The following is a 45143-nucleotide window of genomic DNA, read 5'->3' as shown; positions in this document are numbered from 1 at the left end:
GGAACCGGCATGACCATGCTCGGCGTCTGCGTCGTGCAGGTCGCCGCGGCGATCGGAGCCGTCTACTTCGGCGCCCGCCCCGGAGCCGCGCACGACGAGTTCCGGTCCGACGCCTACCGCTCGGTGGGCGAGATCATCGCCGCCGGGAAGCCGCGCCGACGCCGCTGGGACCTCGTGCTCTCGATCCTCGGCTGCCTCGCCCTCGGCCTGCTCACGATCGTGCTCGGCTACCTCGCCGCGATCCTCTCGGTCTTCCCCGCGCAGTGCGAGGGCCAGAACTTCGCCTGCGACTTCGACCGGATCGACTGGGGCGTCTCGATCGCGCTGATCGGGCCGCCCGCGCTGACGCTGATCGCCGTGGCCGTGACGGTCGTGCGCTACCTCGTGGGCCGTCGCGCGTTCCTCGTGCCGGTCATCGGGTTCGTGCTCTGCATCGCCACCGCGTTCCTCGCCTCCTCGCTCGTGACGAGCTCGATCCCCGGTTCGGCGCTGGTCTAGCACTTACCCGGGGGGCGCGTCAGCGGTCGGACCGGTCGGCGCTGGTCCAGCACCGACCCGGGGGCGCGTCAGCGGTCGGCGTGCTCGGGGCGCGATCGCGCGGTCAGCCGCAGGCGGGCTCGTCGTTCAGCGTGACCGCGGTGGGGTTGATCATCGGAGTCACCCGCACGGTCTGGTCGCCGAAGCCGGAGGCGTCGCCGGCGCTGAACTGCACGTCGAACGTCTCGGACTGGCCGGGCGAGAGCTGCACGGCGACCTTCGAGACGGGACGGCCGAGGTCGTCGAGGCTCTCGGGTCCGTAGCCCGTGCCGTCGGCCCAGGCCGCGCTCGACACCGTGGTCCCGGGAGGGCCGTAGACGTAGATGTTGGTGACGAAGTCGCCCAGGGGGTACGCACCGCGCCCGCCGGCCGCGGCGACGTAGCCGGGCAGCGTCCGAGCGACCGCCTTCGAGATCGTGTTGGTCACGGTGACGGAGGTGGTGAAGACCGCGCCGGAGGCGGCGCACCGGCCCGCGCTCGACTGCGTGACCGCCGTGCTCAGGTAGTAGTCCATCTTCGAGCCGCCCGAGGCGTCCTGGAAGAACACTCCGGTGGTCGTGCCGTCGGTCGTCGTCTGCGGCAGGACCCCCGCGATCGGCGTGGGCGCGAGGAGCGCCTGCTCGTCGGCGTCGGAGCTGTAGGCGAGGATGCGGCTCTCGTCGACCGCCTTCACGATCGCCGGGAGCATCTTCGTGGGCTCCATCTCCCCGCCGAGGATCTTCCCCAGGACCGTCGCGCTCGCCTCCGAGAAGAACTCGTCGGTGCGCTCGGCCACGACCGACTCCGGGTAGCGGAAGTAGACCTCGTTGAGCAGGGTCGAGACGGTGTTCTCGCTCGTGAGGACCGTGCCGTCGGTGAGGGTCACCGGCCCGGTCGAGCCGAGGAGGTAGGAGAGGGCGACGGGGTCGATCGCGAGGACGCCGTCGATCCTCTGCTCGGGGAACTTCTGCGCCCAGAACTGGGAGGCGATCGAGGCGGCCGTCGGGAAGTCGGGGCGGCTGGTCGAGACGTTGAAGGTCGTCGCCATGTTCTCGCCGATGGTGTCGAGCGCGCTCTGGTCGACGGTGACGGGCGCCAGACCGCGGAAGTCGCCGCTGCCCAGCTGACGGCCGATCGAGATCGCGCCGCCGTCGACGTCGAGCTGCATCACCGACGACGCGCCGCCGCCCAGAGCCTGCGACTCCGCCAGGTTCTGGAACATCACCAGGTAGTGGCGCGGGCCGGACGCTCCGAGGGAGTCGGGGAGGATCGCGGTGAGCGGCTCGACCTGCTCCATCGCCGCGGTCGCGGTGGCCAGCTGCGGAGTGAAGGAGTCGAGGGCCGAGGCGACCTGCGGCACCAGCGGGCCGCGGTCGATGCCCTCGACGCGGGTCTGCGCCGCGTCGACGACCTCCTTGGCGACGGTGATCTTCTGCGAGAGCTCGGTGATCGCCGCGAGGTCGACCCTGCCGTCGACGGGCTTGAGGATGTCGAGCGAGGTCGTGGAGAGCGGCGTGACGATCCGGCCGGAGACGTCGTCGGCGATCTCGGTCGCGGCGCGGACCGCGGACAGGTTCGGCCCGAGGACGGGCACCACCTCCATCACCCGCCACACCGGGTCCTCGGTCTCGTCGCGCGCCTCGCCGGTGAGGGTCGCGATCCGGCCCGCGGTCTCCTCCGCCCCGGAGGTGTCGAACGTCGTCAGCCTGTCCGTCACCTGCGACACCAGCGGGATCGCCTCGGTCAGCTTGTCGCGGACGGTCATCGCCTTGTCGTAGGTGCGCACGCCGAGGAGCACCGCGACGACGGCGCCGATCAGCAGGACCAGGAGGACGATCAGCGTGATCCAGAGGCCGCGACGGCGGCGCGGCCTGCCGCGGGTGGAGCGGTCGGCGGACGTGGTGGTGCTCATTCGAGAGAGCCTAAGCGACGGTCGGCGGAGTGCGACCGGGCCCGCGCCACCGGCCCCGTCCCAGGACGAGGGACACGCGATGCGGATGCGCGGGCCGTCCGGCGCCTCCGCCGGGACCGAGCGGGAGGCGGGATGCTGCTCCGCTCAGCCCAGCAGGAGGGACACCCCGATGAGCACGGGCACCGCGGCGACCGTGGTCACGAGGGCCGTGTCGCGGGCGACGGCGACGCCCCGGTCGTAGCGCGAGGCGAAGGTGAAGATGTTCTGCGCGGTCGGCAGCGCGGCGGTCACCGTCACCACGAAGAGGTGCTCGGAGTCGAGGTGGAACGCGAAGCGCCCCAGCAGCAGCGCGACCGCCGGCATCACCAGCGACTTGAGGACGGAGGCGACGACCACCTCGACCCGCGCCGGCCCCGCCTCCAGCGGCCGCTGCCCGCGCAGCGACATCCCGAAGGCGATCAGCACCAGCGGGATCGATGCGTTGCCGATGATCGAGAACGGCTGCAGCACGGGCGCGGGCAGCTCGACGCCGGTGAGTGCGACGACGAGGCCGAGGGCGGAGGCGATGATCATCGGGTTCCGCAGCGGCTGCGTGAGGATCGCGCCGACCGAGGTCCGCCCGCTCGTCGAGACGTCGAGCAGCGTCAGGATCGTCGGCGCGAGGACGATCAGCTGCAGGAGGAGCGTCGGGGCCACCCACTGCGGATCGCCCAGCACGTAGATGGCGACCGGCAGCCCGATGTTGTTGGCGTTGACGTAGGAGGAGGCCGCGGTCCCGACCACCGTCTCCGGCAGCGGGCGGGGGAAGAGCAGCCGCGAGGCCAGCACGTAGAGCAGGGCGACGGTCAGCACCGTCAGGAGCGAGACGAGCAGGAACGAGGAGAAGAGGACGGAGACGTCGGCCCGCGACAGCACGGTGAACAGCAGCGCCGGCGTCGTGACGAAGAAGGCGATCCGCGACAGGATCAGCCGGCTCTCGGGCGGGACGATCCGGAACCGCGCGATCAGGTAGCCGACCGCGATGACGACCCCGATGATCGAGAAGCCGGTGAGCACGCCCTCCACGCCGCCGCCTCCCCGCCGCGGCCCGTCCGCTGTCGCGCCTCCACCCTAGGCAGTGGCCGGGCGTTGCAGCGCCGGCGGGACGCGCCTACGGTGTGCGGCATGCCGCATCTCGAGGTCCCCGGCGCGAGCCTCTACTGGGAGGCGGACGGCCACGCCTCCGCGCCCGCCCTGCTGCTCGTGCACGCGGGCATCGCCGACCTGCGGATGTGGGACCCGCTCGTCCCCGACCTCTCGCGCGACCGGCTGGTGGTCCGCTACGACGTCCGCGGCGCGGGCGGAACGAGCACGGAGGACGTGGAGTACGACCCGCGCCGGGACGCCCTGGACGTGCTCGACCACCTCGGGGTCGAGCGCGCGGTGGTCGTCGGCTGCTCGCGGGGCGGGACGCTCGCGCTCGACCTGGCGCTCGAGCATCCGGAGCGGGTGACCGGCCTGGTCGTGATCGCGCCGGGCCTGGCGGGCTTCGACTACCCCGCGCTGACGGCGGAGGAGGAGCGGCGCTTCGGGGAGGTCGAGGCGCTGGAGCTCGCGGGCGAGCGGGAGGCCGCGGCGATCGTCGAGGCGGAGCTCTGGGCCGTGGGTCCCGACCGCTACGCGGACGACGTGGCTCCGGAGTTCCTCGCGCGGGTCCGGGAGCTCGCGCTCACGGGCGTCGGCCACGAGGCGGAGGCCCCCCGCCCGATCGATCCCTCCGGGCCGGCGGGCGAGCGGCTCGGGGAGATCGCCGTGCCGACCCTCGTCGTGGCGGGCGCGCACGACCTCTCCGAGTCGCTGCCGGTCTGCGAGCACCTCGCCGCCGAGGTGGGCGGTGCCGAGCTGCACGTGCTCGAGGACGCGGCGCACCTGCCCGGCCTCGAGCACCCCGAGGAGTTCCTCGCGGTGCTGCGGCCGTGGCTGGAGCGCCACGGGATCTGATCAGGCCACGGCGGCCAGGTCGAACGCCCAGTCCACGTAGAGCTCCGGCGGTTCGCCCTGCTCGACGAGGTCGATCCGGTCGAAGCCGGCCTCGACGCAGGTCGCGCCCGCGTCCAGGTCGCTCTCCGCCACGAAGGCGTGCACGAAGCGGGGCACGGGGAACGCCGCCGCCTCCTCGAGCAGCATCCGCACGGAGTCCGCGGTGATGCCGCGGGCGTGCGGAGCGATGCTCCACGCCGCCTCGTAGGCGACGACGCCGCGCGAGCAGCCGTACCAATAGCCGATGGAGCCGACGGAGAGTCCGTCCAGCTCGACCACGTAGAAGAACGCGTCGCCGTCCGCCCAACCGCGCAGGTAGCGGTCGTGGCGCACGAGGATCTCGCTCTCGCTCTCGAGTCCGCCGCCCGCGTGCGCGAGGGTGTCGCGCAGGACGGAGGCGTCCGCCTGCGGCCAGGGGAGCAGGCGGAGGTTCTCGGGGTGGTGGTCGATGCTGGCTGTTCTCTGGTCGCTTCCGGGTTCGGGTCCCGTCACGCGCTCCGATCCTCTCTCTCAGGATGGCTCGCCGATCGAGCGCGCCGCCAGGGTGTTCGGCGCGCCTGTCCGATCGGATGTCTCCGCACTCGGGATGCGGACACGGTGTCGCCCCATCTTCGACCCGATGAGGGGAGGGAAACGGAAGCGGTGAGGAATGTAGCCCCGGACGGGGGGTGGCGCCTGCACAACACCTGGGCAACCGCTGACCGCGGGGCCGGAGAGGGGCGGCGGAGACGTGCGCCCGCCCCCGCGAGATCGCCGCTTCGCTCCGCTGAGACGCAAGAAAAGCGCGCGCACGAGCCCATACGCTCGGAGTCGGAGCGCGTTCCGCTCCTGCAGCCCCGTATCACCAGCGTGAGGAGGATCACCATGTCGCAAGCCGTGCAGAGCACCGTCGTCGGAGAACCCGAGGTCGTCGAGGACCGCGTGGAGGACTCCGCCGCCTGGCTCGACCTGAAGGCGGCCGCCGCCGCGCTGCAGCCGCTCCAGTCCCAGGACGGCTCGCTCGCCGAGCCCGAGTGGCTCGAGGAGGCGCGCACCCTCGTCGAGCGGATCGTCGCCGGCGTCCGCACCCTCGCCCCCGCGTTCCCGCACGACGCCGCGTACCTCGACGCGCTGGTCGTCGACCTCGAGCGCTGGAGCGCCGGCGGACTCGGCCTGCCCGACTTCCTCGACTCGCTCACCGCGTTCCAGCCGCAGCTCGAGCGCGTCGACGGCCGCCGCCACCTCGTCGTCTTCCCCATGTACACCCAGAACGGCAGCCGCGACCGCCACGTCGAGGCCGTCCTCGTCGAGGTCGTCTGGCCGCGGTTCGTCGCCGAGCTGGAGGCGGGCGACTACTCTAACGCCCTCTTCGTGCCCGTGCGCTTCGTCGACTTCACCGCCGGCTACGACACCGACAGCGCCGTGCTGTTCCCCGAGACGGTCGCGATGCGCTCCGTCCCGTCCTTCACCTGGGGCGCGATCTTCGCCGACCGCGAGGCGGCCCGGTTCCGCCGCGTCGTCACGGAGGCGGCCCGGATCACCCGTCTCGAGCTCCCGGAGGACGCGCAGCGCCTGCTGGCCGACCAGCGCCTGGCGGAGGAGTCCTTCGTGATGTGGGACCTCATCCACGACCGCACCCACATGCGCGGCGACCTGCCGTTCGACCCGTTCATGATCAAGCAGCGGATGCCCTTCTTCCTCTACTCGCTGGAGGAGCTGCGGTGCGACCTCACCGCCTTCCGCGAGGCCGTCGCCATCGAGCGCCGCCTCGGCGCGCTCGACCGCCGCGACGACGAGGAGGAGGCGCTGGCCGAGCGCTCGCGCTTCGTGCAGTACGCGATCCTGTTCGACCGGCTCTTCCGCTTCCCGCTCACCGGGTCGCGGGTGCGCAACTACGACGGCCTCGGCGGCCAGCTGCTCTTCGCCTGGCTGCACCAGCACGGCGTCCTGCACTGGACCGACACCCGGCTGGCGTTCGAGTGGGACGGCGTCGCCGACGTGGTCGTCGCCCTCTCGGACGCCATCGACGAGCTCTACTGGCGATCGATCGACCGGCCGAAGACGGCGCACTGGCTGGCCGCGCACGAGCTGATCGCGGCCACTCTCGCTCCGCACCCCGCCTCCGCCTGGGCCCGCGGGCTCCCGGACGAGGTGCTGCTCGGCGCCCCGCGCGGGCTCACCGACGCGGTGCTGGACGACGAGTTCCCGCTGTCGATGTTCTACGAGGCCCTCGGGAAGAAGATGGGCGACGTCATCGCCTCGACCCGGGGCATCACCGGCCGGGACTGACGTCGCGCCCGGGAGGTGGCGGGGTGCGCTCCTCCGCCTCCCGGGGCCCCGTCCGACCGGCGTCGGTTAGCGTGGGGCGCATGCCCTCAGGTGACGGAGCCGCGGACCCGCTCGACGCGGGCTGGATCCGGCGAGCGCCGAGCCGGGCCGGATACGTGCGCGATGCGGTCACCGCGGGGATCCTGCTGGTGGCGACGATCGTCTCCGTCGCGCTGTACTCCTCGGCGGGCTTCCCGGACGCGGCGCACCCCGTCGTCAGCGCCCACTGGGCCGTCCTGATGACCCTTCCCCTCGCGCTGCGCCGCCGGTTCCCCGCGAGCGTGGCGGCCGGGCTCTCCGTCGTCTACGCGCTCGGGATCGTGCTCCAGGTGCCGGAGTCGCTCTTCGGCCAGATCTGCCTGTTCCTCGCGCTCTACACGGTCGGCGCGTGGGGCCGGAACCGGCGCACGGCGCTCGTCGTCCGAGTGGCGATCGCGGTCGGGATGCTGGGCTGGCTGCTCACCACCCTCGCCACGGGCGAGTACTTCGGCAGCTCCGTGCCGGTCGACGACTCCCCCGGCCTGCTCTCGCCCTACGCGGCGGAGTCGGCCCTCGCGGTCGTGTCGAACCTGCTCTACTTCGGCAGCGCCTACGTCTTCGGCGAGGCGTCGTGGCAGTCGGCCCGCCGGCTGGAGGCGCTCGAGACGCGCACGGCCGAGCTCGACGACGAGCGGGAGCGCTCCTCGCGGCAGGCCGTGTCCTCCGAGCGGCTGCGGATCGCGCGCGAGCTGCACGACGTGGTCGCGCACCACGTCAGCGTGATGGGCGTGCAGGCGGGAGCGGCGCGGCGGGTGCTGGCGCGGGATCCGGAGCGGGCGGCGGCATCGCTCAGCGCCATCGAGGGCGACGCGCGCTCGGCGATCGAGGAGCTGCACCGCATCCTGGTCGCGCTGCGCGCCGAGGACGCGGTCCCGAATCCGCTCACCGACGCCGCGTCCACCCGCGGGGTGGCCCAGCTCGAGGAGCTGGTCGCGGCGTCCAGCGGGTCGGGCCTGCCCACCGTCTTCCTCACCCTCGGCACGCCCCGCGAGATCCCCGCGACGGTGGGGCTCAGCCTCTACCGCATCGCGCAGGAGTCGCTCACGAACGTCCGCAAGCACGCGGGGCGCGGCGCGCACGCCGAGGTGCGCCTCCGCTACGCCCCCGACGCGGTCGAGCTCGAGATCGCCGACGACGGCGGGTCCGGCCCGCACCCGAGCGCTCCCGCCTCCTGCGGACTGGGGCACACCGGCATGAGCGAGCGCGCGGCCGCGGTCGGCGGCTGGATCGAGATGGGGCCGAGGGGCGGAGGCTACCTCGTGCACGCCCGGGTGCCGCTGTCCCCCGTCCGGGCGAGCGTGCCGGACGCCGACGACCCGGTACCGTCGTCGGAGACGTCGCGGGGGCGTCAGGAGCGAGCGAGCGGGGGCCGCCCATGACCGAGCACGTGCGCGTGCTGCTCGTCGACGACCAGGAGCTCGTCCGCGTGGGCTTCCGCATCATCCTCGAGTCGGAGCCGGGGATCGAGGTGGTCGGCGAGGCCCGCACCGGTCTCGAGGCCCTGCAGCGCGCCTCCGAGCTGCGCCCCGACGTGATCTGCATGGACGTGCAGATGCCCGGCCTCGACGGCCTGGCCGCGACCCGCGAGATCGTGGCCGACCCGCGCCTGTGCTCGCGGGTGCTCATCCTCACCACCTTCGACCGCGACGACTACCTCTTCGAGGCGCTCTCGGCCGGCGCCAGCGGGTTCCTGCTCAAGAACGCGTCGCCGGAGGAGCTGGTCGAGGCCGTGCAGGTGGTCGCCCGCGGCGACGCGATGCTCGCCCCCGACGTCACCCGGCGCGTGATCGAGCGGTTCGCGTCCGTGCCCGAGCACACGCCGGCCGCGGCCGAGCACTCCGGAGTGGCCGACCTGACGGACCGCGAGCGGGAGGTGCTCGTGCACCTGGCGCGGGGCTGGTCGAACGCCGAGATCGCGGCCGAGCTGTTCGTGGGCGAGGCGACCGTGAAGACGCACGTCTCGAAGATCCTGATGAAGCTCGGCGTGCGCGACCGGATCCAGGCGGTCGTGTTCGCCTACGAGCACGGGATCGCGGTACCGGGGCGCCCCTGAGCGGTCGGCCGGGCGGTCAGCGCCGGGACTGGCTCGAGGCCGGGCGCGGCGGGGTGCGGCGGACGAACTCCATCCGGATCTCCGGCACGATCTTCCGGTCGAGCACGACCGTCATGTAGCGGCCGTCGACGCGGGCGCCGATCGCGACCACGTCCGGATCGGTGTCCACGCGGTAGCCGCGCAGCGCCTCCCCGTCCACGATCACCGGGACGCCCCGCACGACGTCCTCGTCGCGGAGGGCGGCGGCGACCACCGGCATCCCGCCGCGGCGGCTGCGCACGCGGCCCGGGAAGGTGTTGCGGAGCACGTCGCCCATATGGGCCGCGAGGCGGGACTCCAGGGGCCGGCTGCGCTCGGCGGGGATCGGCACGGAGGTGCGGACCGCCTCCCAGAGCACCGGGTACCGCATCCGCGTCACCTGGTCGACCATCCACGGCGGCAGGTGGTCGTTCTCGGCGCGCTCGATCGCGCGCTTCTGCTCGGGGGACAGCGGGACGTGGTTGACGGGGTCGGCGCGGTTGCGCGGGTTCTTGTAGAACGAGTACGAGAGCGAGATCTCGACGAAGCGGCCGAGCGCCATCGTCTGCGCCGCGGCGAACTCCTCCAGCCTCGGCTGGGGCGCGAACGCGAGGACGGGATCGCCGAAGCGAGCCGCGATCTCGTCCACCCCGGGAGGGGCGGGCATGTCGCGGACAGCTCCCGTCGTGTCCATGCGCATACGTCAAGAGTGGCCTGCCTCCCAGCCGATACCAACTTCTTGACGGAGATCGGCTTTCGGGTCGTCGTCCTTTCACCTGCCCGAAACATGCGGGAGGCAGGAGGGGTGTCTCGGCGGGCGCCTCCGGGGCTCCTCCGGGCGGCGGGCTGCGAAGATGGAGGGATGAGCGCTCTGCACGATCCCGACGTCCGCGGCTTCGCCTCCGACAACTACTCCGGAGTGCACGACGAGGTCCTCGCCGCGATCGCCGCGGCCAACGGAGCGCACCAGATCGCCTACGGCGAGGACGTCTACACCGAGCGCCTGCAGGAGGCGTTCCGCCGCGAGTTCGGCGAGCAGGCCCAGGCCTTCCCCGTCTTCAACGGCACGGGCGCCAACGTCACCGGCCTGCAGTCGATGCTGCCCCGGTGGGGCGCCGTCGTCTCGGCGGGCACCGCGCACATCACCTCCGACGAGGGCGGAGCGCCCGAGAAGGTCGGCGGGATCAAGATCCTCACGGTCCCCACGCCCGACGGCAAGCTGACCCCGGCGCTGGTCGACCAGGAGGCGTGGGGCTTCGGCGACGAGCACCGCGCCCAGCCGCTCGTGGTCTCGATCACCCAGTCCTCCGAGCTCGGCACCGTCTACACCCCGGAGGAGGTGCGCGCGCTCGCCGACCACGCGCACGGCCTCGGCATGCGGCTGCACATGGACGGGGCGCGCATCGCGAACGCCGCGGCCGCCCTCGGCCTGCCCCTGCGCTCCTTCACGACCGACGCAGGCGTCGACGTGCTCTCGTTCGGCGGCACCAAGAACGGCATCCTGCTCGGCGAGGCGATCGTCGTGCTCGACCCGGCGGCCTCGACCGGGCTGACCTTCCTCCGCAAGACCAACATGCAGCTGTCCTCCAAGATGCGCTTCATCTCGGCGCAGCTGCTCGCCCTGCTCGGCGACGGCGGCGAGGAGGAGCCCCTGTGGCTCCGCTCGGCCCGGCACGCGAACGCCATGGCGGCGCGCCTGCGCTCGGGGCTCGAGGAGGCGATCGCCGCCGGCCGGATCACCGGGCTCGAGTTCACGCAGCAGACCCAGGCCAACGCGGTGTTCGCGACGCTGCCGCCCGGAGTCGCGGACCGGCTCCGCGCCGCCTACCGCTTCTACGACTGGAACCCGGCGACCGGCGAGGTCCGCTGGGTCTGCTCCTTCGACACGACGGAGGACGACATCGACGCGTTCACGGCCGCGATCGAGCGCGAGCTGGCCGCGTGAGGGCCCGCCTCCCGCGCCTGGCGACGGTCGGCGCCGCGCTCGCCGTTCTCGTCGCGCTGACGGGCTGCACGTCGGCCGAGCGCTCGGACGTCGCGGCCAACCCGTCGGCGTCCGAGACCGCCGCTCCGACTCCCTCCGCGACTCCGACGCCCTCGCCCACGCCCACGGCCTCGACCCGCCTGGGCTGCGACTCCCTCCTCCCCGCCACGCGGGCGGCCTCGGCGCTGGGGGTCTCCCGCAGCGCTCTCGAGGGCAGCCGCGAGGTGACGACGCGCTCCTCGGGCGAGCTGATCCGCGAGGCCGCGGAGGAGAACGGCGGAGTGCTCCGCTGCGCCTGGTACGACGAGGACGCCTCGATCACCGCGGCCGCGGTCGACGACGCCGCCGAGGCCTTCGCCGGCCGTCCGGGCCCGCGCCTCGAGACCGCCGTCGAGGCCTACGGCTCCTGCACCGACGGCAGCTGCGACCTGGACCTGCTCGCCGGCGCCACCTGGGTGACGCTGCAGCTGCGCGGCGCCCCCGCGGCCGTCGACCTCGCCGCGCTGGCGACCGGCACCGCCTCCGCCGCGCTCGGCACCCTCGACGAGCCGGTCACCGCGACGGCGCCCGTCTGCACCGAGGTCCTGACGGCCGAGCAGCTGTCCGGTGCCGCCGGTCTCGCGCAGGCGACCGCGGGGACGGGGACCGGGACGCCGACCACCGCGTCGGCCGCTGCCGCCGCCCGGGCCGGGTACGCCTCCTGCAGCTGGAGCGACGCCTCCAGCGCCGCCTACTCGGGCGTGACGGTCGACGCGCTCCCGAACGGCGACGACGGCTGGCGGAACCTCTCGCTGACCTCGGGCCTGGCGATCCCGCTCGAGCCGCTCGACGGCTTCGGCGAGAAGGCCCTCACCGGCTGCGCGGCGGGCGTCTGCGAGATCGACGCGCTCGCCGACGACGTGTGGTGGCGCGTGACCGTCACCGGCGACGCGGCGAAGGCCGAGGCCGTCGCCCGCGCCGTGCTCGCGAACGCCTGACCCGGGCACCCCGCTCCTCCTCCGCGAGCGGGTCAGCGCCAGTACTCGTACCAGGACGACTCGCGGCAGCCGAGGGACGCGTAGAGGCGGCGGGCGCCGACGTTCTCGGCGAGCACCTGGAGCCAGAAGCGCGCGACGCCCCGGCCGGACGCGTCCTCGAGGAGGGCGCGGATCACGGCGGAGGCGAGCCCGCGGCGCCGGGCGTCCGGCCGGGTCGCCAGCGCGAAGAGGCCGCCCCAGAGCTCGCCGTCCGGCGCCGTGACGAGCGCGAGGCGGCCGGTCGCGGCCGGGCCGTCCCCGTCGACGGCGAGCGCGTAGGAGGAGGGGCAGCCCGCGAGGATGCGCTCGGCGACCGCGCGCTCCTCCGCTCCACCGCGACCGTCCACCGACCACCAGAGGGCGAGCCAGTCCTCGTCGGGAGCCGGGGCGAGGCGGACGCGAGGCTGCGGCGCGGGCCTCGGCGGCACTGGCCTCGACGGCGCGGACCCCGACGTCGTGGACAGGGCGGCGAGCGCCTCCTGCACCGAACCCGTCAGCACGAGCGTCCGGTCGATCGGCGCGGCGCCCCGCTCGGCGAGCAGCCCGGTCAGACCGGCGGGGCTCGGCGGTCCGATCTGCACGAGGGGTGCGATCCCGTGCTCGCGGGCGAACGCCTCCGCCGTGTCGAGGGCCGCCCCCTGGTCGACGACGTCGCCGGACGCGAGCACCGAGTTCGCGCGCTTGGTGACCCCCGAGGAGGCGCGCAGCTCCCATGGGCCGAGGGGGCGCCGCACGAGCGCGGGCCAGGCGTCGGCGGCGAGGCGGTCGAGCAGGCGCGGATCCATCGGGCCACGGTAGCGGGAGCGGCGCCGGAGCCCTGTGGACGCCCCCGGAGACGACTCCGGCCCGCCGGATCCGCCGCGGACGAGCCGAGCGGGATCCTGCGGGCCGGAGGCCGTGGAGGGACGAGCCCTACATGTTGATCATGTGCCCCTTGAGGCCGTGGAAGCCCTCCTGCAGCGCCTCCGACAGCGTCGGGTGGGTGTGCACGTTGCGGGCCAGCTCGGTCGCGGTGAGGTCCCACTTCTGGGCGAGCGTGAGCTCGGGGAGCAGCTCCGAGACGTCCGGACCGATCATGTGGGCGCCGAGGAGCTCGCCGTACTTCTTGCTCGCGATGAGCTTCACGAAGCCGGTGGGCTCGCCGAGGCCGTGGGCCTTGCCGTTCGCCATGAAGGGGAAGGTCGAGACGGTGATCTCGTGTCCCTCGTCCGTCGCCTGCTTCTCGGTGAGGCCGAAGGAGGCGATCTGCGGCTGGCAGAACGTCGCGCGCGGCATCATCCGGTAGTCGCCCAGGGTCTGGGTCTCGGCACCGGCGAGGGTCTCGGCGGCGACGACGCCCTGCGCCTCCGCGACGTGCGCGAGCTGGAGCTTCGCGGTGACGTCGCCGATGGCGTAGATGTGCGGCACGTTGGTGCGCATGTGGTCGTCGATCGCGATCGCGCCGCGCTCGGTGAGCTCGACGCCCGTCTTCTCGAGGCCGAAGCCCTCGGTGCGGGGGACCCAGCCGATCGACATGAGCACCTTGTCGACCTCGAGGGTCGACTGCGTGCCGTCCTTCGCGGTGTAGGTGACCGTGACGTAGCCGTCCTTGTCGACGACCGACTCGACCTTGGTCGAGGTCAGGATCTCGACGCCGAGCTTCTTGTACTGCTTCTGGATCTCCTTGGAGACGTCCGGGTCCTCGTTGGGGAGGGCGCGGTCCATGAACTCGATGATCGTCACGTCGACGCCGTAGTTCTTGAGGACGTAGGCGAACTCCATGCCGATCGCGCCCGCGCCCACGATGGCCATCGTGTCGGGGAGCTCGCGGGTCATGATCTGGGTCTCGTAGGTGACGACGTTCTCGGAGAGCTCGACGCCGGGCAGGAGGCGGACGCTCGCGCCGGTCGCGATGATCGCGTCGTCGAAGGTCAGCGACTCCGTGCCGCCCTTGCTCAGCTGCACGTCGAGGCCCTGCGGGCCGGTGAAGGAGCCGACGCCGTCGAACTCGGCGATCTTGTTCTTCTTCATCAGGAAGTGGACGCCCTTGGTGCGGCCGTCCGCGACCGAGCGGCTGCGGTCGAACGCCGCGCCGAAGTCGAACGAGACGTCGCCCGAGATGCCGAACTGCTTCGCCTGGGTGTGGAAGAGGTGGGCGAGCTCCGCGTTGCGCAGCAGCGCCTTGGACGGGATGCAGCCGACGTTGAGGCAGACACCGCCCCAGTACTGCTTCTCGACGACGGCGACGGACTTGCCGAGCTGGGCGGCGCGGATCGCGGCCACGTATCCGCCGGGGCCTGCCCCCAGGACGACGACGTCGAAGTGCTGGGCCATGGATGATCCTCCAGAGTCGTGGATGGTGGTGCGCGGGGTGACCACGCCGTCTCCCACCGTACCGTTCCGGGGCTCGGAGGCGGCCCGCTCCTCCGTGGGCGAACGCGCGCGCGGGCGCCTGCCGTGCACGCGCGGGAATGCCCGCGGGGCGGGGACGGTTGGGCTCCACGGGCGACGGAGCCCCTCCCCCAGTCCCCCGCACGGAAGAAGCCCCGCGATGTCCGCCACCGCCTCCCGCACCGCCAGCACCAGCGCCCCGATCCTCGACGTCCTCGCGGAGCGCTGGAGCCCCCGCTCCTACGACGCGTCCGCGACCGTCTCCGACGAGACCCTCGCGTCCCTCCTCGAGGCCGCGCGCTGGTCCCCGTCCGCCAGCAACTCGCAGCCGTGGCGCTTCATCGTCGCCCGCCGCGGAACCGACGGGTTCGACCGCATCGTCGCGACGCTCGCCGGCTTCAACGGCGCCTGGGCCGGCTCCGCCGCCGTCCTGGTCGTCGCGCTGGCCGAGACCGTCGACTCCGAGGGGAAGCCGCGCCCCTGGGCCGTCTACGACCTCGGCCAGTCGATCGCCCACCTCAGCGTCCAGGCGCACCACGAGGGCCTGCACGTGCACCAGATGGCCGGCTTCGACAAGGACGCCGTCCGCGCCGCGTTCAGCGTCGACGAGCGCTTCGACCCGGTGACGATCGCCGCGGTGGGAGTCGCGGCCGACGCCGACGCGCTGGCGAACGAGACCCTCCGCGAGCGCGAGACCGCGCCGCGCACCCGCCTGCCCCTCGAGGAGCTCGTGCTCGTCCAGGCGTAGCCCTCCGACGGAAGGCCTCCCCCGTCCGCGGACCGGGGAGGCCTTCCGCGTCCCACCCCCTGTGTTACTCCCCGTGTCGGTCCCCGCTGTGCCGCCGGGAGCCTCTCCGTACGATCGGACGATCCGCCCGCCCGTCCCGCTGCCCGGAGAGACATGCCCGCCACCCCCGCCGTCCGCACGAGCCTGGCCTTCGACGCCGAGCTCGGCCAGTCGGCGTTCCCCGTGCGCTTCGAGGGGGTCGGCCGCACCTTCGCGCCCGGGTCCCCCGTACTGACGGACGTGACGCTCGAGGCCGCCGCGGGCGAGGTCATCGCGATCCTCGGCCCGAGCGGCTGCGGCAAGTCGACGCTGCTGCGCATCGCGGCGGGCCTGGACACCGCCTCCGAGGGGTCCGTCCTCATCGACGGCGCCCCCGTCTCCGGCATCGACCCGCGCTGCGCGGTGGCGTTCCAGGAGCCGCGGCTGCTGCCCTGGCGGAGCATCGCCGACAATGTCGCGCTCGGACTGCCGCGCGGCACCCCGCGCCCGGCCGCCCGCGCCGCCGTCGACGAGCTGCTCTCGCTGGTCGGCCTCACCGCGCACGCCCGCTCGCGGCCCCGCGAGGTGTCCGGAGGCATGGCCCAGCGCGCCTCCCTCGCCCGCGCCCTCGCCCGGAACCCCGGCGTGCTCCTCCTGGACGAGCCCTTCGGGGCGCTCGACGCGCTGACCCGCCTGCGGATGCAGGACCTGCTGCTCGACGTGCACGCGGCGGCTCCGGCGACGATCCTGCTCGTCACCCACGACGTCGACGAGGCCCTCCAGCTGGCCGACCGCATCGTGCTCCTCGGGCGCGACGAGCCCGGAGGCGTCTCGCGCATCCAGCGGATCGTCACCGTCCCCGGCGCGCGGCCCCGCGACCGCGGCTCGGCGGAGCTCGCCGAGCACCGGGCCGAGCTCCTCGCGGGGCTGGGCATCGAGCGGCACTGACCCCGGGCGGATCGACCCGCGTCCCTCCACCCGGGCGGCACGGTCCGGGCGGCACGACCTCCCTCCCCAGCCGCCTCCTCCTCCCGCTCTCCACCGCACGAGCACCTCCCCGCACCGCCCCTCCCCTGCAGCGTCCACACTCGCTGTCACCGCATCCCCGAAGCCGAGGCCCCCATGTCGTTCACCAGCTCCCCGCTCACCCGCCGCACCGCTCTCGCCGGTCTGCTCACCGCCGCCGCCGTCCCGCTCCTCGCGGGCTGCGTGCAGGGCGAGGGCGGAGGAGGAGCGGCGGCCGCGACCGCCGACGCCGCCTCCGGAGGAACTCAGGGCGGCACGCTCACGCTCGACTTCGCGACGTACAACCCGCTGAGCCTGGTCATCAAGGAGAAGGGCTGGCTCGAGGCCGCCCTCGCCGAGCAGCAGGTCACCGTCGCCTGGGTGCAGTCGGCCGGCTCCAACAAGGCCAACGAGGCCCTGCGCGCCGGAGCGATCGACGTCGGCTCCACCGCCGGCTCGGCCGCACTGCTCGCCCGCTCGAACGGCTCGCCGATCAGGACGATCGACATCTTCTCGCAGCCGGAGTGGTCGGCCCTCGTCGTCCCCGCCGGCTCGGCGATCACGTCGGTCGAGCAGCTCGAGGGCAAGCAGATCGCGGCCACCAAGGGCACCGACCCGTACTTCTTCCTGGTGCAGGCGCTCGAAGCCGCCGGCCTGGGCATCGGCGACGTGACGGTGCAGAACCTGCAGCACGCCGACGGCTGGGCGGCGCTGCAGAACGGCTCCGTCGACGCCTGGGCGGGCCTGGACCCGATCATGGCCGGCGCCGAGGCGGCCGGGGCGACCCTGCTCTACCGCAACGTCGACTTCAACTCCTACGGCCTGCTCAACGCGACCGAGAGCTTCCTCGCCGAGAAGCCGGACCTCGCGCAGACCGTCGTGAACGCGTACGAGCACGCCCGCGCCTGGGCGCTCGAGAACCAGGACGAGACGGCGAGCATCCTCGCCTCCGTCGCCGGCCTCGACGTGGCGGTGGCGACGACGGTCATCACCGAGCGCAGCAACCTCGACGTCGACAACGTCCCCGGCTCCGCGCAGACCGACGTGCTCGCCGTGATCGGCCCGATCTTCGTCGAGAACGGCGACGTCGCCTCGCAGCAGCAGGTCGACGACGCGCTCGACTCGCTGCTCGACGACACCTACGCCTCGGCGGCCGACCCGAGCGCCATCGGCGCCTGAGGGTCCGGCCCTCCGCCCCCGACCCCGTGATCCGAGGAGACCGACGATGACGATCCGCGACGACGACACCGCGACCGACGCCGATGTGCTGCGCCGGAGCGCGCTGTCCGCGCCGATGCCGGGTGAGCCCGGACTCGTGACGGCGGGCCCGTCGGTCGCGGCCTCCCAGCGCCGCCTCCGCGAGGACCGCTCCCACCCGCTCACCACGCGACGGTGGTTCGTCGTCGCGGGAGGCGCGATCCTGCCCGTGCTGCTGCTCGCCGCTTGGCAGATCGCGACGACGACCGGGATGGTCTCGGTGGCGGTCTTCCCCTCGCCCGCGATGGTCTGGGCGGCCGGCGTCGACCTCGCCCAGCGCGGCGACCTCGGCCAGGACGTCGCCATCTCGACGCAGCGCGTCCTCATCGGGTTCGCGCTCGGCTCGGCGCTCGGGCTCGTGGTCGGCGCACTCTTCGGGCTCTCCCGCGTCTGGGAGGTCGTCCTCGGACCGACGCTCGGCGCGATCCGGGCGGTCCCGTCGCTGGCCTGGGTCCCGCTGCTGCTGCTCTGGATGGGCATCGGCGAGGAGTCGAAGATCACGCTGATCACGATCGGCGCGTTCTTCCCCGTCTTCACCACGGTGGCCACGGCGCTCGGCCACGTCGACCGGCACCTCGTCGAGGCGGGCCGCGCCTTCGGCCTCTCGGGCGTCCGGCTCTTCACGACGGTGCAGCTGCCCGCGGTGATCCCCTCCGTGATCTCCGGGCTGCGCCTCGCGCTCGCCCAGTCGTGGCTGTTCCTGGTCGCCTCCGAGCTCATCGCCTCCTCGATGGGCCTCGGCTTCCGCCTCATCGACAGCCAGAACAACGGCCGGATCGACCGGGTGTTCCTGGCGATCGTCCTGCTGGCCGTGCTGGGCAAGCTCACCGATGCCGTCGTCGGCGTGTTCCAGCGCTACGCCGTGAGGAAGTGGGCGTGAGCGCCGGGGAGGGAGCTCCGAGCGTGAGCGGGACGATCGCCAACCTGCTCGACGAGCACCGCCGGTTCCCCCCGCCCGCGGCCTTCGCCGCGCAGGCGAACGCGGGCGCGGAGGAGTACTCGCGCGCCGCCGCCGATCCGGTCGCGTTCTGGGAGGAGGCCGCCCGCCGCCTCGAGTGGGCGGAGCCGTGGCACACCGCCCACAGCTGGGAGCCTGCCGCTCCGCTGCCCGACGGCTCGCTCTCGGTGCCGCGCACGACCTGGTTCGAGGGCGGACGGCTGAACGTGGCCGTCAACTGCGTCGACCGCCACGTGGACGCGGGACGCGGCGGGAAGACCGCCCTCCACTTCGAGGGCGAGCGCGGCGACCGGCGGTCGATCACCTACGCCGAGCTCCAGCGCGAGGTCTCCCGCGCCGCTAACGCGCTGACCGCGCTCGGGATCGGGAAGGGCGACCGCGTCGTCGTCTATCTCCCGGTGATCCCCGAGACCATCGTCATCACGCTCGCGATCGCGCGGATCGGAGCGATCCACTCGCTCGTCTTCGGCGGCTTCTCCGCCGAGGCGGTGCGGTTCCGCGTGGAGGACACCGGCGCGAAGCTCCTGGTCACCACGGACGGGCAGTTCCGGCGCGGAGCGGCGGTGCCGGTCAAGGCGAGCGCCGACCGGGCGGTCGAGGGCGTCGCGTCGATCGAGCACGTCCTCGTCGTCCGCCGCACCGATGAGACCGACGTCCCGTGGACCCCGGGCCGCGACGTCTGGTGGCACGAGCTGGTCGACGCGCAGAGCGACGTCCACGAGGCCGAGGCCTTCGACTCCGAGACGCCGCTGTTCATCATCTACACCTCCGGCACGACCGGGAAGCCCAAGGGGCTGGTGCACACCAGCGGCGGCTACCTCACGCAGGCCTCCTGGACGCACTGGGCGGTGTTCGACGCGAAGCCGGACGACGTGCACTGGTGCACCGCCGACCTCGCCTGGGTCACCGCCCACACCTACGAGATCTACGGACCGCTCTCGAACGGGCTCACCCAGGTCATCTACGAGGGCACCCCGAGCACCCCGCACACCGCCCGGCACTTCGAGATCATCGAGCGGTACGGGGTGACCGTCTACTACACGGCGCCGACGCTGATCCGGACGCTGATGACCTGGTTCCCCGAGGGCGTGCCCGCCCGGTACGACCTGTCGAGCCTGCGCCTTCTCGGCACCGTCGGCGAGTCCATCAACCCCGAGGCCTGGGTCTGGTTCCACGAGGCGATCGGCGGCGGTCGCTGCCCGATCGTCGACACCTGGTGGCAGTCCGAGACCGGCGCCGCGGTGATGTGCCCGCTGCCGGGCGTCTCGACCCTCAAGCCGGGCTCGTCGCTCGGAGCCCTGCCCGGGCTCGGCGTCCTCGTGGTGGACGAGCACGGCGAGCGGGTGCCGAACGGCTCCGGCGGCTACCTCGTGGTCGACCGGACCGGGCCGGCGCTCGCCCGGACCGTGTGGGGCGACCCGGAGCGGTACCGCGACTCCTACTGGGCCCGCTACGCGTCCCAGGGGTGGTTCTTCTCGGGGGACGGCGCGAAGTACGACGCCGACGGCGACGTCTGGGTGCTCGGCCGCGTCGACGACGTCATCAACGTCTCCGGGCACCGCCTGTCCACGATCGAGATCGAGTCGGCACTCGTCGCCCATCCGGCCGTCGGCGAGGCCGGAGTCGTCGGAGTCGCCGACGCGACGACCGGCCAGGCCATCGCGGCGTTCGTCATCCCCTCCGACGAGGCCGTCGACCGCGCCGAGGAGGACCCGGCCTACTGGGCCGCGCTCGGCACGACGCTCTCGGCGCTCCTGCGCGACCACGTGGCGGTCGCGATCGGTCCGATCGCCAAGCCGCGCGACGTGGTGGTGGTGCCGGATCTGCCCAAGACCCGCTCCGGCAAGATCATGCGGCGGCTGCTCGGCGACATCCGCGACGGCCGCCCGCTCGGAGACGTGACGAGCCTCCAGGACGACACCGTCCCGGCGCGCATCGCCCGCATCGTCGCCGAGCGCGGGTAGGCGCCGCGCCAGTCGGACGCGGCGGGCGGACCCTGTTTCGGGGAGGCGTCGGGAGCCTGCGCGTCCGCGGCGAGGAGGGGCCGCCGGGGAGCATCCGGAGTAGCGTGAAGCCGTGCGCGACGTCCAACAGCAGATCATCTCCGAGCTCCACGTCTCCCCCGCCGTCGATCCGGCCGTCGAGGTCGAACGGCGCAGCGGATTCCTCGCCGACTACCTCCGCAGCACCGGCGCGAAGGGCCTCGTCCTCGGCATCAGCGGCGGCCAGGACTCGAGCCTCGCCGGGCGCCTCTGCCAGCTCGCGGTCGAGCAGGTCCGCGCGAGCGGCGGCGACGCCTCCTTCATCGCGGTCCGCCTGCCGTACAAGGTGCAGGCCGACGAGGAGGACGCCCAGCTCGCCCTCACGTTCATCCGCCCGGACCGCCAGGTCGTCTTCGACATCCACCAGGGCGTCGACGGCGTGGCCGCAGCATTCGGCGATGCGGTCGACGAGCCGATCAGCGACTTCGTGAAGGGCAACGTGAAGGCGCGGATGCGGATGATCGCGCAGTACGCGATCGCCGGCCAGGCCGGGATGCTCGTCGTCGGAACCGACCACGCGGCCGAGGCGGTCACCGGCTTCTTCACGAAGTACGGCGACGGCGGCGCCGACGTCCTCCCGCTCACCGGCCTCACCAAGCGGCAGGGGCGCTCGCTCCTCGAGCACCTGGACGCACCGGCCCGGCTCTACGAGAAGGCGCCGACGGCGGACCTGCTCGACGACAACCCCGGCCAGACCGACGAGACGAACCTCGGGCTCACCTACGCCGACCTCGACACGTACCTCGAGGGCGGCGAGGTCGACCAAGCCGTCGCCGAGGCCATCGAGGCGCGGTACGCCGCGACCGAGCACAAGCGCCAGGTGCCGCTGTCGATGTTCGACGACTGGTGGCGCTGAGCCGCCGCTGACAGCTTCCAGCGGCCGGCAGCTCAGGACCGCACGGGCCCCGCTGAGGCGGGGCTCCCGTGCGTCCGGCGCGGAACCGATGCGAGGACCGGACCCGCCGCGGTATCAGGAGTCGGCGCGGGCGTTGTAGACGAGCACCTCGCCGGAGTCGACGGAGGCGCGGTAGGCGCGGAACACGTCGAGGGCCTCGTCGCGGAGCACGCCGTCGACGACCTCGATGCCGCGGGCCTCGAACTGCGCGGCCCAGTCCTCGCGCATCGGCCCCTCGTCGAAGGTGCTGATCTCCTCGAGCTCGGGGCCGGAGCCCGCGACGACCAGGCGGCGCACCCCCGACCACATCGTCGCTCCGTAGCACTGCACGCACGGGCGCCAGTTGACGACCAGGTCGTGCGCGGGGAGGCCCTCGCCGCCGAGGTCCCAGGTGCCGAGCGCGGTCTGCGCGAGACCGAGCGCCGTCACCTCGGCGTGGCCGGACGAGACCCCGCTGCCGAGGACGACGTTCACTCCGACCGAGACGAGACGACCGGAGTCGCGCTCGACGACGATCGCCGCGAACGGGCCGCCGTTCCCCTCGCGGAAGTTGCGGTCGGCGAGCGCGTGCACGAGGGCCATCCGGTCCTCGAGGCTCGGGAGGACCTCGGGGACGTCGCGGAGGGCGTCGCCGATCCAGGCGGGCAGGGCGATCTCGTAGCGGGTGGCGAGGCGGTCGATGTCCATGGGTCCTCCGGGAGACGGGGCGGGGCGGGGCGGCGGGCGGAGAGGGATGCGCGGCAGGCACGGCACAAATGACGCGCGGGCGGCGGCCGTCGCCCCTCAGCCTCGCAGTGCCGAGCGCCGGAGACGGAATCGGCCCGGCGCGTCGACGCGGAGGTCAGGCGAGGAGGGCCTCGCCGAGCGCCGCGGCCTGCGCCGCCCAGAAGCGCTTCGCCACGCCGGTCCGGCGGAACAGGGCGTCGAAGCCGTGGAAGGCGCCCTCCACGATCTCGAGCCCGCACGGCACTCCGGCCGCGCGCAGGCGCTCGGCGTAGCGGACGTCCTCGTCGTGGAAGAGGTCGAGGCCGCCGACGCCGATCCAGGCCGGCGGCAGGCCCGTGAGGTCGTCGCGGCGGGCGGGGGCGGCGTAGGCCGTGACGCCGGGGCCGCCGGGCTCGCCTGCGAGGTAGGCGGTCCAGCCGAAGCGGTTGCTGCCCGGGGTCCAGACGCGGACTCCGCGCGGAGGAGGACCGGGCCGGGTGACGGTGCGGTCGTCGAGCATCGGGTAGACGAGCAGCTGGAACGCGGGCTGCGCTCCTCCGCGGTCGTGGGCGAGGAGGGTCGCACCCGCGGCGATGCCGCCGCCCGCGCTCGCGCCTCCGACGGCGATGCGCGCCGGGTCGACGCCGCGCTCCTGCGCGTGCTCGACGAGCCAGTCGAACGCGGCCAGCACGTCCTCGACGGCAGCCGGGGCCGGATGCGCGGGCGCGAGGCGGTAGTCGACGGAGACGACCGTGATGCCCAGGGTGCGGGCGAAGTCGATGCAGGACGCCTCGTCCTGGAGGTGGCTGCCGAGCACCATGCCGCCGCCGTGCACCCAGAGGAGCGCGGGAGCGGTACCGCGGACGATGCGCGGCCGATAGCTGCGGGCCCGGACGGGAGCGGCTCCGGCGACGGGGATCTCGACGTCGTCGACCACGATGTCGGGCGGAGCCTCGCCTCCCTCGGCGGCGCGTCGCGTGGCGAGGCGCAGCAGTCGCGGGCCGAGGACGATCGGCGGGAGGAAGCGGCCGAGCGCGAGGTCGGGGTGGAAGAGGGGCGCCGTCGCGGCGGTGCGGGCTGACGCGGTCATGCGCGGGAGGCTACTCCTCGCGACCGTGCCGGCGCCCCTCGGCGGGACTACGGACGCACGAGGGTCTTGATCGCGCGGCGCTCGTCCATGGCGGCGTACGCCTCGGCGATCTCCTCGAGGGGCAGCTCGAGGTCGAAGACCAGACCGGGCTCGATCGCGCCGCTGAGCACGTCGGGCAGCAGCTCGGCCATGTAGCCGCGGACCGGCGCGACTCCGCCGTTGACGCCCACGTTCGAGCCGAACATCTGGCGGACGGGCAGCTCGGGGCCTCCGTTGGGGACGCCGACGTAGCCGACCATCCCGCCGGGGCGGGCGGAGTCGAGGGCCTGCTGCATCGACTCCTTGGTGCCGACGCACTCGAGCACGCAGTCGGCGCCGATCCCGCCGGTCAGCTCGCGGACGCGCGCGACGCCCTCGTCGCCGCGGGTCTCGACGATGTGGGTCGCCCCGAAGCGGCGGGCGAGGTTCTGCCGCGACTCGTGCCGCGACATCGCGATGATCGTGGTCGCGCCGAGGCGCTTGGCCGCCAGGACGGCGCAGAGGCCGACCGCGCCGTCGCCGACGACCGCGACGGTCGAGCCAGCGGTGACGCCGGCCGAGACCGCGGCGTGGTGGCCGGTCCCCATCACGTCGGCGAGGGTGAGCAGGCTGGGGATGAGCGCCGGGTCCGGATCGATGCCCACGCGGAAGAGCGTGCCGTCGGCGAGGGGCACGCGCACCTTCTCGCCCTGGGCGCCGTCCGCGAAGCCCTCCTCGCGGACCTCGGCGCCCCACCAGCCGCCGGTGAGGCACGAGGTGGAGACGCCGTTGGCGCAGTTCGCGCAGGTGCCGTCGCAGACGTAGAACGGGGCGATCACGAAGTCGCCGACCGCGACGTCGTGCACGTCGTCGCCGATCTCCTCGACGACGCCGACGAACTCGTGGCCGATGCGGTGCGCCTCCTTGGTGGGCGTGACGCCGCGGTAGGGCCACAGGTCCGAGCCGCAGACGCAGGCCGCGGTGACGCGGACGATCGCGTCGCGCCCCGTCGAGAGCTGCGGGTCGGGGACCTCCTCGAGTCGGATGTCGCGCTCGCCGTGGATGAGTGTTGCTCGCATGGGTGCTCCTGGTCGGGAGGGGGATGGGGTCGGCGTCCACGGTACGCCCGCGACCGGCCGCGGGCGCCGGAGAGGCGGGGGCTTGCACGAACGCGCGCCGACGCGGCCCAGGTGGAGAGCCGAGGCGCGGCCGGGGGCGGTCCGGCGCCGGGCGGGAGGCGTCCTGCCGGAACGGAGGGGCCCCGCAGCAGCCCTGCGCCACGTCACGGCTGCGCCTCCGCCCAGCCGTCGCGCCCGATCACGACGTGCGCGAGGAACCGCAGGCCGCACGCCTCTGCCCCGTCGGCGATCGCCCGCGTCGCCGCACGGTCGGAGGGGAGCACCACGGCCTCGCCCGCGTGGCTGTGCGCCAGGCCGATGCCCGCCGCGCCGCGCGCCAGCACCTCGGCGAGCACGGCGGCGACGGGGATCTCGGCGTGCGCCGGGGCTCCGTCGGCCAGCGTCAGGACGTCGCGGACGGCTCCGGATTCGGCGAGCGCCACCGCCAGCACGGTCTCGACCGGCCGGGCGGCCAGCAGCGGAGCGACGAGCCCGGCCAGGCCGGCGGCGTCTGAGACGCGGGCGGCGCGCGAGGCGCGGTTCATCCTCCGCCGCAGCTCGAAGGAGGCGACCAGGCGGCAGGCGGCGACCTCACCGACTCCGCGGTGCCGCATCAGATCGGCCACCCCGGCCCGGGCGACGGCGTCGATGCCGCCGAAGCGCGCGAGGAGGCGCTGCGCGACGACGGTCGCGTTGGCGCCGCGGACGCCGGCCCCGATGAGCACGGCGAGGGTCTCGGCGTCGGTGAGCGCCTCCGGTCCGTAGGCGCGGAGGCGCTCCCTCGGCCTCTCCTCGGGAGGGAGGTCGGCCATCCGGGGGCCGGGCGTTTCGAAGGACATGCCGCCGACGCTACGGAGCCCGCCGGACGGGCGCGCCGCGGATCCCGCGACTGTGGACGACTCCCGCCCTCGCGCGCCCTGTGGAGAGACATCCCGTCGCCGCCCCCGCGCTCCTCCCCCTGCGGGAACGCAGGAGTAGCGGTACTCGACCGCGAAAACCGCGACGTCTGCGGACTCGCGACAGGGGTCGAGCACCCCGGTCAGTCCGACGCGGGCATCCCGGCCGTCACCGACAGGCTCTCGCCGTCCGGCGCCACGTCCACCAGCACCACGTCCCCGTCGCGCACCGTGCCGCCGAGCAGCGCCGTCGCCAGCTGGTCGTCGATCGCCCGCTGCATCAGCCGGCGCAGCGGCCGCGCGCCGTACTGCGGGTCGTAGCCGCGCTCGGCCAGCCACCCGCGGGCCGCGGGCGTCACCGCCAGGTCGAGCCGTCGCTCCGAGAGCCTCCTCGACAGCCGGTCGACGTACAGCGACACGATCTCGCCGAGCTCGGTGCGGTCGAGCGCGTCGAAGATCACGATGTCGTCGAGCCGGTTCACGAACTCGGGCTTGAAGGCCTGGCGCACCATCTGCTGGACCGCCTCCTCCTTCTGCGGCCGTGACAGCGCCGGGTCCACGAGGAACTGCGACCCCAGGTTGGAGGTGAGGATGAGGATCGTGTTGCGGAAGTCGACCGTCCGCCCCTGGCCGTCGGTGAGCCGGCCGTCGTCGAGCACCTGGAGCAGGACGTCGAACACCTCGGGGTGCGCCTTCTCGATCTCGTCGAGGAGCACCACCGAGTACGGGCGGCGGCGGACCGCCTCCGTGAGCTGGCCGCCCTGCTCGTAGCCGATGTAGCCGGGAGGGGCGCCGACCAGCCGCGAGACGGCGAACTTCTCGCCGTACTCCGACATGTCGATGCGGACCATCGCCTTCTCGTCGTCGAAGAGGTGGTCGGCGAGCGCCTTCGCCAGCTCGGTCTTGCCGACGCCGGTCGGCCCGAGGAAGAGGAAGGAGCCGGTCGGCCGGTCGGGGTCGGAGATGCCCGCGCGGGTGCGGCGCACCGCGTCCGCGACGGCCGACACCGCCTCGTCCTGGCCGATCAGTCGGCGGTGCAGCTCGGTCTCGAGGTGCAGCAGCTTCTCGGTCTCGCCCTGCAGGAGGCGCCCGACGGGGATCCCCGTCCAGGCGGCGATCACCGCGGCGATGTCGTCGGCCGTCACCTGCTCGTTGACCATGCGGCCCTCGGCCGGCTCCTCCTCCGCCTCGGCGGCCGCGAGCTCGCGCTCGATCACCGGGATGTCGCCGTAGAGCAGCTTCGACGCGCGCTCGAGCTTGCCCTCGCGCTGCGCCCGCTCGGCGGCGATCCGCAGGGCGTCGAGCCGGTTCTTGAGCTCGCCGACGCGGTTGAGGGAGGCGCGCTCGCGCTCCCACCGCTCCTGCAGCTCCTCGAGCTGGGCGCCGCGGCGGGCCAGGTCCTCGCGCAGCTTCTCGAGCCGCGCCTTCGAGGCCTCGTCCTTCTCCTTCTTCAGCGCCAGCTCCTCGAGCCTCAGCCGGTCGACGGAGCGGCGCAGCTCGTCGATCTCGACGGGAGCGGAGTCGATCTCCATGCGCAGCCGCGACGCGGCCTCGTCGATCAGGTCGATCGCCTTGTCCGGCAGCTGGCGGGAGGTGATGTAGCGGTTCGAGAGCGACGCGGCGGCGACCAGGGCGGAGTCGGCGATCGCCACCTTGTGGTGCGCCTCGTAGCGCTCCTTCAGCCCGCGGAGGATCGCCACGGTGTCCTCGACGGTCGGCTCGCCGACGAAGACCTGCTGGAAGCGGCGCTCGAGAGCGGCGTCCTTCTCGATGTACTGGCGGTACTCGTCGAGCGTCGTCGCGCCGATCATCCGCAGCTCGCCGCGCGCCAGCATGGGCTTGAGCATGTTCGCGGCCGCCACCGATCCCTCGCCGCCGCCCGCGCCCATCAGCGTGTGCAGCTCGTCGATGAAGGTGATGATCCGGCCGTCGGACTCCTCGATCTCCTGGAGCACGGCCTTCAGCCGCTCCTCGAACTCGCCGCGGTACTTCGCTCCGGCGATCAGGGCCGAGAGGTCGAGGCTGACGAGCTGCTTGCCCTTGAGGCTCTCGGCGACGTCGCCCGCGACGATCCGCTGGGCGAGCCCCTCGACGACGGCGGTCTTGCCGACGCCGGGCTCGCCGATGAGGACGGGGTTGTTCTTGGTGCGGCGCGTGAGCACCTGGCTGACGCGCCGGATCTCGGCGTCCCTCCCGATCACCGGGTCGAGCTTGCCGCTCGCCGCGATGGCGGTCAGGTTGACGCCGTACTGCTCGAGTGCGGACTTCTCGTCCTGCTGGGGCATCCGACCGGCCTGCATGATGGTGGTCTCCTCCGTGGCTCGAAAGTTGAGTTCGACGGACTCAACTTTACTCCCGCGACGGCTCCGGCGGTCAGGCCGTCAGAAGATCGCTGTCGCGGCCCTGGAGCGTCTCGAGCGCGTTCCGGAGGATCGAGCGCAGCCGGAACTCGTCGATCCCGGTCAGCGCCGAGATCTCGGCCTGCGAGAAGCCGCCGGCCGCAGCCAGCAGCAGGAGCTCGCGGTCCGGGCAGTCGAGGGCGAGCAGGCTGCTGCCGAGCGGACGCCGGGCGAGCTCGTGCGCGGACCCGAGGGTCTCGCAGAGGACCTCGAGCACCCAGAGCACGGGCTCCGGCGAGCGGGCGCCCTCGCGGGAGCGGCGCCAGACGGCGGTGAAGACGTCGGTGCAGAGCCGGTCGCGGCCGGCCGGGTCGGCCTGGACCGTGCCGACGCACGCCGAGACGAGGCCGCCGAAGCGGTCGACGAGCTCTCCCAGAGCGGAGGCGTCCCCCGTGGCGGAGCGGGTCAGCAGACGGGCGGCGTCCTGCGTCAGCGGCGGACGCACCCGTCCACCGGTCGCGTCCTCGCCTCCAGCACTCACAGGCCTCAGCGTGTCACCGACTCCGGGACGGCGGGACCAGTTGCGCGGAAGGGGGGTGACATGTAAGGAGCGGATCCGCTATCCGACATCAGAGGCGCGGCCAGCGCGCGCGGGCGAAGCAGAAGAGCCCGTAGGCGATGAGCCCGACGGCGACGAAGCCGAGGAGGAGCACACCTGCCGGCAGCTCCACGAGCGACTTCAGCGCCTCGTCGAGCCCGCCCGCCTGCTCCGGATCATGGGTGACGGCGGCGACGATCAGCAGCACGCCGAGAGCGCCGAGGACCACGCCCTTGGCGACGTAGCCGGCGACGCCGAGCACGGTGACGACGGTGCCCGCCGTACCGCCCGGCTCCGCGACGTTCTCGAGGAACTTCCTGCTCGCTCCGCGGTACACGAAGACGCCGCCGACCGCGAGGACGGCCAGTCCCGCGATCACGAGCAGCACGACTCCGCCCGGCGCCGAGAGCACCTGCGCGCTCGCGCTCTCGGACGACTCGGACGAGCTCGACCCGCCGCCCGTCGCGAACTTCAGCGCCGTCACGCCGAGGGCGCCGTAGACGACGGCCTTGCCCGCCTCCTTCAGCCGGCTGCCCCAGGTCTTCAGGGCGCTCTCGCGCGGGCGGACGAGGAACGCCTCGAGCAGCCCCCAGAGCGCCAGGCCGAAGAGGCCGACCGTGCAGATCCAGAGGATCACCAGACCGCCGGGCTGCGCCGCGAGGGCGCCGAGAGCACCGCTCTGGTCGGCCTCGCCTCCGCCGCCGCGGGCCACGCCGAGCGCGATCACTCCGATCAGGAGGTGGACGAGGCCGTTCGCCGCGAAGCCGCCGCGGGCGAGGGTCCGCACCGCCCGCGAGTCCTGGATGTCGTCGGCGGTGCGCTGGGCGTCGGCGGTGCTCGGAGTGTTCACAGGGTGGACGCTACGCGTTTCCACACCCCCGCGCCCGGCGCTCCGCCGTTCGGAGGTGCTCCCGGAGCCGGTTCTCCACACCTTTCCACAGGGTTGTCCACAGCTGTGGAATCGCTGGAAGGACGAGCGGATCACACGTCGACGGCGCGGACGAGTCCGTCCTGCACGCCGCCCAGCCAGTCGTAGACGCTGCGGATCGCGGCCGCGCTCCCCTCCTCCGGGACGACGTCGTCGGTGTCGTCGATCCCCAGCCGCACGGCCAGAGCGAGCCGCATGTCGGTCAGTGCGCGGAGCCAGGCGATCGCCTGCGGCTCCTCGAGACGGACCGCGACCTCGCCCAGCCCCTCGAAGATCCGGCCGTGACTCGTGCCGTCGCCGGCGTCGAGGGCCGCCGTGACGGCGCGGGCGTCGTCCATCTTGCGGGCGGCGAGGTCCGGAGCGGTGAAGCGGCGGAACTCGTCGGCCGCCTCGGCGTCGTCGCGGTAGGCGTCGGGCAGGAGGCGCGCGAGCGCTGGATCGGAGCGGGCCTCCTCCGAGGACGCCCCGCGGTCGAGCAGCTCGAGCATCTCGCCGGCCAGGTGGCGGAGGATCCCGGCCTCCTCGCGGTCGAAGCGGGCGACGGCCGCTCCGGAGGAGTCGCGGCGGAACGCGCGCATCAGCCGAGTCCTCGGATGCCGCGAGCGGGGTGCTCTCCGGTCTCCGCGGCGGCCGGGAGCAGCGGGGCGCTCACGCGTCGGCCTTCTGCAGCGTCGCCCACAGGCCGTAGCCGTGCATCGCCTCCACGTGCCGCTCCATCTCCTCGCGGTTGCCGGTCGCGACGACCGCGCGCCCCTCGGTGTGCACCTGCAGCATCAGCCGCTCCGCCTCGGCCCGGCCGAAGCCGAAGTAGCTGCGGAAGACGTACGAGACGTACGACATCAGGTTGACCGGATCGTCCCAGACCAGCACGATCCACGGGACCTCGGCCGCCGAGCGGGTCGCCAGGCGCTCGTCCGCGCGCTCGATCGTGTCCGCCATCCCTCCAGCGTAGGCCGCGGCGCGGGCGGACGCCCGGGCGCGCGGGCCGGAGCGTGCTGCCCGCAGCCCCCGAGTGACCAGGAGTCGTCGCACTCGGCGCGGGGGCACGAGGACGGGGACCGCGAGAAGCCAGGAGTCGTCGCAGTCGAGCGCGAGTGCGACGACTCCTGGACGGTCGGAGCAGAGTCAGCAGCGGCGCCCGCCCTACGCCGACAGGCGCGGCAGGACCTCCCGGGCGAAGAAGTCGAGGTGGTCGAGGTCCTGCAGGTCCATGAACTGCAGGTAGACGCGCTCGCAGCCGGCCTCGCGGAGGGACTCGAGGCGGTCGACCGCCTCGTCGACGCCGCCGGCCACTCCGTGCTCGCGCAGCTCGGCGGGCTCGCGGCCGATCGCCGCCGCACGACGCGTGAACTCCGCCTCGTCCCCTCCGCCGACCGCGATCAGCGCGACCGAGTGCACCAGCGACGAGGGCTCGCGCCCGATCGCCCGGCACGCCTCGTCGACGCGCTCGAAGGCCCCCGGGATCGCGTCGAACTCGGGGAAGGGCAGATTGAACTCGCTCGCGAACCGCGCCGCGAGCGCCGGGGTGCGCTTGGGGCCGCCGCCACCGACGATCACCGGCAGCGGCAGGCGGGCGGGCTTGGGCAGGGCAGGGGAGTCGGTCAGCGTGTAGTGCTCGCCGGCGAAGGAGTAGCGCTCGCCGACCGGCGTCGACCACAGGCCGGTCACGATCTCGAGCTGCTCCTCGAGGAGGTCGAAGCGGCGCGGAGGGAAGGGGATGCCGTACGCGGCGTGCTCCTGCTCGAACCAGCCGGTGCCGAGGCCGAGCTCGGCACGGCCCCCGGACATCGCGTCGACCTGGGCGACCTGGATCGCGAGGATCCCCGGCGGCCGGTAGGTGACGGAGGAGACGAGGGTGCCGAGCGCGATCCGCTCGGTCTCGCGGGCGAGGCCGGCGAGCGTCGTCCACGCGTCGGACGGGCCCACGCCGGGATCGCCGTCCCCCATCCGGAGGTAGTGGTCGGAGCGGAAGAAGCCGTCGTAGCCCAGGCTCTCGGCGGCCTGCGCGACGGCGAGGAGGTCCTCGTAGCTCGCGCCCTGCTGGGGTTCGGTGAAGACTCTGAACTGCACGGGTCCAGCCTCCCGCACCGGGGCCGGATCATGCCAGCCCGGCTCCCCCGGCCGGGGCCGCCGACGGGCCCCCGTGTACCGTGGACGGTTGCCGCCGACGAGAGGACCCCATGTCCGAGCACCCGTCCTCCCCGGACACCGCCCCCGCCACCGCGGGCACGACCGCCCCTCCGCACCGCCTCGCGCGGTGGGTCTTCTGGCCCGCCGCCGTCCTGACGCTGTCGATCGCGGCCTTCGCGATCCTCGCGCCCGACGCCGCGACCTCCGTGTTCTCGACACTGCAGACCACGGTCGTCAACACGTTCAGCTGGTACTACGTGCTGATCGCCGCGGTCTTCGTGGCCTTCGCGATCTGGATGGGCGTCAGCCGCTTCGGCGACATCAAGCTCGGCGCCGACGACGACGAGCCCGAGTTCTCGATGCTCGCCTGGATCTCGCTCCTCTTCGCCGCCGGCATGGGCATCGGCCTCGTCTTCTACGGCGTCGCAGAGCCGCTCACCCACTTCGCCACTCCGCGCCCGGGCGTCACCGGCACCGAGACGCAGCTCGCGCAGAGCGCGATCTCGCAGACCTACCTGCACTGGGGCGTCCACGCCTGGTCCATCTACGTGGTGGTCGGCCTCGCCCTCGCCTACGCGATCCACCGCCGCAAGCGGCCGGTGTCGATCCGCTGGGCGCTGGAGCCGCTGCTGGGCCGCCGGGTCCGCGGCGGCTGGGGCAACGCGATCGACGTGGTCGCCCTGGTCGGCACCATGTTCGGAGTCGCGACCTCGCTCGGCCTGGGCGTCACCCAGATCTCGGCGGGCCTGGAGGCGAGCGGCATCGTGGAGTCGTCGCTCACCGTGCAGATCGTGGTCATCGCCGTGGTCACGGGCCTGACCGTCTTCTCGCTGATCTCGGGCGTGGGCAAGGGCATGAAGTGGCTCTCGACCGGCAACCTGCTGCTCGCCGCCGCGCTCCTCGTCTTCGTGCTCGTCGCCGGCCCGACCCAGTTCCTCCTCCGCGAGTTCGTGCAGTCGCTCGGCAACTACCTGCAGAACTTCATCGGCCTGACCTTCACGGTCAGCGCCTACGCCGGGCGCGAGGGCGAGCAGTGGCAGGCCTCGTGGACCACGTTCTACTGGGGCTGGTGGATGTCGTGGGCGCCGTTCGTCGGCATCTTCATCGCCCGCGTCTCCAAGGGCCGGACGGTCCGCGAGTTCGTCGGCGGCGTGCTGCTCGTGCCGACGATCATGACCTTCCTCTGGTTCAGCGTCCTCGGCGGCACCGCCATCTACCGCGAGCTCTACGGCGACGGCGGCCTCGTCGGCGCCGACGGCTCGGTCGACACCAACCTGGCGCTCTTCTCGATGCTGCAGGGACTGCCCGCGGGCTCGGTGCTGACGATCGGCGCGATCCTCCTGATCGGCGTCTTCTTCGTGACCTCCGCCGACTCCGGAGCGCTCGTGATGTCGATGATCGCGACCGGCGGCGAGCCGGAGCCGCGCAACCGCATCCGCGTGTTCTTCGCCGTCGCGACCGCGCTGCTCGCCCTGTCGCTCCTGGTCGCCGGCGGCCTCGACGCCCTGCAGACCGCGGCGATCCTCTCGGCCCTGCCGTTCAGCGTCGTGATGATCCTGATGTGCGTCGCGACGGTGATCGCCTTCCGCCGCGAGATCCGCGCCTACGACAAGGCCCGCCGCAAGGCGTTCGTCGGCGACATCGGCACGTTCTACGGCCTCGAGGTCGAGGATCCGGCGGAGCGCGAGCCCGCCCACCCGATCAAGCGCCTCGCGCACCGCCTGAAGCCGGGGTCGAAGGAGTAGTCGGCTCTGAGGAGCAGCCAGGTCGGAGGAGGCCGGGCGCCGCTGGGGCGCCCGGCCGGCCGATCAGCTGGGCGACGGGATGAAGGGGTGCTCCGGCGGGTCCTGGTCGTCGCCGAGGCGGGCGTCGGCGCCCTGGTCGAGCGCCTCGTCGATCGACTCGGGGTCGTCGATCTCGGCCGGGTCCTCCGGCGGGACCGGCAGGGAGTCGCCGTCGGGGCGGGTGGTGTCGGTGACGTCCTCGGGGGCGTCGAAGCCGAAGCTGCTCATGGTTCCCTCTCCGCGGTGCGCCCGGGAGGCGGCGCCGCTGCGGGCAGCCTAGGTCGCGTCCCCGGAGGCGGTCACGGACTTGACGGGGCACCCGAGGGGCCCCGCGGGGTCGGCCTGCTCCGGAGGAGCCTCCGCCCCGGCAGCCGTCAGTGCACGTACTCGAGCAGGTCGGCTCCGAGGGTGCGCATGCCCTCCAGCACCGCGAGGCGGTAGTGCAGGGTCGTGTCGTCGAACTGGGTGGCGACCGCGTAGGCGACTCCGGCGCGCGGGCCGCGGAGGACGCCGGCCTCGGCGCGGACGCCGACGTCGGTGCCGGTCGCGTTGACGAGCAGGACCCCGTGGTCGGGGTGGCGGTGCGCGAGCGGGTCGAGCCCGAACGAGGCGGCGACCATCGAGAGGTCGGTGCCGAGCGAGAGCCAGCCGATCACCCGCGAGCTCACGGCGGCGTCCACGATCTCGCCGTTCGCGAGGGTGGCGAGCAGCCAGGTCAGCTCGCGGGCGGAGCCGATCGAGAGCTGCGGCGCGTCGTCCGGGCCGCGCTCGTCGCGCACGACGTCGAGCAGGGCGGTGCGGGAGAGGCCGAGCGCCTCGGCCCGCTCGCGCACGGCGTCGAGACCGACGCGGCGCAGCAGGACGTTGGTCGCGAGGTTGTCGCTGGAGGCCCCGACGAGGGCGGCGAGGTCGGCGATCGGCATCGACGGCACCTGGAGGTGCTGCCAGAGCCCGGAGCCCGAGACCGCGTCCGCCGCGGTCCGGTCGACCAGGCGCAGGTTCTCCTGCGGCTCGTTCGCCAGCCGGGCGGCGACCTCGATCAGCAGCACGACGGTGCCGAGGGAGGCGGTGGGCATCGAGACGGAGTCGTCGACCGCGAACAGGGTGCGGCCGGTCGCCAGGTCGACGGCGCGCGCCGAGACGACGACCCCGTCGATCGCGAGACGGCCGAGGGCGTCGAAGCCGCGCTGGAAGTTCTCGCGGTCGCCGCCGCCCTTGTGGCGCCCCCGGCGGTTGCGTCGGCTCTCACGGCGGGTCTCGCTGGTGGGGATCACCACGGGTACGGCCCCTCTACGGGTCGGGAGTGCGGTCGTGCGGAGGGGGGACCTGGGTCCTCACGCGCCGGCAGGACGCGCGATCGGCGGACGACCCCGCGGCATCGGTCGGCTCTCGATGCCCGGGGCTCCTCGTCCGTGGTGCGGAGGTGGTCGGCGGCGACTACCAGATGGTGACGCGCTCGCTCGGGGAGAGCCAGAGGGCGTCGCCTTCGGAGACGTCAAAAGTAGCGTAGAACTCGTCGATGTTCCGGACGATCTGGTTGCAGCGGAACTCGGCCGGAGCGTGCGGATCGATGGCGAGGAGGCGGATCGTCTCCTCGTCGCGGGACTTCTGCTGCCAGGCCTGCGCCCAGGAGAGGAAGAAGCGCTCGGCGCCGGTCAGGCCGTCCACGACGGGCGGCTCCTCGCCGTCCAGCGAGAGCAGGTACGCCTTCCAGGCGATGCCGAGACCGCCGAGGTCGCCGATGTTCTCGCCGATGGTCAGGGCGCCGTTCACGTGGTGCCCGGGCGTGGTCGCGGGAGCGAGCGCGTCGTACTGCGCGATGAGCGCCTTCGTCCGCTCCTCGAACGCGGCCCGGTCCTCCTCGGTCCACCAGTCGGTGAGGCGGCCGTCGCCGTCGAAGCGCGAGCCCTGGTCGTCGAAGCCGTGGCCGATCTCGTGACCGATGACGGCGCCGATCGCTCCGTAGTTCGCGGCGGGGTCGCGGGCCTCGTCGAAGAAGGGGAACTGCAGGATCGCGGCCGGGAAGACGATCTCGTTGAAGCCCGGGTTGTAGTACGCGTTGATCGTCTGCGGGGTCATGAACCACTCGTCGCGGTCGAGCGGGCGGCCGATCTTGCCGAGCTCGCGGGCGAACTCGAACTCGGCCACGCGGCGGGCGTTGCCGAGCAGGTCGGCCGGGTCGATCGAGAGGGCGGAGTAGTCGCGCCAGCGCACCGGGTAGCCGATCTTGGGCGTGAACTTCGCGAGCTTCTCGAGCGCGCGCTCGCGGGTGGCGGGGCTCATCCACTCCAGGTCGACGATGGAGCGGCGGTACGCCTCGATGAGGTTCGCGACCAGCACGTCCATCGCGGCCTTCGCCGTCTCGGGGAAGTGGCGGGCGACGTAGGTGCGGCCGACCGCCTCGCCGAGCGACCCCTCGACGAGCGAGACGGCGCGCTTCCAGCGCTCCCGCTTCTGCGGGGTGCCGGTGAGGGTGCGGCCGTAGAAGTCGAAGTTGGCGTCGACGAAGCCGCTGGACAGGTAGGCCGCGGCTCCGCGGATCACCTGCCAGGACAGCCAGTCGCGCCAGGCCGGGAGCCGGTCCTCGATGAGCAGGCCCGCGAGGCCCTGGAGGAAGCTCGGCTGGCGGACGACCACCTCGGCGAGCGCCCCCTCCGGAGCGCCCATCGCAGTGAGCCACACGCCGAGGTCGACGCCCGCGGCGAGCTCCTCGACCTCGGACCAGGAGCGGAGGTTGTAGGTCGCCTGGCTGTCGCGGCTGCGGACCTTGTCCCAGTGGGCGGCAGCCAGATCGGTCTCGAGGGCGACGATGCGCTCGGCGCGGGCCTCGGCGGCGTCGATGCCGGCCAGCGCCAGCATCCGCGCGACGAACGGCGTGTAGGCCTCGCGGACGGAGGCGAACTCCTCCTCGCGGTAGTAGCTCTCGTCCGGCAGGCCGAGGCCGCCCTGGTTGACGAAGACGAGGTAGCGCTCGGGGCTGCCCGGGTCGTTGTCGACGAAGAGGCCGAAGAGCCCGGGGACGCCGGTGCGCTCGAAGGCGCCGACCGCGCGGAGCAGGCCGGGGATCGAGTCGACCCGCTGCACGGCGGCGAGGTCGTCGGCGATCGGGGCGGCGCCGAGCTCCTCGGCCCGCTCCTCGTCCATGAAGGAGGCGTAGAGGTCGCCGAACAGGCGCTCCTCGGTGCCGTGCTGCGCGGTCTGCGCCTCGACGATGATGTCGCGCACGGCCTTCTCCGCCTCCTCCTGGAGGACGTGGAAGGAGCCGTAGCGCGCCTTGTCGGCGGGGATCTCGGTGCGGTCGATCCAGAGCCCGTTGACGTGCCGGTAGAGGTCGTCCTGCGGGCGCGTCGCGGGGTCGAGTTCGGAGCGGTCGATACCGGAGCGAGGCGTCGTCGAGGTCATGGCGGACAGCCTACGTCGGGCCGCCGACACGGTGGCGCGAGGTGCGGCGGGTCGAGCGCGGAGCCGCGGAGGGCGGGCGCGGAGCCGCGGGAGGGCCGGGCGCGCCACCGTCCGGCTCGCGGGGGCGGACTGCTCCTGCGAGCCGGACGGTGGCCGACGGGGACGCCGGAGCGTCAGCGCCCGAGCTGCTCCTCGACGTACGCGCGGATCGGCGTGGTCGGCCGCCCGATCAGGCGGGCGAGCGAGCCGTCGGTCCCGCCGAGGAGGCCGTCGGCGATGTTCGCGTCGAGGCCGACGACGAAGCCGACTCCGCCCTCGGGGACGCCGGCGCCGGTGAGGACGCGGGCGTGCTCGTCGGAGGAGACGTGACTGATCGCGGCGTCGCGTCCGGCGACCTCGGCGACGATCGCGGCCAGCTCGTCGAAGCTCCAGGCGGTGTCGCCGGAGAGCTCGTGCACGGTGCCGACCAGGGACGGGTCGGTCAGGGCGACCGCTGCGGCCTCGGCGTAGTCGGTGCGCGCGGCGCTGGCGACGCGGCCCTCGCCGGCGCTCGAGAGGGTGCTGCCGGTGGAGGCGAGCTCGGCGACGGTCTGCTCGTAGTTCTCGTTGTACCAGCCGTTGCGGAGGACGACGGCGGGGACGCCGCTGGCGGCGATCGCCTCCTCCGTGGCCTTGTGCTCGGGGGCGAGGATGAGCGCGCTCGTGGTCGCCTTCGGGGCGCTCGTGTAGACCAGGCGCGCGCCGGCGCGGACGGCGGCGTCGATCGCGGCGGTGTGCTGCGCGACGCGCCTGCCGACCTCGGAGCCCGAGACGAGGAGGACGGCCTCGGCGCCGGAGAAGGCGTCGTCGAGCGAGGCGGGGTCGTCGAAGTCCGCGACGGCGGTGCGGACGCCGAGGTCGGCGGCGAGCGCCTCGAGCTTCGCGGCGTCGCGGCCGGTGGCGACGATGTCGGAGGCGGCGGTGCCGCGGGCGAGCAGGTGCTCGACGGCGAGACGGCCGAGGTGACCGGTGGCTCCGGTGACGACGAGGGTCATGAGGGGTCCTTCCTGACGGGTGGGGCGGGCGGGGTCCGCCGCCAGGAGGGTGCAACCGGCGCATCCTCCTCCTGCTTCCCGGAATGCAGTACCCACTATTTCGTTAGTACTGTCATCACCCCTGTCCCGAGGAGCACCCATGACGATCGCCGACTCCCCCCTGCTCGCCGGGGACGTCTACTCCGCCGACTGCCCGAGCCGCGAGGTCTTCGGCCACGTCACCAGCAAGTGGGGCGTCCTGGTGCTCGCGGCGCTCGCTCCGGGCACGCTGCGCTGGAGCGCTCTGCGGCGCCGGATCGGCGGGATCAGCGAGAAGATGCTCGCTCAGACGTTGCGGATCCTGGAGGAGGACGGCTTCGTGCACCGCGAGGCGCGGCCGGTCGTCCCGCCGCACGTCGAGTACCGGCTGACGCCGCTGGGAGCGGAGCTGGCGGATCGGCTGCTGCCGGTCGTCGAGTGGATCGCGGGGAACGTCGGGGCGGTCCTGGAGGCGCGCTCGGAGGGCCGCCGGGAGGGAAGGTGAGCCTCACCTTCTTGTGAGAACGTTCACAATCCGTTCAGGGAGGAGCCTCCACCCGGCGGCATCGGCGCCCCCTCCCCCTGCTTGCCTCGATCGCGTCTCCTGCTCGTGATCGAAGGACCTCCATGTCAGACACCGCCCGCCGCCCGCTCCTCCTCCCGATGGCCGGCCACGTGCGCGGCAAGCGCAGCCCCGTCACCTGCGCGCTGAAGTGCGCCAACGCCTGCTCCACCGCGACCTGCAACACGTCGCACAACAGCTACTTCCGCGACATCGTCTCGTCGCAGCTCTCCCGCCGCAGCGCCCTCGGCCTCGGCCTGGCCGGCGCGGTCACCGTCGCCGTCGCCTCCGCCGGAGGAGCGCCCACCGCCGAGGCGGCCGTGGCGACCGCGGCCGACGGCTCGCCGCTCGCCTTCACTCCCATCGCTCCGGTGCCGTACACGGTCGACCGGTTCACCGTCCCCGAGGGCTTCGCCTGGCAGCCGATCATCCGCTGGGGCGACCCGCTCTTCGCCGACAGCCCCGCCTTCGACATCGCCGACCAGACGGAGGCCGCCCAGGCCGCGCAGTTCGGCTACAACAACGACTACACCGACATCGTCGAGATCCCGGGCTCGAAGCGCCTCCGCGCCCTGCTCGTCGTGAACCACGAGTACACGAACGAGAGCATCATGTTCCCGGCCGCGCAGCTCGAGGCGGAGCCGGAGCGCGTGCGCGCCGTCGGCCGCGCCGCCCACGGCCTCAGCGTCGTCGAGCTGGTCCGCACCGCGGTCGACCGCCCGTGGGCCTACGTCCGCGGGGGCGAGCGCAACCGCCGCTACCTGATCGACACCCCCTACGAGGTGACCGGCGCCGCCGCCGGCACCGACCCGCTGAAGACGGTCGCCGACCCCGAGGGCCGCACCGTGCTCGGCACGCTCGGCAACTGCTCCGGGGGCACGACGCCGTGGGGCACGATCCTCTCGGGCGAGGAGAACTTCAACGGCTACTTCCGCGCCGTCGGCACGAGCGACGCCGAGAAGCGCTACGGCCTCGCCGACTCCGAGACCTCGCGCCTCTGGGAGCTCGACGACCCCCGCTTCGACGCCCGCACCCCGGGCTACGAGAACGAGCCGAACCGCTTCGGCTGGATCGTGGAGTTCGACCCCTTCGACCCCGACTCCACGCCGAAGAAGCACACGGCGCTCGGCCGGCTCAAGCACGAGGGCGCGAACGTCATCATCGCCCCGGACGGCCGCGTGGTCGCGTACCAGGGGGACGACGAGCGCTTCGACTACCTCTACAAGTTCGTCTCGACGAAGCGCTACATCGAGGGCGACCGCGCCCACAACAAGACCCTGCTGGAGGAGGGCGACCTCTACGTCGCCCGCTTCACCGGCGACTCCCCCGTGGCCGAGATCACCGGCACCGGGGCGGTCCCCTCGGACGGCGGCTTCGACGGCATCGGCGAGTGGCTGCCCCTGGTGCTGAACGGCGCCTCGACGATCGCCGGGATGAGCGTCGCCGAGGTGCTCGTCCACACCCGCCAGGCGGCGGACGCCGCGGGCGCGACCAAGATGGACCGCTGCGAGGACGTGCAGCCCAGCCTGGTCAGCGGCCGGATCTACGTGGCCTGCACCAACAACTCCGCCCGCGGCACCGAGGGCGCGAAGGAGGGAGCGACCGAGGTCAACCCGCGCACCGAGAACCGCGACGGCCACATCGTCGAGATCATCGAGGACGGCGGCGACCAGACCGGCCGCACCTTCACCTGGAACCTGCTGATGCTCTGCGGCGACCAGGCGCAGGGCGACGTCGTCTACTTCTCCGGCTTCCCGGCGGACCAGGTCTCGCCGATCTCGTGCCCGGACAACCTGGCCTTCGACTCGGTCGGGAACCTCTGGATCTCGACCGACGGCGCCCCGAGCGGCATCGGCTACAACGACGGGCTCTTCAAGGTCGCGCTCGAGGGCGCGACGCGCGGCAGGGTGGAGCAGTTCCTCTCGGTGCCCCGCGACGCCGAGACCTGCGGACCGATCGTCCACGACCTCGACCAGCACGTGTTCGTGGCGGTGCAGCACCCGGGCGAGGAGGGCACCTTCGAGGCGCCGACCTCGTTCTTCCCGGACTACGGATCGACGGCGGCGGGAGCGGTGGCGGCACCGCGTCCGACCATCGTGCAGATCCTGCCGGCGTCGCAGGTGGTGGCGCCGACTCCGACGCCGACCGCCGGGCCGACCACGGCACCGACGACCCCGCCGACCACCGCGCCCACGGCGACTCCCACCACGGCGCCGACCGCCGGGCCGACCGCGGCGCCCACCGCGGCTCCGTCCCCGGTGCCCACGACCGCGCCGACCGGCACTCCCACCCCGCTGCCCGTCGGGGGCTCGGGCGGCGGGCTGGCCTCGACCGGAGTCGAGAGCGTCGGCCTGATCGCGGGCGCCACCGCGCTCCTGGCCGCGGGCGCCACCGCGCTCGGACTCGGAGCGCGCCGCCGCGCGGCCTCCGAGGGCGAGGACGACCAGCAGGCGTGAGGCGTGACAGGGCCCGGGACCGATCGCAGGATCGGGGCCCGGGCCCTGTCGCGCTCGGGGACCCGCCGCTCAGGCCCCCGGGACCGGCGGGCCGGTGCGCCAGCGGAGGATCGCCGCGGCGTCGGGGCCGTGCGGCAGCGTCACCACGTCGATCCCCTCCGGAGCGGTGCGGGAGTCGGTGACGAGCACGCGCGCGTCCGTGAGCACGGCGGCGCGGGCCAGCGCGAGGGCGGCGTCGACGGAGTCGATCACCTCGGCGCCCAGCGCCTCCTCCGGGGCCGACGCGACCCACGGCTCCGCGGCGAGCGCCAGCAGAGCGCGCTCGCGCAGCCGGCCGGGGTCGAGTACCAGCGTCTCGACCTGTGCCGAGGCCAGCGCCGTGACGATCGCGCCGAGCGAGTACTCGACGGTGCGGCGCGGCTCCCCGGTGCGCAGGGCGTCGAGCACGTCCTCCTTCTCGCGCAGCAGGATGCGGTCGAGCTGCTCGTCGACGAACCGCTCCAGCGCCCCCTCCTCGCTGCCGGCGGCCCGCGTGTTCACGGGCTCGACGGCCAGGATCGCGGCGCTGCTCGGCGAGAGCTGCTGCGCGAGCAGCTGCCGGGCGTGGATGTCCCCCGCGACGACCAGCAGGCACGGCCGGTGCACGCGCACGAGCTCGTCCACCGCGGCGGCGAGCTCGGCCTGCGTGCGCCGCCAGATCTCCTCCGCGTGGTGGTGGAACCGGTCGTGCCGCCAGCCGCCGGCCTGCGCCTTGTGGAGGGTGTCGGTGCGGCCCTGCACGGCCTGCTCGGCCTCGGGTCGCTGCGCGCCCAGGCGGTGCAGGCGGATCTCGCCGCCGTCCCGCGAGGTCTCGACGACGAGGACGCGCAGGTCGGGCCGGTGCTGCAGCAGCGGCACGATGTCGGGGAGCGGGCTGTAGGAGACGCCCTCGGGCGCGACCGGCCGACCCGGCAGCACCTCGTTCAGCACGACCCTCCCGTCCACGGCGACCGCGAAGAGGCAGCAGCCGCCCTGGGGGCGCCCGGCCCCCTCGAGCAGAGCGGTGAGGGCCCGGATGTCGGCCTGCGGCGCACCCTGGCGGGCGAGCTCGTCTCCGAGGGACGTGGCGCGCTCGAGCGAGATGTCCGGCGGATCGCCGGAGTCGATCGCGAGGTCGACGTAGAGCTGCGACACGGGCCGGGAGTCGCGGAGGAGCTCGGCCAGGGTCGGGAGAGCGGGGGTGGTGGTCACCATCGGGTCGTCCTTTCCTGTCGTGTCCCGACAGTGTCGGACGGCAGGAGCGGGAGGAGGGACGGGGTTGACTGCTCGCGCGCGCCTCAGAGCAGGCGGCGCGCGGAGGCCCAGGCGGTGAGCTCGTAGCGGGAGGAGAGCTGCAGCTTGCGGAGGACGGCGGAGACGTGGGACTCGACCGTCTTGACCGAGATGAAGAGCTCGGCCGCCGCCTCCTTGTAGGCGTAGCCGCGGGCGATCAGGCGCATCACCTCGCGCTCGCGGGCCGAGAGCCGGTCGAGCTCGTCCACCGACTCCGCCTGCTCGCCCGCCAGCGCCCCGAAGGCGTCGAGCACGAAGCCGGCCAAGCGCGGCGAGAACACGGCGTCCCCGCCCGCCACCGCGAGCACGGCCCGGCTCACCTCGGCTCCGGAGCTGGCCTTGGTGATGTAGCCGCGTGCGCCGGCGCGGATCACGCCGACCACGTCCTCCGCAGCGTCCGAGACGCTCAGCGCCAGGAAGCGCGACGACGACCCGGCGCTGCGCCGCAGCACCTCGGCCCCGCCTCCGCCCGCACCGCCCGGCAGGTGCACGTCGAGCAGCACCACCTCGGGCGCGAGCGAGGCGACCAGGCCGACGGCGGAGTCGACGTCGGCCGCCTCCCCGACGACCTCGAGCTCGGGGGCGAGGTCGGCCCGCAGGCCGGAGCGGAAGATGGAGTGGTCGTCGACCAGCAGCACGCGGGTCACCGCTCGACCTCCGCGGGGAGCCGCAGATGCACCTCGGTGCCGGTGCCGCCGACTCCGGGGCGCACGGTCGCGCTGCCGCCCGCGCGCGCCATCCGGCCGATGATCGACTCGCGGATGCCGAGGCGGTCCCCGGGCACCTCGTCGAGGACGACGCCGGGGCCGCGGTCGCGCACGAACACGTCGACGCCCTGCACGGAGGACTCGAGGTACACCGAGACGTCGCCGCCCGCGTGCCGGGCCGCGTTCAGCACGGCCTCGCGGGTCGCGGCGAGGAGCGCGGCGGCGCCGGGGACGGACGCTCCGACGGCCACCACCTCGAGGTGCACGGGGTAGTCGAGCTCGACGGCGGCGGCGATCGCTCGGACCTCGGCGGCCAGGTCGTTGGCGACCGGGACGTCGCGCTCGAACAGCCAGTCGCGCAGCTCCCGCTCCTGGGCGCGGGCGATGCGGGCGACCTCGCTCGAGGCTCCGGCGCGGTTCTGGATGAGCGCGAGGGTCTGCAGCACGGAGTCGTGCAGGTGCGCGGCGATCTCGGCCCGCTGCTCCTCGCGCACGCGGGCGGCCCGCTCGCCCATCAGCTCGGACCAGAGGGTCACCACCCGGGGCGCGGCCAGCACACCGGCGGCGATCAGCAGCACGCCCACGGCGAGCACCGCGTTGAGGGCGCTCGGGCGGCCGGTGAGCACGGCCGCTCCGGCGAGCACCAGCAGCGCGCAGGAGGCGAGGCGCACCGCGGAGCCGTACCGGGCGGGGCGGACGGCGTCGCCGCGGTCGAGCCCGAGGCTCCAGCCGACGGCTCCTCCCGCGAGCAGGCCGACGGCGACGAGCGCGCGCGTGATGTCGGCGTCGTCGCCGCTGTCGACGGTGATCAGCACGGCGAGCGCCGCGACGGCGGCGGCGAGGGTCAGCAGGCCGGCCACGGGAGCGGAGCGGCGGACGGCCGGATCCGCGTCGCGCGAGTCGAGCGGCGCGAGGGGCACCAGGGCCCAGAGCCAGAGGTAGAGGAGCGCGCCGCCCCCGCCGAGCGCGGTCGTGAGGACGGCCAGGAGGCGGGTCCTCCGCACGCTCCAGCCGAGGTGGTCGGCGACCGCGGTGCACACTCCGCCGAGCAGCATCGTCCGCGGCCGCTGCAGCGGGGGGCGGACGGCGGTGCCGGGGACTGTGCTCACCCCTGCATCCAAACAGGTCGGCCGCACGATCGGGGGTGCTCTCGGGGTCGGATCAGGGGTTCCCCCGATGGTCCGGGCCGTGGAGCGCACGGGAGACTCGCAGCATGACAGGACAGAGCACGACCCCGCCGGGCTCCGCGGAGCCGGACGGCACGGAGGCGGCGAGCACAGCGACGACGCCGATCGGGACGGATCCCGGAGCCGCCGGCCCCGAGAGCCCCGGCCCGGGAGCCCCCGGCCCCGCCGATCCGCCCCCCGCGCCCGAGAACCGCTTCGTGCTCTGGCTGCGCGGCCTCGACCTGCCCCGCCGTCCCGGCTGGATCGGCGGCGTCTGCGCGGGGATCGCCGACCGGCTCGGCATCGACCCGCTGATCGTGCGCGGGATCGTGCTCGTCGTCGCAGTGCTGGGCGGGCCCGCGCTCCTCCTCTACGCCGCGGCCTGGCTGCTGCTGCCCGACCAGGACGGCGCCCTGCCGGTGGAGCGGCTGCTCCGCGGCTCGCTCGACCGGGTGCACGCCGGGATCGGCGTCCTCGTGCTCGCCTCGATGCTGCCGGTGGCGCAGGGCTTCTGGTCGCTCGGCGGCGCGTACACCGGGGCGATGCCCTGGGCACCCGCGACCGGGCGGACGCTGTGGTCGCTCGTGGTGCTCGGGCTGATCGTGGCCTTCGTGGTCTGGATCGTGCGGCGGAGCCGGCGGTCGGACGACGCGGCCGCCCACCCGGCCCCGGCATCCCCGTCCGCACACCCCTCCGCGACGCTCCCCTACCCCGCGCCCTCCGCTCCGGCCTACCCCGCACCCGACCCCGGCCTGCAGGACGAGCGCCCCTCGTCCCCCGAGGCCGTCGCCGAGTGGCGCGAGCGCCAGGAGGCCTGGCGGGCCGAGCGGGAGGCGTTCCGCGCCCAGCAGAGCGCGTCGGCCCGCGAGACGGCCCGCGCCCGGGCGGAGGAGGCGCGAGTCGCCGCCGCCGCCGTCACCGCCGCGCGCCTGGAGCGCCAGCGCCTCCGACGCGCCGCGAACCCCCGGCTGCGGGCGAGCCTCACGCTGCTCGCCCTGGGCGCCGCCGCACTGACCGGCGCACTGGTCTCGCTCACCGCCTCCGGGCCGACGGCCCTCGTCGTCGGAGCCGCCTCGGCCGCGCTCGTGCTCGCCGTGGTGATCGTGCTCGCCGGCCTGTTCCGGAGGCGCGCGATCGCGCTGGTCGCCCTCGCGACGGTCGCGCTGGTCACGGCCGCCTGCGCCGCCGTGCTGCCGACCGACCGCGAGCTGCTCCCCGTGCTGGGCACCTACGGCTTCTCGAGCGCCGCTCCCGGCCGCTACGCGACGCTCGCGGCGAGCGACCTGCGCGTCACGGTCGCACCCGGCTACGAGACCTCCGGCGAGCCGCTGGACCTCTGGATCGGCTACGGGCACGTGTCCGTCGCCACGATGGCGGGAACGGCGGTCCGCCTCGAGGCGACCACGGAGGACACCGAGCTCCTCGTTCTGGACGCCGACGGAGGCGCGATCGACGCGCCCCGCGAGGTCCGCACCGCCGACGGCCGTCAGCTGTGGACGCAGACCTTCGGCGATCCCGAGGCCGAGCCGTTCGTGGTCCGCATCGCCCAGGAGGGCGGGTCGATCCGCGTCCAGGACTCCACACCGGGCGCCGACTCCGGCACCACTGCGCCGGACGCCGATCCAGAGGTCCAGCGGCTCGCCGGAGGTCTCGTAGCCGGGTGCGACCGTGACGCGCAGGTCGCTCGCCGCGAGCTGCTCCCCGTGCTGGGCACCTACGGCTTC

The 45143-nt window shown here is 73.7% G+C and carries 39 protein-coding genes and 1 pseudogene; 17 read left to right on the top strand and 23 right to left on the bottom strand.

The window, feature by feature from the left end; translation table 11 throughout:
- Positions 1–498, top strand: a 498-nt coding sequence (locus C5C99_RS17200) for a hypothetical protein (protein ID WP_181074610.1), incomplete at its 5' end; no start/stop codon positions are given.
- 103 nt (positions 499–601) lie between these two features.
- On the opposite strand, the gene C5C99_RS13525 is transcribed toward C5C99_RS17200, so the two are convergent.
- Both C5C99_RS13525 and C5C99_RS13520 read right to left on the bottom strand, forming a co-directional pair.
- Complete coding sequence (locus C5C99_RS13525) at positions 602–2428, bottom strand: DUF4012 domain-containing protein (RefSeq protein ID WP_104288814.1); 1827 nt, start codon at positions 2426–2428, stop codon at positions 602–604.
- A gap of 144 nt (positions 2429–2572) precedes the next feature.
- Positions 2573–3493, bottom strand: coding sequence for an AEC family transporter (locus C5C99_RS13520; RefSeq protein ID WP_104340238.1), 921 nt, complete (start codon positions 3491–3493; stop codon positions 2573–2575).
- Between the two features lie 99 nt (positions 3494–3592).
- Between C5C99_RS13520 and C5C99_RS13515 the strand changes: the two genes are divergently transcribed.
- Positions 3593–4408: an alpha/beta fold hydrolase gene (locus tag C5C99_RS13515; protein ID WP_104340237.1), complete on the top strand. Its 816-nt coding sequence runs from the start codon at positions 3593–3595 to the stop codon at positions 4406–4408.
- Here the strand turns inward: C5C99_RS13515 and C5C99_RS13510 are convergent, their stop codons facing one another.
- Positions 4409–4939 carry a hypothetical protein gene (locus C5C99_RS13510; protein WP_104260956.1) on the bottom strand — a complete coding sequence of 177 codons (531 nt, stop codon included), beginning with the start codon at positions 4937–4939 and terminating at the stop codon, positions 4409–4411.
- Positions 4940–5311: 372 nt separating this feature from the next.
- Between C5C99_RS13510 and C5C99_RS13505 the strand changes: the two genes are divergently transcribed.
- The 3 genes from C5C99_RS13505 (at position 5312) to C5C99_RS13495 (ending at position 8846) form a co-directional block, all read left to right on the top strand.
- Positions 5312–6715, top strand: coding sequence for a DUF6421 family protein (locus C5C99_RS13505; protein ID WP_104340236.1), 1404 nt, complete (start codon positions 5312–5314; stop codon positions 6713–6715).
- Between the two features lie 80 nt (positions 6716–6795).
- On the top strand, positions 6796–8172 hold the full coding sequence (locus C5C99_RS13500) for a sensor histidine kinase (protein WP_104260958.1): 1377 nt from the start codon (positions 6796–6798) through the stop codon (positions 8170–8172).
- Positions 8169–8846, top strand: a complete 678-nt coding sequence (locus tag C5C99_RS13495; RefSeq protein ID WP_104250690.1) for a response regulator transcription factor — start codon at positions 8169–8171, stop codon at positions 8844–8846. The genes C5C99_RS13500 and C5C99_RS13495 overlap by 4 nt, the downstream gene beginning before the upstream one ends.
- Before the next feature lie 16 nt (positions 8847–8862).
- On the opposite strand, the gene C5C99_RS13490 is transcribed toward C5C99_RS13495, so the two are convergent.
- The gene (locus C5C99_RS13490; protein WP_104317757.1) at positions 8863–9558 is read right to left on the bottom strand and encodes a hypothetical protein; all 696 of its coding nucleotides are present in this window, start codon (positions 9556–9558) and stop codon (positions 8863–8865) included.
- Positions 9559–9726: 168 nt separating this feature from the next.
- Here C5C99_RS13490 and C5C99_RS13485 point away from each other — a divergent pair, with 168 nt between their 5' ends.
- Positions 9727–10809, top strand: coding sequence for a low specificity L-threonine aldolase (locus C5C99_RS13485; RefSeq protein WP_104222816.1), 1083 nt, complete (start codon positions 9727–9729; stop codon positions 10807–10809).
- The gene (locus tag C5C99_RS17195; protein WP_181074609.1) at positions 10806–11825 is read left to right on the top strand and encodes a hypothetical protein; all 1020 of its coding nucleotides are present in this window, start codon (positions 10806–10808) and stop codon (positions 11823–11825) included. The genes C5C99_RS13485 and C5C99_RS17195 overlap by 4 nt, the downstream gene beginning before the upstream one ends.
- Before the next feature lie 32 nt (positions 11826–11857).
- Here C5C99_RS17195 and C5C99_RS13475 read toward each other — a convergent pair whose 3' ends face one another.
- Together C5C99_RS13475 and lpdA are read right to left on the bottom strand one after the other, a co-directional pair.
- Positions 11858–12649 (bottom strand): GNAT family N-acetyltransferase, encoded by a 792-nt coding sequence (locus C5C99_RS13475; RefSeq protein WP_104340235.1) that lies wholly within the window; start codon positions 12647–12649, stop codon positions 11858–11860.
- Between the two features lie 127 nt (positions 12650–12776).
- Positions 12777–14177, bottom strand: coding sequence for a dihydrolipoyl dehydrogenase (gene lpdA, locus C5C99_RS13470; protein ID WP_104222818.1), 1401 nt, complete (start codon positions 14175–14177; stop codon positions 12777–12779).
- Between the two features lie 217 nt (positions 14178–14394).
- On the opposite strand from lpdA, the gene C5C99_RS13465 reads away from it, so the two are divergent.
- From C5C99_RS13465 to nadE, 6 genes are all read left to right on the top strand, one after another.
- Complete coding sequence (locus C5C99_RS13465; RefSeq protein WP_104340234.1) at positions 14395–14982, top strand: nitroreductase family protein; 588 nt, start codon at positions 14395–14397, stop codon at positions 14980–14982.
- Between the two features lie 153 nt (positions 14983–15135).
- Positions 15136–15948: an ABC transporter ATP-binding protein gene (locus C5C99_RS13460; protein ID WP_104340233.1), complete on the top strand. Its 813-nt coding sequence runs from the start codon at positions 15136–15138 to the stop codon at positions 15946–15948.
- A gap of 174 nt (positions 15949–16122) precedes the next feature.
- On the top strand, positions 16123–17184 hold the full coding sequence (locus C5C99_RS13455) for an aliphatic sulfonate ABC transporter substrate-binding protein (protein WP_104225735.1): 1062 nt from the start codon (positions 16123–16125) through the stop codon (positions 17182–17184).
- 46 nt (positions 17185–17230) lie between these two features.
- A complete protein-coding gene (locus C5C99_RS13450) occupies positions 17231–18142 on the top strand; it encodes an ABC transporter permease (protein WP_244229541.1) in 912 nt (303 codons plus the stop codon).
- Positions 18143–18165: 23 nt separating this feature from the next.
- Entirely contained in the window at positions 18166–20184 is a 2019-nt protein-coding gene (gene acs / locus C5C99_RS13445) for an acetate--CoA ligase (protein ID WP_104225883.1), read from the top strand.
- Positions 20185–20296: 112 nt separating this feature from the next.
- Positions 20297–21118: an ammonia-dependent NAD(+) synthetase gene (gene nadE / locus C5C99_RS13440; protein ID WP_104225736.1), complete on the top strand. Its 822-nt coding sequence runs from the start codon at positions 20297–20299 to the stop codon at positions 21116–21118.
- 114 nt (positions 21119–21232) lie between these two features.
- Here nadE and C5C99_RS13435 read toward each other — a convergent pair whose 3' ends face one another.
- The 10 genes from C5C99_RS13435 to C5C99_RS13390 all read right to left on the bottom strand — a co-directional run bounded on the left by C5C99_RS13435 (position 21233) and on the right by C5C99_RS13390 (position 30919).
- On the bottom strand, positions 21233–21844 hold the full coding sequence (locus C5C99_RS13435) for a nucleoside deaminase (RefSeq protein ID WP_181027247.1): 612 nt from the start codon (positions 21842–21844) through the stop codon (positions 21233–21235).
- A gap of 154 nt (positions 21845–21998) precedes the next feature.
- The gene (locus tag C5C99_RS13430; RefSeq protein ID WP_104260961.1) at positions 21999–22952 is read right to left on the bottom strand and encodes an alpha/beta hydrolase; all 954 of its coding nucleotides are present in this window, start codon (positions 22950–22952) and stop codon (positions 21999–22001) included.
- A 47-nt stretch (positions 22953–22999) separates the two neighbouring features.
- Positions 23000–24049 carry a zinc-dependent alcohol dehydrogenase family protein gene (locus tag C5C99_RS13425; RefSeq protein WP_104222823.1) on the bottom strand — a complete coding sequence of 350 codons (1050 nt, stop codon included), beginning with the start codon at positions 24047–24049 and terminating at the stop codon, positions 23000–23002.
- A gap of 203 nt (positions 24050–24252) precedes the next feature.
- Positions 24253–24927 (bottom strand): RadC family protein, encoded by a 675-nt coding sequence (locus C5C99_RS13420; RefSeq protein ID WP_146085515.1) that lies wholly within the window; start codon positions 24925–24927, stop codon positions 24253–24255.
- A gap of 200 nt (positions 24928–25127) precedes the next feature.
- Entirely contained in the window at positions 25128–27269 is a 2142-nt protein-coding gene (locus C5C99_RS13415; protein WP_374952925.1) for an ATP-dependent Clp protease ATP-binding subunit, read from the bottom strand.
- Positions 27270–27357: 88 nt separating this feature from the next.
- Complete coding sequence (locus tag C5C99_RS13410; RefSeq protein WP_146078885.1) at positions 27358–27864, bottom strand: RNA polymerase sigma factor; 507 nt, start codon at positions 27862–27864, stop codon at positions 27358–27360.
- An 88-nt stretch (positions 27865–27952) separates the two neighbouring features.
- The gene (locus C5C99_RS13405) at positions 27953–28771 is read right to left on the bottom strand and encodes a DUF1206 domain-containing protein (protein ID WP_104225741.1); all 819 of its coding nucleotides are present in this window, start codon (positions 28769–28771) and stop codon (positions 27953–27955) included.
- A gap of 131 nt (positions 28772–28902) precedes the next feature.
- Positions 28903–29427 carry a DUF2017 domain-containing protein gene (locus tag C5C99_RS13400; RefSeq protein WP_104225742.1) on the bottom strand — a complete coding sequence of 175 codons (525 nt, stop codon included), beginning with the start codon at positions 29425–29427 and terminating at the stop codon, positions 28903–28905.
- 70 nt (positions 29428–29497) lie between these two features.
- Positions 29498–29788: an ATP-dependent Clp protease adapter ClpS gene (gene clpS, locus C5C99_RS13395; protein ID WP_104222829.1), complete on the bottom strand. Its 291-nt coding sequence runs from the start codon at positions 29786–29788 to the stop codon at positions 29498–29500.
- A gap of 204 nt (positions 29789–29992) precedes the next feature.
- Positions 29993–30919 carry an LLM class F420-dependent oxidoreductase gene (locus tag C5C99_RS13390; RefSeq protein ID WP_104222830.1) on the bottom strand — a complete coding sequence of 309 codons (927 nt, stop codon included), beginning with the start codon at positions 30917–30919 and terminating at the stop codon, positions 29993–29995.
- A gap of 110 nt (positions 30920–31029) precedes the next feature.
- Between C5C99_RS13390 and C5C99_RS13385 the strand changes: the two genes are divergently transcribed.
- Positions 31030–32724 (top strand): BCCT family transporter, encoded by a 1695-nt coding sequence (locus C5C99_RS13385; RefSeq protein ID WP_104239473.1) that lies wholly within the window; start codon positions 31030–31032, stop codon positions 32722–32724.
- 63 nt (positions 32725–32787) lie between these two features.
- Here the strand turns inward: C5C99_RS13385 and C5C99_RS13380 are convergent, their stop codons facing one another.
- The 4 genes from C5C99_RS13380 to C5C99_RS13365 form a co-directional block, all read right to left on the bottom strand.
- Entirely contained in the window at positions 32788–32991 is a 204-nt protein-coding gene (locus C5C99_RS13380; protein ID WP_104222832.1) for a hypothetical protein, read from the bottom strand.
- Positions 32992–33137: 146 nt separating this feature from the next.
- A complete protein-coding gene (locus C5C99_RS13375; RefSeq protein WP_104222833.1) occupies positions 33138–34040 on the bottom strand; it encodes a serine hydrolase in 903 nt (300 codons plus the stop codon).
- Between the two features lie 160 nt (positions 34041–34200).
- Positions 34201–36165: a M13 family metallopeptidase gene (locus C5C99_RS13370; protein WP_104319342.1), complete on the bottom strand. Its 1965-nt coding sequence runs from the start codon at positions 36163–36165 to the stop codon at positions 34201–34203.
- 173 nt (positions 36166–36338) lie between these two features.
- Positions 36339–37199, bottom strand: a complete 861-nt coding sequence (locus C5C99_RS13365; RefSeq protein ID WP_104262604.1) for an NmrA family NAD(P)-binding protein — start codon at positions 37197–37199, stop codon at positions 36339–36341.
- A gap of 139 nt (positions 37200–37338) precedes the next feature.
- On the opposite strand from C5C99_RS13365, the gene C5C99_RS13360 reads away from it, so the two are divergent.
- Together C5C99_RS13360 and C5C99_RS13355 are read left to right on the top strand one after the other, a co-directional pair.
- Complete coding sequence (locus tag C5C99_RS13360) at positions 37339–37722, top strand: helix-turn-helix domain-containing protein (RefSeq protein ID WP_104340232.1); 384 nt, start codon at positions 37339–37341, stop codon at positions 37720–37722.
- 122 nt (positions 37723–37844) lie between these two features.
- Positions 37845–39884 (top strand): annotated as a pseudogene (locus tag C5C99_RS13355) (PhoX family phosphatase); the annotation flags it as partial.
- A gap of 420 nt (positions 39885–40304) precedes the next feature.
- On the opposite strand, the gene C5C99_RS13350 reads toward C5C99_RS13355, so the two are convergent.
- The 3 genes from C5C99_RS13350 to C5C99_RS13340 form a co-directional block, all read right to left on the bottom strand.
- On the bottom strand, positions 40305–41468 hold the full coding sequence (locus tag C5C99_RS13350) for a Vms1/Ankzf1 family peptidyl-tRNA hydrolase (RefSeq protein WP_104340230.1): 1164 nt from the start codon (positions 41466–41468) through the stop codon (positions 40305–40307).
- A gap of 83 nt (positions 41469–41551) precedes the next feature.
- On the bottom strand, positions 41552–42193 hold the full coding sequence (locus C5C99_RS13345) for a response regulator transcription factor (RefSeq protein WP_104225749.1): 642 nt from the start codon (positions 42191–42193) through the stop codon (positions 41552–41554).
- Positions 42190–43362: a sensor histidine kinase gene (locus tag C5C99_RS13340; RefSeq protein ID WP_104222840.1), complete on the bottom strand. Its 1173-nt coding sequence runs from the start codon at positions 43360–43362 to the stop codon at positions 42190–42192. The genes C5C99_RS13345 and C5C99_RS13340 overlap by 4 nt, the downstream gene beginning before the upstream one ends.
- Before the next feature lie 104 nt (positions 43363–43466).
- Here C5C99_RS13340 and C5C99_RS13335 point away from each other — a divergent pair.
- Positions 43467–45143, top strand: a 1677-nt coding sequence (locus C5C99_RS13335) for a PspC domain-containing protein (protein WP_104340229.1), incomplete at its 3' end; no start/stop codon positions are given.

Origin of the sequence: Rathayibacter sp. AY1C4, from assembly GCF_002932195.1 — a bacterium.
Classification (GTDB): domain Bacteria; phylum Actinomycetota; class Actinomycetes; order Actinomycetales; family Microbacteriaceae; genus Rathayibacter.
The sequence above is the reverse complement of the archived record's forward strand: the minus strand, read 5'-3'. Positions and strand labels throughout refer to the sequence as shown.

Excerpts from the sequence above, each read along its gene's own strand:
- C5C99_RS13455 (WP_104225735.1), top strand. The coding sequence starts at position 16,123 with ATGTCGTTCACCAGCTCCCCGCTCACCCGCCGCACCGCTCTCGCCGGT.
- C5C99_RS13515 (WP_104340237.1), top strand. The coding sequence starts at position 3,593 with ATGCCGCATCTCGAGGTCCCCGGCGCGAGCCTCTACTGGGAGGCGGAC.
- C5C99_RS13450 (WP_244229541.1), top strand. The coding sequence starts at position 17,231 with ATGACGATCCGCGACGACGACACCGCGACCGACGCCGATGTGCTGCGC.
- lpdA (WP_104222818.1), bottom strand. The coding sequence starts at position 14,177 with ATGGCCCAGCACTTCGACGTCGTCGTCCTGGGGGCAGGCCCCGGCGGA.
- C5C99_RS13485 (WP_104222816.1), top strand. The coding sequence starts at position 9,727 with ATGAGCGCTCTGCACGATCCCGACGTCCGCGGCTTCGCCTCCGACAAC.
- C5C99_RS13490 (WP_104317757.1), bottom strand. The coding sequence starts at position 9,558 with ATGGACACGACGGGAGCTGTCCGCGACATGCCCGCCCCTCCCGGGGTG.
- C5C99_RS13425 (WP_104222823.1), bottom strand. The coding sequence starts at position 24,049 with ATGCGAGCAACACTCATCCACGGCGAGCGCGACATCCGACTCGAGGAG.
- C5C99_RS13365 (WP_104262604.1), bottom strand. The coding sequence starts at position 37,199 with ATGACCCTCGTCGTCACCGGAGCCACCGGTCACCTCGGCCGTCTCGCC.
- C5C99_RS13495 (WP_104250690.1), top strand. The coding sequence starts at position 8,169 with ATGACCGAGCACGTGCGCGTGCTGCTCGTCGACGACCAGGAGCTCGTC.
- C5C99_RS13420 (WP_146085515.1), bottom strand. The coding sequence starts at position 24,927 with ATGTCCTTCGAAACGCCCGGCCCCCGGATGGCCGACCTCCCTCCCGAG.
- C5C99_RS13430 (WP_104260961.1), bottom strand. The coding sequence starts at position 22,952 with ATGACCGCGTCAGCCCGCACCGCCGCGACGGCGCCCCTCTTCCACCCC.
- C5C99_RS13385 (WP_104239473.1), top strand. The coding sequence starts at position 31,030 with ATGTCCGAGCACCCGTCCTCCCCGGACACCGCCCCCGCCACCGCGGGC.
- C5C99_RS13505 (WP_104340236.1), top strand. The coding sequence starts at position 5,312 with ATGTCGCAAGCCGTGCAGAGCACCGTCGTCGGAGAACCCGAGGTCGTC.
- C5C99_RS13500 (WP_104260958.1), top strand. The coding sequence starts at position 6,796 with ATGCCCTCAGGTGACGGAGCCGCGGACCCGCTCGACGCGGGCTGGATC.
- C5C99_RS13465 (WP_104340234.1), top strand. The coding sequence starts at position 14,395 with ATGTCCGCCACCGCCTCCCGCACCGCCAGCACCAGCGCCCCGATCCTC.
- C5C99_RS13435 (WP_181027247.1), bottom strand. The coding sequence starts at position 21,844 with ATGGACATCGACCGCCTCGCCACCCGCTACGAGATCGCCCTGCCCGCC.
- C5C99_RS13350 (WP_104340230.1), bottom strand. The coding sequence starts at position 41,468 with ATGGTGACCACCACCCCCGCTCTCCCGACCCTGGCCGAGCTCCTCCGC.
- C5C99_RS13525 (WP_104288814.1), bottom strand. The coding sequence starts at position 2,428 with ATGAGCACCACCACGTCCGCCGACCGCTCCACCCGCGGCAGGCCGCGC.
- C5C99_RS13460 (WP_104340233.1), top strand. The coding sequence starts at position 15,136 with ATGCCCGCCACCCCCGCCGTCCGCACGAGCCTGGCCTTCGACGCCGAG.
- C5C99_RS13400 (WP_104225742.1), bottom strand. The coding sequence starts at position 29,427 with ATGCGCGCGTTCCGCCGCGACTCCTCCGGAGCGGCCGTCGCCCGCTTC.
- C5C99_RS13380 (WP_104222832.1), bottom strand. The coding sequence starts at position 32,991 with ATGAGCAGCTTCGGCTTCGACGCCCCCGAGGACGTCACCGACACCACC.
- C5C99_RS13415 (WP_374952925.1), bottom strand. The coding sequence starts at position 27,269 with ATGCCCCAGCAGGACGAGAAGTCCGCACTCGAGCAGTACGGCGTCAAC.
- C5C99_RS13475 (WP_104340235.1), bottom strand. The coding sequence starts at position 12,649 with ATGGATCCGCGCCTGCTCGACCGCCTCGCCGCCGACGCCTGGCCCGCG.
- C5C99_RS13370 (WP_104319342.1), bottom strand. The coding sequence starts at position 36,165 with ATGACCTCGACGACGCCTCGCTCCGGTATCGACCGCTCCGAACTCGAC.
- clpS (WP_104222829.1), bottom strand. The coding sequence starts at position 29,788 with ATGGCGGACACGATCGAGCGCGCGGACGAGCGCCTGGCGACCCGCTCG.
- C5C99_RS13360 (WP_104340232.1), top strand. The coding sequence starts at position 37,339 with ATGACGATCGCCGACTCCCCCCTGCTCGCCGGGGACGTCTACTCCGCC.